General features: G+C 59.9%; 44 protein-coding genes and 1 pseudogene (1 of these 45 cut by a window edge). 34 read left to right on the forward strand and 11 right to left on the reverse strand.

Translation table 11 applies throughout. The features are described from left to right. The 21 genes and pseudogenes from H7C19_RS29435 to H7C19_RS29530 all read left to right on the forward strand — a co-directional run. Positions 1–1,263: the 3' portion of a flippase gene (locus H7C19_RS29435; RefSeq protein WP_185672670.1), read on the forward strand. The gene continues 96 nt to the left of window position 1, outside the view; the window shows 1,263 of its 1,359 coding nt (coding positions 97–1,359); the start codon falls outside the window, past its left edge; its stop codon occupies positions 1,261–1,263. Continuing rightward, a complete protein-coding gene (locus H7C19_RS29440; protein ID WP_185672671.1) occupies positions 1,260–2,387 on the forward strand; it encodes a glycosyltransferase family 1 protein in 1,128 nt (375 codons plus the stop codon). The genes H7C19_RS29435 and H7C19_RS29440 overlap by 4 nt, the downstream gene beginning before the upstream one ends. Next, positions 2,377–3,645: a hypothetical protein gene (locus H7C19_RS29445; protein ID WP_185672672.1), complete on the forward strand. Its 1,269-nt coding sequence runs from the start codon at positions 2,377–2,379 to the stop codon at positions 3,643–3,645. Before H7C19_RS29440 ends, H7C19_RS29445 begins: the two co-directional genes overlap by 11 nt. Further along, complete coding sequence (locus H7C19_RS29450) at positions 3,594–4,196, forward strand: acyltransferase (protein ID WP_185672673.1); 603 nt, start codon at positions 3,594–3,596, stop codon at positions 4,194–4,196. Before H7C19_RS29445 ends, H7C19_RS29450 begins: the two co-directional genes overlap by 52 nt. Further along, positions 4,174–5,418: a glycosyltransferase family 4 protein gene (locus tag H7C19_RS29455; protein WP_185672674.1), complete on the forward strand. Its 1,245-nt coding sequence runs from the start codon at positions 4,174–4,176 to the stop codon at positions 5,416–5,418. Before H7C19_RS29450 ends, H7C19_RS29455 begins: the two co-directional genes overlap by 23 nt. Continuing rightward, positions 5,415–6,446 (forward strand): NAD-dependent epimerase, encoded by a 1,032-nt coding sequence (locus H7C19_RS29460; protein ID WP_185672675.1) that lies wholly within the window; start codon positions 5,415–5,417, stop codon positions 6,444–6,446. Before H7C19_RS29455 ends, H7C19_RS29460 begins: the two co-directional genes overlap by 4 nt. Positions 6,447–6,489: 43 nt before the next feature. Further along, a pseudogene (locus H7C19_RS35065) lies at positions 6,490–7,539 on the forward strand (glycosyltransferase family 4 protein); the annotation flags it as partial. Positions 7,540–7,614: 75 nt separating this feature from the next. After that, entirely contained in the window at positions 7,615–8,280 is a 666-nt protein-coding gene (locus H7C19_RS35070) for a sugar transferase (protein WP_512698981.1), read from the forward strand. Beyond that, the gene (locus H7C19_RS29470) at positions 8,277–8,948 is read left to right on the forward strand and encodes an acetyltransferase (protein WP_185672677.1); all 672 of its coding nucleotides are present in this window, start codon (positions 8,277–8,279) and stop codon (positions 8,946–8,948) included. Before H7C19_RS35070 ends, H7C19_RS29470 begins: the two co-directional genes overlap by 4 nt. 72 nt (positions 8,949–9,020) lie before the next feature. Continuing rightward, on the forward strand, positions 9,021–10,154 hold the full coding sequence (locus H7C19_RS29475; RefSeq protein ID WP_185672711.1) for a DegT/DnrJ/EryC1/StrS family aminotransferase: 1,134 nt from the start codon (positions 9,021–9,023) through the stop codon (positions 10,152–10,154). Further along, positions 10,141–11,043 (forward strand): UTP--glucose-1-phosphate uridylyltransferase GalU, encoded by a 903-nt coding sequence (gene galU, locus H7C19_RS29480; RefSeq protein WP_185672678.1) that lies wholly within the window; start codon positions 10,141–10,143, stop codon positions 11,041–11,043. The genes H7C19_RS29475 and galU overlap by 14 nt, the downstream gene beginning before the upstream one ends. Before the next feature lies 1 nt (position 11,044). Continuing rightward, positions 11,045–12,388, forward strand: coding sequence for a UDP-glucose 6-dehydrogenase TuaD (tuaD, locus tag H7C19_RS29485; RefSeq protein WP_185672679.1), 1,344 nt, complete (start codon positions 11,045–11,047; stop codon positions 12,386–12,388). Next, entirely contained in the window at positions 12,363–12,890 is a 528-nt protein-coding gene (locus H7C19_RS29490) for a VanZ family protein (protein WP_185672680.1), read from the forward strand. Before tuaD ends, H7C19_RS29490 begins: the two co-directional genes overlap by 26 nt. Before the next feature lie 3 nt (positions 12,891–12,893). Then, a complete protein-coding gene (locus tag H7C19_RS29495; protein WP_185672681.1) occupies positions 12,894–13,679 on the forward strand; it encodes a hypothetical protein in 786 nt (261 codons plus the stop codon). A 327-nt stretch (positions 13,680–14,006) separates the two neighbouring features. Further along, entirely contained in the window at positions 14,007–15,587 is a 1,581-nt protein-coding gene (locus H7C19_RS29500; protein ID WP_185672682.1) for a response regulator, read from the forward strand. Next, complete coding sequence (locus H7C19_RS29505; protein ID WP_246470080.1) at positions 15,584–17,359, forward strand: sensor histidine kinase; 1,776 nt, start codon at positions 15,584–15,586, stop codon at positions 17,357–17,359. Before H7C19_RS29500 ends, H7C19_RS29505 begins: the two co-directional genes overlap by 4 nt. A gap of 151 nt (positions 17,360–17,510) precedes the next feature. Beyond that, positions 17,511–18,908, forward strand: coding sequence for an ABC transporter substrate-binding protein (locus tag H7C19_RS29510; protein ID WP_246470081.1), 1,398 nt, complete (start codon positions 17,511–17,513; stop codon positions 18,906–18,908). 96 nt (positions 18,909–19,004) lie between these two features. Further along, positions 19,005–19,892 (forward strand): carbohydrate ABC transporter permease, encoded by an 888-nt coding sequence (locus tag H7C19_RS29515; protein ID WP_185672684.1) that lies wholly within the window; start codon positions 19,005–19,007, stop codon positions 19,890–19,892. Then, on the forward strand, positions 19,889–20,719 hold the full coding sequence (locus H7C19_RS29520) for a carbohydrate ABC transporter permease (RefSeq protein WP_313732044.1): 831 nt from the start codon (positions 19,889–19,891) through the stop codon (positions 20,717–20,719). The genes H7C19_RS29515 and H7C19_RS29520 overlap by 4 nt, the downstream gene beginning before the upstream one ends. 26 nt (positions 20,720–20,745) lie before the next feature. Then, positions 20,746–22,587 (forward strand): glycoside hydrolase family 127 protein, encoded by a 1,842-nt coding sequence (locus H7C19_RS29525; protein ID WP_185672686.1) that lies wholly within the window; start codon positions 20,746–20,748, stop codon positions 22,585–22,587. Between the two features lie 100 nt (positions 22,588–22,687). Beyond that, a complete protein-coding gene (locus H7C19_RS29530) occupies positions 22,688–23,323 on the forward strand; it encodes a YigZ family protein (RefSeq protein ID WP_185672687.1) in 636 nt (211 codons plus the stop codon). Between the two features lie 170 nt (positions 23,324–23,493). Here H7C19_RS29530 and H7C19_RS29535 read toward each other — a convergent pair whose 3' ends face one another. Beyond that, entirely contained in the window at positions 23,494–23,895 is a 402-nt protein-coding gene (locus H7C19_RS29535) for a secondary thiamine-phosphate synthase enzyme YjbQ (protein WP_185672688.1), read from the reverse strand. 211 nt (positions 23,896–24,106) lie between these two features. Between H7C19_RS29535 and cysT the strand changes: the two genes are divergently transcribed. The 4 genes from cysT (at position 24,107) to H7C19_RS29555 (ending at position 28,043) form a co-directional block, all read left to right on the forward strand. Further along, entirely contained in the window at positions 24,107–24,913 is an 807-nt protein-coding gene (gene cysT, locus H7C19_RS29540; RefSeq protein ID WP_221469552.1) for a sulfate ABC transporter permease subunit CysT, read from the forward strand. After that, the gene (locus H7C19_RS29545) at positions 24,913–25,710 is read left to right on the forward strand and encodes a sulfate ABC transporter permease subunit (protein ID WP_185672713.1); all 798 of its coding nucleotides are present in this window, start codon (positions 24,913–24,915) and stop codon (positions 25,708–25,710) included. Before cysT ends, H7C19_RS29545 begins: the two co-directional genes overlap by 1 nt. 1 nt (position 25,711) lies before the next feature. Continuing rightward, the gene (locus H7C19_RS29550) at positions 25,712–26,776 is read left to right on the forward strand and encodes a sulfate/molybdate ABC transporter ATP-binding protein (protein WP_185672690.1); all 1,065 of its coding nucleotides are present in this window, start codon (positions 25,712–25,714) and stop codon (positions 26,774–26,776) included. 169 nt (positions 26,777–26,945) lie between these two features. Then, positions 26,946–28,043: a sulfate ABC transporter substrate-binding protein gene (locus tag H7C19_RS29555; RefSeq protein ID WP_185672691.1), complete on the forward strand. Its 1,098-nt coding sequence runs from the start codon at positions 26,946–26,948 to the stop codon at positions 28,041–28,043. Positions 28,044–28,137: 94 nt separating this feature from the next. Here H7C19_RS29555 and H7C19_RS35370 read toward each other — a convergent pair whose 3' ends face one another. Further along, positions 28,138–28,266: a hypothetical protein gene (locus H7C19_RS35370; RefSeq protein WP_281385029.1), complete on the reverse strand. Its 129-nt coding sequence runs from the start codon at positions 28,264–28,266 to the stop codon at positions 28,138–28,140. 145 nt (positions 28,267–28,411) lie between these two features. On the opposite strand from H7C19_RS35370, the gene H7C19_RS29560 reads away from it, so the two are divergent. Then, positions 28,412–28,762 (forward strand): helix-turn-helix domain-containing protein, encoded by a 351-nt coding sequence (locus H7C19_RS29560; protein WP_185672692.1) that lies wholly within the window; start codon positions 28,412–28,414, stop codon positions 28,760–28,762. Between the two features lie 96 nt (positions 28,763–28,858). Next, positions 28,859–29,092: a hypothetical protein gene (locus H7C19_RS29565; RefSeq protein ID WP_185672693.1), complete on the forward strand. Its 234-nt coding sequence runs from the start codon at positions 28,859–28,861 to the stop codon at positions 29,090–29,092. Positions 29,093–29,203: 111 nt separating this feature from the next. Here the strand turns inward: H7C19_RS29565 and H7C19_RS29570 are convergent, their stop codons facing one another. Beyond that, positions 29,204–30,007 (reverse strand): Cof-type HAD-IIB family hydrolase, encoded by an 804-nt coding sequence (locus H7C19_RS29570; RefSeq protein ID WP_185672694.1) that lies wholly within the window; start codon positions 30,005–30,007, stop codon positions 29,204–29,206. Positions 30,008–30,229: 222 nt separating this feature from the next. Between H7C19_RS29570 and H7C19_RS29575 the strand changes: the two genes are divergently transcribed. From H7C19_RS29575 to mgrA, 5 genes are all read left to right on the forward strand, one after another. Continuing rightward, a complete protein-coding gene (locus H7C19_RS29575; protein ID WP_185672695.1) occupies positions 30,230–30,829 on the forward strand; it encodes a nitroreductase family protein in 600 nt (199 codons plus the stop codon). Between the two features lie 221 nt (positions 30,830–31,050). Next, complete coding sequence (locus H7C19_RS29580; RefSeq protein WP_185672696.1) at positions 31,051–32,106, forward strand: hypothetical protein; 1,056 nt, start codon at positions 31,051–31,053, stop codon at positions 32,104–32,106. Positions 32,107–32,221: 115 nt separating this feature from the next. Beyond that, positions 32,222–33,568 carry a GH1 family beta-glucosidase gene (locus tag H7C19_RS29585; RefSeq protein WP_185672697.1) on the forward strand — a complete coding sequence of 449 codons (1,347 nt, stop codon included), beginning with the start codon at positions 32,222–32,224 and terminating at the stop codon, positions 33,566–33,568. 187 nt (positions 33,569–33,755) lie between these two features. Next, positions 33,756–35,513 carry a B12-binding domain-containing radical SAM protein gene (locus H7C19_RS29590; RefSeq protein WP_185672698.1) on the forward strand — a complete coding sequence of 586 codons (1,758 nt, stop codon included), beginning with the start codon at positions 33,756–33,758 and terminating at the stop codon, positions 35,511–35,513. A 149-nt stretch (positions 35,514–35,662) separates the two neighbouring features. Beyond that, positions 35,663–36,655, forward strand: a complete 993-nt coding sequence (gene mgrA / locus H7C19_RS29595) for an L-glyceraldehyde 3-phosphate reductase (RefSeq protein ID WP_185672699.1) — start codon at positions 35,663–35,665, stop codon at positions 36,653–36,655. A 198-nt stretch (positions 36,656–36,853) separates the two neighbouring features. On the opposite strand, the gene H7C19_RS29600 is transcribed toward mgrA, so the two are convergent. After that, entirely contained in the window at positions 36,854–37,450 is a 597-nt protein-coding gene (locus tag H7C19_RS29600; protein WP_185672700.1) for a TetR/AcrR family transcriptional regulator, read from the reverse strand. A 145-nt stretch (positions 37,451–37,595) separates the two neighbouring features. Between H7C19_RS29600 and H7C19_RS29605 the strand changes: the two genes are divergently transcribed. Then, positions 37,596–39,074 (forward strand): DHA2 family efflux MFS transporter permease subunit, encoded by a 1,479-nt coding sequence (locus H7C19_RS29605; RefSeq protein WP_185672701.1) that lies wholly within the window; start codon positions 37,596–37,598, stop codon positions 39,072–39,074. Between the two features lie 122 nt (positions 39,075–39,196). On the opposite strand, the gene H7C19_RS29610 is transcribed toward H7C19_RS29605, so the two are convergent. The 7 genes from H7C19_RS29610 to mnmL all read right to left on the reverse strand — a co-directional run bounded on the left by H7C19_RS29610 (position 39,197) and on the right by mnmL (position 43,736). Continuing rightward, positions 39,197–39,517, reverse strand: coding sequence for a winged helix-turn-helix transcriptional regulator (locus H7C19_RS29610; protein WP_185672714.1), 321 nt, complete (start codon positions 39,515–39,517; stop codon positions 39,197–39,199). Between the two features lie 98 nt (positions 39,518–39,615). Continuing rightward, positions 39,616–40,149, reverse strand: coding sequence for a MogA/MoaB family molybdenum cofactor biosynthesis protein (locus H7C19_RS29615; protein ID WP_185672702.1), 534 nt, complete (start codon positions 40,147–40,149; stop codon positions 39,616–39,618). 61 nt (positions 40,150–40,210) lie between these two features. Beyond that, complete coding sequence (locus tag H7C19_RS29620; RefSeq protein ID WP_185672703.1) at positions 40,211–40,675, reverse strand: DUF5367 family protein; 465 nt, start codon at positions 40,673–40,675, stop codon at positions 40,211–40,213. Positions 40,676–40,752: 77 nt separating this feature from the next. After that, positions 40,753–41,727 (reverse strand): type I phosphomannose isomerase catalytic subunit, encoded by a 975-nt coding sequence (locus H7C19_RS29625; protein ID WP_185672704.1) that lies wholly within the window; start codon positions 41,725–41,727, stop codon positions 40,753–40,755. Continuing rightward, entirely contained in the window at positions 41,724–42,128 is a 405-nt protein-coding gene (locus H7C19_RS29630) for a VOC family protein (RefSeq protein ID WP_185672705.1), read from the reverse strand. Before H7C19_RS29630 ends, H7C19_RS29625 begins: the two co-directional genes overlap by 4 nt. A 12-nt stretch (positions 42,129–42,140) precedes the next feature. After that, positions 42,141–42,767 carry a tRNA 5-(aminomethyl)-2-thiouridylate-methyltransferase MnmM gene (gene mnmM / locus H7C19_RS29635; protein WP_185672706.1) on the reverse strand — a complete coding sequence of 209 codons (627 nt, stop codon included), beginning with the start codon at positions 42,765–42,767 and terminating at the stop codon, positions 42,141–42,143. Between the two features lie 3 nt (positions 42,768–42,770). Beyond that, positions 42,771–43,736, reverse strand: coding sequence for a tRNA modification radical SAM protein MnmL/YtqA (gene mnmL / locus H7C19_RS29640; protein ID WP_185672707.1), 966 nt, complete (start codon positions 43,734–43,736; stop codon positions 42,771–42,773). Between the two features lie 334 nt (positions 43,737–44,070). Here mnmL and H7C19_RS29645 point away from each other — a divergent pair, with 334 nt between their 5' ends. Next, complete coding sequence (locus H7C19_RS29645) at positions 44,071–44,256, forward strand: hypothetical protein (protein WP_185672708.1); 186 nt, start codon at positions 44,071–44,073, stop codon at positions 44,254–44,256. Positions 44,257–44,464 lie beyond the last annotated feature (208 nt).

Below are 44,464 nucleotides of genomic sequence, written 5' to 3' on the forward strand. Positions count from 1 at the left end.
TCCGGCATGGGCCTCGCGTTCCTGCTGCAAGTCTGCCTCGCCCGGGAGCTTGGAGCGATCAGTTACGGACATTACGCCTATGTGATGACCGTGATTACCTTCCTGGTCTTCCCGGCGAAGCTGGGGTTCGATATGACGATCGTGCGCTACGTCTCCGCCTACCGGGCGGACGATCGCTGGAGCGAGATCAAGGGCATCCTGCGGTTCGCGAACCGCTGGTCGCTGGCCCTCTCGCTCGCCGTCGTCGCCATCGGATACGCCGTCTTGCAACTCTATGCGCGTTCGATGGAGCCGGACCTGTACGCGACCTTCCTGATCGGCCTCGGGTGCGTGCCGTTCCTGGCGCTCGCGCTGCTCCGGCAGAGCGCGCTCCAGGCGCTGAACGAAGTGCTGTACGCGCAGATGCCCGAGAAGATCATCCGACCGGTCCTGCTCGTCGTCTGTCTCTACGCCGCTGTATGGATCGGACAATCGGCGGCAAACGCGCCGCTCGCCATGGCGCTGTTCGGATTGTCCCTGCTCCTGACCTATGGGATGGGAGCGGCGGTGCTCCGAAGAAAGACTGTAACGCATATGCAAGGCATCGATCCCGTCGTTCATCCGAGAGAGTGGATGGGGACGTCGATCTCGCTCATGATCAACGCGGGCATCTACCTAATCCTGGGTCAGCTGAACGTGCTGATGACGGGGATGATCCACGGCACCTACGAATCGGGCATTCTGTCCGCGGCCGTGCGGATCGCCGCGCTCGTCACGTTCGCGATGACGGCGATCAACATGACCGCGGCCCCGCTCATGTCGGCCGCCTACGCGCAGAAGGATATGAAGCGGCTGCAGAGCGTTTGCACCGCATCGGGCGGTGCAGCGCTGGCGTTCGCCCTCGTCGTCCTGCTCGTGATCGCGTTCTTCGGCCGGCCGATCCTGGCGATCTTCGGCCCCGAGTTCAGAGAGGGCTACATCCCGCTCCTCATCATGGCCGCCGGCCAGTTCGTCAGCGCCCTGTGCGGGCAGACGGGGATGGTCATGACGATGACGGGACATCAGAGCACGCTGACCAAAGCGCTGATCGTATCGGCGATCCTGAACGCCGCGCTGAATCTGATCCTGATCCCGTCCTACGGGATGACCGGGGCGGCGATCGCGACGTTCGCGGGGGGCGCGTTCTGGCCTTTCGCGATGGTATTCGTCGTCCGTCGCAAGCTCGGCATCCAGACGAGCCTGCTGCAGACCTTAGTGAACCGGAACCGGAGGGATGGGGAATGAACCGTAGAATCAAGGTGCTCCACATCGTCGGGAAAATGCATCCGGGCGGCATCGAGACGCTGCTGATGAACATCTACCGGCATATCGATCGAACGAAGTACGAATTCCATTTTGGCGTCCAGACGGAAGAGAAGGCCTTCTACGACGACGAGATCGTCTCGCTGGGCGGCAAGATCGTCCGCCAGCCGCATCCGAAGGACGGCCTCTGGGCGTACCGGCGGGCGCTGGTGGCGAACATCCGCGAGCACGGTCCGTACGACGCGATCCACAGCCATATCTTCGGCTTCAGCGGATACGTGCTTAAGGTGGCGAAGGAGCTGGGCGTGCCCGTGCGCATCAGCCACAGCCACAATACGCAGGACAGCCGCCGGGAGAGCTGGTTCCGCTCGCTGTACCGCGCGCATATGCGGCGGTTGATCCGCTCCCATGCGACGGGCATGCTCGGCTGCTCGAACGAAGCGTGCGAGTCGCTGTTCGGCGGCGATTGCTGGCGCGACGAGCGCGTGAAGGTGTTCCCCAACGCGATCGATCCCGCGCCGTATGCGGGACTCCAAGCGAAGCGGACCGTGCTGAAGGAACGCTTGGACCTGCCGCCCGGCGCGGTGGTCGTCGGGCATATCGGACGCTTCAGCCCGCAGAAGAACCACGCCTTTCTGCTGGAGAAGTTCGCGGCTTTTCGGGGCGTCTGCCCCGATGCGCACCTGCTCCTGATCGGCGACGGCCCCTTGCGCGCCCAGACGGAAGCGCAAGCCGCGGCGCTCGGCCTCGGCGAGAGCGTCCGGTTCCTCGGCGTGCGCAAGGACGTGCCCCAACTGCTGGGCGCCATGGATCTATTCCTACTCCCGTCGCTGTACGAAGGGCTTGGCATCGTCTTGATCGAGGCGCAGGCGGCGGGCGTGCCCTGCCTCGTCTCGGATCGCGTGCCGCCCGCCGCCGATCTCGGCATCGGCCTGCTGAAGCGGCTGCCCCTGGAAGCGGGCGCCGATCGCTGGACGGATCTCATGCTGCGCATGACGGGCGCCGCCGAACCGGTCGCTTGGTCCTCGCGGCACCAAGCGCTGCTGACCAACGGCTACGACATCGGCCAGAGCGTCCTGCGGCTGGAGCGCATGTATGGAGGTTAACCGCGCGCTCCACCGGCCGATCCTCGCCGTCATCTACGCGGCGCTCGCCCTGCTGGCCGCCTGCTGGCTGCTTAGCTGGGACACGGACGCCGGGATCGCGCTGTTCTTCGCGCTGATGCTGCCGCTGCTCGGCCTCATGCGTTGGCCGAATTCGCCGCGGCTGCTCTTCCTAGGGTTCGCCGTGATGGTCGGCGGCAAGTTCGTCTACGCGCTGACGCAGGATCCGCTCAAAGGACCGGACGAACGGAATTACTTCGCCCAGGTCGCCGCGTTCCAGGATCTCGGCTCCTTTTTCGCCTACGCCTGGGAGCAGATCACGCTGAACGGGTTCAACGTCTCCGCGTATCCGATCTTCGGCTTGCTGTACATGCCGTTCTACAAGGGCGTGCAGCTCGAAGACCCGCTCGCCATCATCGTGTTCAACTCGCTGCTGCTGCTGCTGGTCGTGCATCAGACTTACAGCTTGTGCAGAAACCACTTTCGCTTCGCGCTGCCGGCGCTGGCGGAGACGAAGTTCCACGGCTGGACCGCGTTCGCGCTGTTCGTCAGCCCCTCGTTCATGTTCATGACCTCGATCTTCGCGAAGGACGTGACGAGCGTGCTGCTCGGTCTGCTCGGCGCCCTGCTCCTGCTGCGCAAGCGCTATGTCCTGTTCGTGGCGGTGCTGCTCTACGCGACCGGCCTCCGGGACTACGCCATCGTCTACACGCTTGGCTATTATCTGCTGTTCCGGGGCCGCATGAAGACGGCGCTCGCGATGCTGGTCGTCTCGCTGGCCGCCGTCGTCCTGTTCGCGGGCGTCTCCGGCGCGCTGAATGCGGGGCTGCTCGCCGTCTTCCTGTTCTTCAGTCCGAATCCGCTGAAGCTGGGCAACTGGGACGCGGCGGTGCTGTACCGGACGCTCGAGGCGATCTGGATGTCCTTCTCGCTCGTCGCGGCGGCGGTCGTCTACGCCAAGGCGCCGGAGACGAGACGGTTCTACCGGCTGGCTTTAATCGTCCTCGTGACGTATGCCTGCACCCTGATTCTGGTCGGATACGTCACGGTCGTGTCGCGGGAGCTCGAGTACGGGGTCGGCACGATCGGCGACAACATGGTGCGCAAGAAGCTGCCGGTGCTGCCGCTGCTCTACATTTTCAGCGCGTATACGATGGTCTGGCTTGGGAAGCTCACCCGTCCGATCCGTCGGATTAAGGAGGTGCAATCATGCGGGGAAGGGACAAGTTCAGCCGGTTTAGACCGTTCATTCGAGCCGTAACGGCCGTCATGAAGCCGGTGCCGCGGCCCGTGCTTCGCTGGTTCTGGCAATGGAGCGACGCGCTGCCCGGGTTGGCCGGCGCGACGCTGCGATACTGCCTGCTGAAGCGCCTCGCCCGGCGATGCGGGGACAACGTCATGATCGGACCCGGCGTCGAGATCCGCTATCCGGAACGGCTCTCCGTCGGCGACAACGTGAGCGTCCATCGCCAGTGCTATCTGGATGCCTACGGCGGCATCGAGATCGGCGACGACGTCTCGATCGCGCACCAGTCGTCGCTCATCTCGTTCGAGCACACGTGGAGCGACGAGTCGCTGCCGATCCGCGACAATCCGCTCGTCACCGGGACGATCCGCGTCCATGACGACGTCTGGATCGGCTGCGGCTGCCGGATCCTGTCCGGCGTCGACATCCACGGCCGCTCCGTCGTCGCCGCGGGCTCCGTCGTCACCAAAACGGTGCCGCCGGGGACGGTCGTCGGCGGCGTGCCCGCGAAGCCCATCAAGAAGATTAGAGAGGAGGGCGCTTATGAACGTTCTATGGGCTCATGACCACATGTTCTACTACAACGAATCCGGCAGGTACTATTCCGGGGGGAAGCTGCCGTACAAGGTCTGGCAGCGTTACCTGAACGTATTCGACCAGATGACGGTCGTCGGGAGGGGACGCAAGCTGCCCGCCGAAGCCGATACGACCGGCAAGACGCTGTCGAGCGGGCCGAACGTCGAATTTCTCGTGATGCCCTCGCTCAGCAATCCCGTGAACAAGCTGACCAAGAAAGGCTACGTCGAACGGATGCTCACGGACGCCATCCTGCAGGCCGACGCGGTCATCGCGCGGCTGCCGAGCGAGCTCGGCGCCGAGGCGATTCGCCTGGCCCGCAAGTTCGGCAAGCCGTTCGCCGTCGAGGTGGTCGCCTGCGCTTGGGACGGCCTGTGGAATTACGGCAACGTGCAGGGCAAGCTGTACGCGCCGTTCTCCTATCAGAAGACGCGCGCGCTGGTCCGCCAAGCGCCGTTCGCCATCTATGTGACGGATGCCTTCCTGCAGCGCCGTTACCCGAACAAGACCGGACGGATCGGCGTATGCTCGAACGTCGAGATCGCCGAACCTCCTTCCGAGGTGCTGGAGCGCCGACTCGCGCGGATTCGGAACAAGCCGGCGGACGAACCGCTCGTCTTCGGCTTGATCGGCTCGCTGAACGGCCGCACCAAAGGAATCGAGGTCGCCCTGCGGGCGCTGGCCCGCATCCGGGATAAGCTGCCGCCGTTCGAATTCCGCATCCTCGGCGACGGCGCGCAGGATCGCTGGAAGGCGCTTGCCGACCGGTTGTCCCTGGGCGACGCGGTGAAGTTCTGCGGCGTGCTCCCGAGCGGGCAGGCGGTATGGGAGTGGCTCGACGGGATCGATCACTACCTGCAGCCGAGCTTCCAAGAGGGCCTGCCGCGCGCCGCCATCGAAGCGATGAGCCGGGGCTGTCCCGTCATCGGCTCGACGGCGGGGGGCATTCCCGAGTTGATCCCGCCGGATTGCCTGCACAAGCCGGGGAACGATCGGCAGCTCGCGGAGCGGATCCTCGCCTTCGCGGGACGGACCGAAGAATTGATCGCGCAGGCGGAGCGCAACTTCGCCCGCTCGGCCGACTTCGTCAAGACGAAGCTGGACGATCAGCGCGAGCGGTTCTGGCAGTCGTTCCGGTCCTACGCGGAGCAGAAAGTCGTAAGCCGCACGCAGAGAGAAGCAATGGATCGCGAGAGGAGAGAGATGGCATGACGATCGTCGTGACGGGAGCCGCCGGCTTCATCGGCTATCACCTGGCCGCAAGACTGCTGCTGGAAGGCAAGCAAGTCATAGGCATCGACAATATGAACGATTATTACGACGTCAAGCTGAAGGAGGACCGCCTGGCGCGGATCGCCGATCACCCGAACTTCACGTTCCATCGGACGGACGTAGCCGATGCCGCGGCGCTGGAGGCCGCCCTCGCAGGAGAAGAGGTGGAGGCGTTCATCCATCTGGCGGCCCAGGCGGGAGTTCGCTATAGCTTGCAGAACCCGCGGGCCTACATCGATTCCAACTTGGTCGGATTCGGGAACGTGCTCGAATGGTGCAGGCAGCACCGGGCGGGCCACCTGATCTACGCTTCGTCCAGCTCGGTCTACGGCATGAACGAGACGATGCCGTTCTCCGTGCACGACAACGTCGATCACCCGGTCAGCCTGTACGCGGCGACCAAGAAGGCCAACGAGCTCATGGCCCACTCCTACAGCCATCTGTACGGCATCCCGACGACGGGTCTCCGCTTCTTCACGGTCTACGGTCCGTGGGGACGTCCGGATATGGCCTACTTCTCGTTCACGCGGAAGATTCGGAACGGACAGCCGATCGAAGTGTTCAACGGCGGGCGCATGCAGCGCGACTTTACCTACGTGGACGATATCGTCGAGGGCATCTTCCGGTTGATTCCGGTCGTCCCCGCCCCGAATCCCGACTGGGATCGCCGCCTGGCGGACCCGGGCACGAGCAGCGCGCCGTACCGGGTGTACAACATCGGCAACCATCAGCCGGTCGAGCTGATGACGATGATCCGGACGATCGAGGAAGCGGTCGGGCGCGAAGCGGTCATCGACTACAAGCCGATGCAGCCGGGGGACGTCACGGCGACGTACGCGGACATCGCCGATCTGCAGCAAGCGACCGGCTTCGCTCCGTCGACCCCGATCGAGGAAGGTCTGCGCCGCTTCGTGGCGTGGCATAACGCTTATTACGAGGAGAGGGAGCTGGTCGTCCCCGCCACATGAGGCGGCATCGCCGGAGGGTACCGAACACGAGAGGAGGGAAATGATGACGAAGATCGCTCACGTCTGTACGTCCGCGATCAGCCACAAGATCTTGGCCGACAAGCTGGAGTTGCTGCGGCAAGCCGGGTACGACGTCCATCTGGTCTCGTCCAGAGACGGCTACGATCCGCGAATGACGGAAGCGACGGGCCTGAAGCTTCACTTCGTGCCGATGGACAGGCGGATCCGCCCGTGGGCGGACCTCCGGTCGGTGCTGAGCTTGCGCAAGCTGTTCCGCGAGATGAAGTTCGACGTCGTGCATACGCATACGGCCAAAGCGGGGGTGCTCGGACGCATCGCCGCCTGGACGGCCCGAGTGCCGACGATCGTGCATACGAGCCACGGCTTGCCGTTCTACGAAGGCCAATCGCCCAAGGCGTACCGCCTGTACCGGGAGCTGGAGCGCGTCGGCGCCCGCTTCTGCCACGCGCTCTCTTCGCAGAATCGGGAGGACATCGCCAAGCTGCAGGAGCTCGCGCCGCGCAAGCCGGTGTATTGGGAAGGCAACGGGATCGACTTGGACAAGCTGACCGAAGCGAAGGAACGGGTCGGGGAAAGGTCGCTCTCCCTGCTGCGAACCGCCTACGGGATTCCCGAGGGACGCCGGGTGCTGCTCATGGGCGCGCGCTTCGAGCCGGTCAAGAACCACGGACTGCTGCTGGACGCGCTCGACCGGTTGAACCGGCTCGGCCGGCTGGACTTCACGACGCTGCTCGCCGGCACAGGACCGCTAGAGAGCGAGATCAAGGCGCGCATATCCACGCTGGGACTGACTGAGCGCGTCCTGCTCATCGGTCATCAATCGCCGCTGCACGATCACCTGTTGTTGGCCGACGCGGTGGCGCTCACGTCCGAGAAGGAAGGCATTCCGCGCATCGTCATGGAGGCGATGGCGTTCGGACGGCCGGTCATCGCGACGGACGCGCTGGGCACGAGGGAGCTCGTGAGCCCGGAGCGGACGGGCATGCTCGTGCCCTTGGAGCGTCCGGATCTTCTGGCCGAGTCGCTTGAGCGGCTGATGGGGGATGCGGATCTGCGGGAGCGGATGGGGGCCGAAGCCCGCCGCGTCGTCGAAGCGGAATTCACGGAACGGATCGTCGTCGAGCGGCTGTGCCGCCTCTACGCCGAGCTGGATCCGGCGAACGCTTCCTCGCTCCGCAGACGGGGAGCCCGCCGCCGCGCGTTCGCCAAGCGCCTGACCGATCTCGCCGTCTCCGTGCCGGCGCTGCTGTTCCTGCTGCCGACGCTCTTGATCGTCGCAGGGCTCGTCCGCTGGAAGCTGGGGTCGCCGGTGCTGTTCAAGCAGGAGCGGCCGGGATTGTACGGCAAGCCCTTCAAGGTCTACAAGTTCCGCACGATGACCGATCGGCGGGACGCGTCCGGCGAACTGCTGCCCGACGCGGACCGGCTTACGGCGTTCGGACGGCTGCTGCGGAAGCTCAGCCTCGACGAGCTGCCGCAGCTACTGAACGTCGTCAAAGGAGACATGAGCCTCGTCGGTCCGCGGCCGCTGCTCATGGAATACTTGTCGCTATATACGCCCGAGCAGGCGCGCCGGCATCATCTTCGTCCGGGCATCACCGGCTGGGCGCAGGTGAACGGACGCAACGCCGTCTCTTGGGAAGAGAAGTTCCGGCTGGACGTCGACTACGTGGACAAGCAGACGGTGACGCTCGATCTCAAGATCTTGCTCCTCACGGTCCTCAAGGTCGTGCGCCGCGAAGGCATCGCCCAGGAAGGCCATGCCACCGTCAGCAAATTCACGGGAAGCCGAGAGATGGAGATGTCCTCATGACGAGACAAGCGCTAATCCTCATCGGCGCGGGCGGCCACGGCAAAGTGGTGGCGGAAGCGGCCGCCGCGACGGGCCGTTACCGGGTCGCCGCGTTCGCGGACGACAAGTACGAGCAGGAGAAAGTCGAAGGCGGCATCCTTCGCGTTCCCGTCGCCGACGTTCAGCGGCTGCTCGGACGGCTGGACGACGTGCAGTTGATCCTGGCGGTCGGCAACAACGTCGTACGCAGACGGCTGGAAGCCCGATTGGGCTTGTCGGCCGATTGGTATGCGACGGTCGTCCATCCCTCCGCGGTGATCAGCAAGAGCGCGACGATCGGACGCGGGACCGTCGTGCTGGCAGGTGCGATCCTGAACGCGGACGCCGTCGTCGGACGGCACGCGATCGTGAACACCAAGGCGGTCGTCGAGCACGATTGCGCCGTCGGGGATTACACCCACGTATCGCCGGCCGCGGCGCTCGCGGGAGGCGTGACGCTGGAAGCGGGCGCCCAAGTCGGCATCGGGGCCTGCGTGCTGCCCGGTCTCACGGTCGGCGCCTGGAGTACGCTCGGCGCCGGCGCGACGGCGATCCGGGACGTCCCGGCCGGCTGCACGGCGGTGGGCGTGCCGGCTTCCCACATTCGGTACCGGAACGCGCATCAGGACCATCTGCTCCAAGTGGAGTGAGGGATAGACGAGAGGAGTGGAACGACAGTGCCGCAAGAACAATCATCCCGTATTTTCCTGTCTCCGCCCCACATGGGCGACCAGGAGCAGGCGTACGTGCGCGAAGCGTTCGCCACCAATTGGATCGCGCCGCTCGGTCCGCACGTCGAAGCGTTCGAGCGGGAGCTTGCCGCCTATGCCGGCTGCGAAGGCGCGGCCGCGCTCAGCTCCGGCACGGCAGCCATCCATCTGGCGCTGCGGCTCGCCGGGGTCGGCCCCGGCGACGACGTGTTCGTCTCTTCGCTCACCTTCGTCGCGAGCGTCAATCCGATCTTGTATCAAGGAGCCAACCCGGTCCTGATCGATTCGGACGAGGAGAGCTGGAACATGTCGGCGAACGCGCTGAAGCGCGCCTTCGAAGACGCGGTCCGGAACGGACGGCTGCCCAAAGCGGTCGTCGTGGTCAATCTGTACGGCCAGAGCGCGGATATGGATCCGATCCTCACGTTATGCGGCCGCTACGGCGTGCCGGTCATCGAAGACGCGGCCGAATCGCTGGGCGCTACTTATAAAGGAAGAAAAAGCGGAACGCTCGGGGACTACGGCATCTATTCGTTCAACGGCAACAAGATCATCACGACGTCCGGCGGCGGCATGCTCGTATCGAACGACACCGCCGCCCTGGAGCGCGCCCGCCATTGGGCGACGCAAGCGCGCGAACCTGCGGCGCACTACGAACATACGCAGATCGGCTACAACTACCGGCTGAGCAATGTGCTGGCCGGCGTCGGCCGCGGCCAACTGGAAGTGCTGGACGACCGGGTGGAGGCGCGGCGCGCCGTATTCGCCCGGTATGAGCGGGAGTTGGGCGGTCTCGACGGATTCCGCTTCATGCCCGAGGCGCCGTACGGCCGATCGACCCGCTGGCTCACGACGCTCACCGTCGATCCGGCGGAGGCCGGCGTGACGGCCGGCGACCTCATCGCGGCGCTCGGCGAAGCGAATATTGAAGCGCGCCCGGTCTGGAAGCCGATGCACCGGCAGCCGCTCCTCCAGGTGTACCGCTACTATCCGCACGAGGAGCGGGACAGCGTGTCCGACCGGCTGTTCGAGCAAGGCCTGTGCTTGCCTTCCGGTTCCAGCATGACCGAACGCGATCAAGATCGGGTCATCGAATGCTTATTCGCCCGAATCAAAGGATGGAGGTACCGACATGAAAGTGCGTAAAGCGATAATTCCGGCTGCCGGTCTCGGCACCCGATTCCTGCCCGCCACCAAGGCTCAGCCGAAGGAAATGCTCCCGATCGTGGACAAGCCGACCATTCAGTACATCGTCGAAGAAGCGATCGCTTCGGGCATCGAAGACATCCTGATCGTCAGCGGCCGCGGCAAACGCGCCATCGAAGACCACTTCGACAAGTCGTTCGAGCTGGAGGAGACGCTGGACAAGAAGGGCAAGAAGACCGAGCTCGCCCAGATCCGCTCCATCTCCGATATGGCCAACATTCACTATATCCGGCAAAAAGAGCCCAAAGGGCTCGGCCACGCCATCTGGTGCGCGCGCAGCTTCGTCGGCGACGAGCCGTTCGCCGTCCTGCTCGGCGACGATATCGTGCAGTCGGAGGAGCCGTGTCTCAAGCAGCTCATCCGGGTGTTCTCGCGCTATTCCTCTTCGGTCGTCGGCGTGCAGCGCGTAGCCGACGAGGACGTGTCCAAATACGGGATCATCGCCCCGAGAGGTTCGTCCATCGAACCGTCCGTCTTCTTCCTGGACTCGCTCGTCGAGAAGCCGTCCCGCAAGGCGGCGCCTTCGAACTACGCGATCATGGGCCGGTACGTGCTGATGCCCGAGATCTTCGACATCCTCGAGGTTCAGGAACCCGGCGCGGGCGGCGAGATTCAGCTGACGGACGCGATCAAGCAGCTGAACGAGCTGAAGACGGTCGTCGCTTACAACTTCGAGGGCGTCCGCTACGACGTCGGCGACAAGTTCGGATTCATCAAAGCCACGCTGGACTTCGCGCTGCAGCGCGAAGACCTTCAGGGCGACGTCATCGGCTACATTCAATCGATCTACGAGCAGCAGCTCGCATTCTTGAACAAGGTGGCGAAGTAGGATGCAGAAAATCGCGGTGATCGGAACGGGTTACGTAGGTCTAGTCTCGGGCACTTGCTTCGCGGAGATCGGCAACCGGATCATCTGCTGCGACGTCGACGAGCAGAAGATCGAGATGCTGAAGCGGGGCGTCGTGCCGATCTACGAGCCGGGTCTCAAGGAGCTCATCGAGAAGAACGTGGCCGCGCAGCGGCTGCTCTTCACCTCGAACGTCGGCGAAGCGATCGAAGCCGCGGATATCGTCTATATCGCCGTCGGCACGCCGATGTCGGAGACCGGCGAAGCGGACATGAAGTACGTGAAGGCGGTCGCCAAGAAGATCGGCGAGCATCTGAACGGCTACAAGATCGTCGTCAACAAGAGCACCGTGCCCGTCGGGACGGGCGAGCTGGTGCGGCAGATCATTTTCAACCACCGCAAATATCCGGCCGTCCACTTCGACGTCGTGTCCAATCCCGAGTTCCTGCGGGAAGGCTCGGCGATCGCGGACTGCATGAACATGGACCGGGCGATCATCGGCTCGACGAGCGAGAAGGCGGCCAAAGTCATCGCCGATCTGCATGCCCCGTTCGGGACGCGCATCTTCACGACGGACCTCGAGAGCGCGGAGATGATCAAGTACGCGGCGAACGCGTTCCTCGCCACGAAGATCTCGTTCATCAACGCGATCGCGAACATCTGCGAGCGGGTCGGCGCGGACGTGACCGAAGTGTCGGCCGGGATGGGTCTCGACAGCCGCATCGGCAGCAAGTTCCTCCAGGCTGGGATCGGCTACGGAGGCTCGTGCTTCCCGAAGGATACGTACGCGCTCGCCCATATCGCCGATCAATCGGGCTACGACTTCGAGCTACTGAAGGCGGTTATCCGGACGAACGACCGGCAGCGGCTGCTCGTCCTGGACAAGCTGGGCCATGCGCTCGGGCAGCTCGAAGGCAAGCGGATCGCCGTCCTCGGCCTCGCGTTCAAGCCGAACACGGACGACATGCGCTACGCGCCGTCGCTTACGATCGTACCCGAACTGGTCCGAATGGGCGCCGCGGTCCGGGCCTTCGATCCGGTCGCCGCGACAGCCGCCCGGTCTATGCTTCCCGAAGCGGTCGGCTACTTCGACTCGGTCGAGGAGACGATCGAAGACTGCGATGCCTGCGTCATTCTGACGGAGTGGGCGGAGATCGCCGGGATGGACCTGACCAAGGTGCAGAAGCTGATGCGGGCGGCCGTCGTCGTGGACGGACGTAACTGCTTCTCGCAGGAGACGATGCAACAGCACGGGATCGCCTATCATTCGATCGGCCGCCGCCCGGTGGGTCTGGCCGGCAGTGGGCTTCATACGGCGAATTTCTAAGCTGCTTCTGGGTTTGGCCGTCCTGGCTTGGTGCGGCTTGATCTTCCATCTCTCCCGGCAGTCGTACGCCCAGCAGAGCATTCGTCCTTGGCTGCGCAGAATCGCGCCAAAGGAGGTGATATCCGAGCGCTTACCGGCAGTAACGGTCTACTATGACGGCGCGGTGATCGTCGCGCGACAGGATCCCTACCGATTCATCGAATTCTTCGTCCGCAAGGGCGCGCATCTGACCGTCTACGCCATCTTGGCTGCGGTTGCGACAGTCGCCTTGCGGAGCTTGCCGGGCTTGCGCGGACGACGACTCGCGGCGATCGCCGCCGTGTTCGTCCTGACGCTGATCGTGGCCCTAACCGACGAGGCGCTGCAGTCCGAAGCGGCCATGCGGACGCCGACGCTGCTCGACGTAGGCATCGATCTCATCGGTTCCGCGGTCGGATTGGGACTCGGGTGGAGATTCGGTACGAAGCGGAGGGACACCTCAATGGAGAGGAAGGATGATTAAGCAATGAAAAAGAAATGGTTAGGCTGGCTAGCCGCCGTCGTCGTTGCCGCGTTCTTGGTAACGGCCGTGCAGCCTGCTGCAGCTTTCGCGAAGTCGGACTCGCAGTCGGCCGTAAGCGGCATCTTGGACTGGCTCGTGAAGCCGGGCAAGGGCAACGGCAACGACAAGCCGGGCAACGGCAACGACAAGCCGGGCAACGGCAACGACAAGCCGGGCAACGGCAACAACGGTAATGGCAACGGCAACAACGGTAACGGCAACAACGGTAACGGCAATGGGAATAATGGCAACGGCAACGGCAACAATGGTAATGGCAATGGCAACAACGGCAACGGCAACAATGGCAATGGCAACAACGGCAACAACGGCAACAATGGTAATGGTAATGGTAATGGTAATGGTAATGGCAACAACGGCAACAACGGCAACAACGGCAATGGTAACGGCAATGACAAGGAGAAGGAGAAAGAGAAGGAGAAGCAGTACAAGGCGATTACGAGCGCTGCGGAGGAGCAGTTGATCGCGCTTAAGATCAGCGCCCAGCACGAGTTGACGCAACTTGCGCTGCAATTCAAGCAGCTTCAGACCACGCACGAGAAAACGCTTCTCTACAAGCAAGGAAGCGCGGCCTTTGCGGCGAAAGAAACGGCTTACACGGAGATCATCAACGACACGATCGCCAAACTTTCGGCGGGCGGACATAGCCTCGAAATCGTCCGGCAATACCAGAACGAGTACCAGAGCTCGATTTCATTCGGGCAAACGTTGCTGAATCAGCTCGTTAAGTAAGGCATGAGGCGAGTAAACTCGCCGAATAAGAGAGGGCCGCCCAATAGGACGGCCCTCTCTTCCTGTGGTCCGGGACAATGCGGATAGCTTCATTTTTCGCCGGTAATACCAAATAAAAGTCCACCTATCTAATCATAATAAGCTATTTTGTAAGTCGACGATCTGTCTATAATAGAAGTGTATGGACTCCTTCTGTTCAGACTGGCACGTAAAAGAAATGAGAAATCCAAGCGCCTGTCCATAAGAAGGGGCTTTTTTCTATTCATCTAACAGGCTTCGAGACAAATTGCGCAGACGAGAGGACTGAGAGGGATAAAAATATTAGTCGTGGACGATGAGCCGAGACACCGCAGAGGAATGACGAGTATGATTCACGTCCTGCGGCCTGAAGATCAAGTTCTTGTCGCGAAAGACGGGGCAAGCGCCCTGGAACTCGTCAGGTCTGAAAAACCCGATGTCGTGTTAACCGATATTCGAATGCCGAATATGGATGGTCTTTCATTTCTGAAACGGCTTGAAGACGAAAGCCTTCGGACCAAGGTTGTCATGGTTTCAGCTTATAATCTGTTCGAATATGCCCAGACTGCGATTCGTCACGGGGCTTATGATTATCTCTTGAAACCGGTGGAGGCTGAGAAGGTAGAAGACGTATTGCGCCGCATTGAAGACCAGCTTGTCGCGGAATTCCGGCAGCATTCGGAATCGGAAGCGCTAAAGCATCGGCTAAGCCTGACTTCCACCGCCTATCGAAACCGGCTTCTTTTGTCATGGTTGAACGGAAGCTTGACCGTTTTGGAACGTAAAGAACTCGAAACGTTGGAGTGGATGCACGGGAGCGGAATGGTTGTTTTCTCTGAATTCCGAATCGGACCGGGAAAGAAAGCGGGATTGGATACCGTAGCATGGTTGCAACGCTTGGAACAGGCGTGGGCGGAATTCGGCGAAGCGAATACTTTCTCCTTGAATGTTCTTCAGGAGGAAGTCTTCCAAGCGGTTACCATCATCCAGACATCTCGGTTTACCCAAGAAAGAAAGCCTGAAATTCGCCAAATGGTTTCCTCCTTAGGGGCAGAGTGGGCAAAGTTCGGACAGCTTACCCATGGCATCGGTCCGGATTGCCGATCCTTATGGACGGAAACGCCACAAGCTTACCGGGCAGCCCAAACGGCCAATCTATATAATTTCCACGATTGTTGGAACGGCATTTTGTTTCATGATGAACTCCTTCCCTCCCGCGATCCGATCCTTGTTGACGGAGAGAGGTTGTTCGAAGCCCTGCAAGGAAGGGATGCGGAAGCTGCCATAGACATGTGCCGGACTGCGTTCGTTCAACTTGCTGCCAATGGCCATGCGAATCCGAATCTGATCAAAAAATGCGCCGCGCTTACCCTCATGAAGATCAAAAGCAGAATTCGGGATTTCGTTGATCGGCAGATTGGGAGCGTTCTCACGGATTCGGCTTTGATGGTTATTCCGGGTTGCCGTTCCTATATCGATCTCATGACCGTGCTAGAGGTTCGGCTCCGGGATGTAAACGACGCTTTAAGACATGCTCGGCAAGATCAAAGCGAGATTATCGTGGCCGAATGTTTGAGATGGATTCAAGAGAACGCCAAGGAAGATTTGACGCTGGAACGGGCTGCCGAGCATTTTTTCTTTAATCCTTCCTACTTCAGCACATTGATCAGAAGCCGGACGGGAAGGACGTTCTCCGATCATGTGACGGAGGCTAGAATGCGGCGGGCCAAGGAATTGCTTGCGGAGAACAGGTTGAAAATATATGAAATCGCCGCCGAGTGCGGTTATCAGGATACCAAGTATTTCTGCAGAGTGTTCAAGAAACAGAACGGCATGTCGCCGGAAGCTTATAAGCACACATCCTTCCGGCAAAGGAGCAGAGAGGGATGAAGATGACGTTCCGCTCCCGGTTGTTAGCCAGTTTTATATTCCTGATTGCCGTCCCGCTTATCGTGCTCGGGACCCTCTTCTATCGCACCAGCCTGCATGTCGTGACGGAACAAGCGCAGAAGAACGTATACGAGATCGTCAAGAAAAACAACGAGATTATGGACACCAAGCTGCGGATCATAGACCAGAACAGCATGGCCTTGTTCGTAGACAAGGATTTGTTTCGAATATTTAATAACTTGAGACCTGAGAACAAGGCGGACCTGCTCGCCGCCGATCGTCTAGTGTCCGATGCGTTAAGAAGATATTTCTCGCAAATCGATGACGTGTACGCCTACCAGCTATGGACGTCTTATTTTACTTTCGGCCAGACGCTGCCCCAAGGCGATCCGACGCGTTCGGATATTTACCGCGCAGCGCGGCAGGCGGGAGGCAAGATGGTTTGGTATCCCACCTACGACTTCGTAGATATGTTCGATCAACCGTATTTAGCGAATGGAACGATCGATTTCCGCTATTTGTTCTCCGCGACGCGCATCCTTAATTTCTCCTATTTAAGCAATACGACCCTGGAGAAGATGGATACGGACATCGAACGGCCTGTGCTAACGATCAGCTTCAAATCGGACACGCTGAAATCCCTGTACGAGAAAAGTATTCCCGACGGTTCCCGCTATTTGGTTCTAGATCCGGACAATCGCATCGTCGATAGCAGCGAGTCCGGTAGAATAACGCAAGTTTATAAGGACAATTGGGTGGAACAGCTTCAACAGGCCGGCAGCGGCACGCGAAGAATAACGCTGGACGGCGTGAATACGATCGTCTGCTTCGATCGCTCGCAAGTCACCGGATGGATGTCCATCGTCATGACGCCCGAATCCACGCTCGTAGGCAGTCTCGTTCCGATCATCCGTGCCTCAACCACTCTTTTGGCCGCCATTATGGGAATCGTTGCGCTTATTTTCGCTTATTTTATCTCAGGCAGAATTACGAATCCGATCAAGAAGCTGCTCGGCGCGATGAAGTCCGTGGGCGAAGGGGACTTCCAAACACGGGTTGTTGTAAGCACCAATGACGAATTCGGGATTTTACTCCAGCGATTTAATCGGATGAACGATCGGATTCGTTTATTGGTTTCGGAAAATTACGAGATCAAATTAAAGGAACAGGAAGCGGAAATCCATGCGCTGAACAGGCAGATGAATCCTCATTTTCTATACAATACGTTAAACGTGATGAATTGGACGGCCATCGAGAACGATCAGAAGGAACTAAGCAAAATGCTTGTCTGCTTATCCAACATGCTGCACTATACTTCGCGGAAGGAATGGGGAGCCGTTCATCTATCCGAGGAAATCGAATGGATGAAAAACTACTTCTATATCATGTCCGTCCGATTCGAAGAGAAATTCACGGTCGGCTACGAGATCGATTCGATGCTCTACGACTATAAGATACCAAGACTGCTCTTCCAGCCGTTTGTCGAGAATGCCATCCTGCATGGTTTCGACCAAACCGAATCGGGGGGGCTCATTCGCATACGCGGTTGGATCGACGACGGAACCCGGTATTATGAAATCGCGGATAACGGACGGGGCATGAGCGACGACACGATTCATGCTATTTTATATCGGGAATCGTCTTCAATAGGCATTAAGAACACCATAGCCCGTATCCGTCTGACCTACGGCGAAGCGTATGGGATCGTGATCTCCTCTGCGCCGGGTTTCGGAACAAAAGTAACCATCGCGCTTCCGCTGTACACCCAATAATAGTCCACCATTCCAATCAGGTTCAGGTTATGTAAGCGCTGCATCCGGATCTATAATGAAACCATCATAGACTGCAGCTATGAATCCATAAGGGTTGAAATTGAAAGGGGTTCAGAAGATGTCACGACAATCGAAATCCATATCCTTTCTGATGGCTGTTCTCTTGATGCTGGCCGCCATTCTTTCCGCTTGCACGAAGTCCGACTCGAGCGCAAGCAATGGCAATGCCTCTTCTCCCGCCCATACGGCGAGCTCGGAATCCGGCAAAGCGGGGGCGAGTGAAGACATTACGCTTCGCATGACGGTATGGGGAGCCCCGGAGGAAGTGGCTGCTTACAAGGAGGCGATCGCCAAGTTCGAGAAGAAATATCCGAATATCACCGTAAAACTTCAGCATATTGCCGCCGACTATGATACCAAGCTCACGACGATGGTTGCGGGTAATGACGTGCCGGATATCGCGCAGATGGAATCCGGCAGCATCGCTTTCCCGCTTGCGGAGCAAGGCAAATTCTACAATCTCCAGGAATTTCTCTCGTCCGATCCGGAGATCAATGCGGAAAGACTGGTTCCGAATATCACGTATTCACTTGAACCTGGCAATATAATCGGCTTAGGTCCGGGCCCCGAGTCATTCGGTTTGTTCTACAACGAAGATATTTTCAAAGATGCGGGCTTAACGCCCCCGCCGTCCAAAGCATCGGAAGCGTGGACATGGGATGAGTTCGTCGAAGTGGCCAAGAAACTGACGATCGACAGCAAGGGCAGAAATGCGACCGATGCCGGCTTTGATCCTAAGAACATTAAGCAGTATGGCGTTAACATCGGGACTTGGTGGGGAAGCTACAGCAACTTCATCTACTCCAATGGCGGGGACTTCGTCTCCGAGGACGGGAAGACCTTCGCTCTGAATCAACCGGCTGCGGTAGAAGCCCTTCAGAAAATAGCGGATTTGATCAATGTTTATCATGTCGCGCCTTCGCCGGTTCAAGCCAAGAACATTCCGGCCACGAATGTCGCGCTTCAGACGAAAAAAGTGGCAATGGCAATTGACGGGCAATGGGCCAGCGCAGGATTGGCTCAATCGAAATTCCATTTCAACGTGGGCGTAATTCCGACAATGAAAACGCCTATGACTACCGTCGTTTGCGGGATGTTCTCCATGTTCAAATCAACCAAACATCCCAAAGAAGCTTGGGAATTGATGAAAGCGCTGCTTGACCCGGAAGCTTCGATCGACATGATTCAAGCCGGGACATGGATGCCCTCTTATAAAGACTGGTATACGGACCCGGCTATGCTCGCCAAATGGACGGAAAACCTGGATTCCCGGCCATCGGGTTATAAAGACGCTATCGTAGATGTTCTATTGAATAACAGCCACCAAACGCCAACGGGTTACGTGAAAAACTTCAACAAGATTATGGATATCGTTAATCCCGCTTTGGATAAAGTATGGCTCGGCCAACAAACCGCTCAAGAGGCGATGGATTCAATCGCGGATAAAGCGCAAGCTCAGGTACAGGGTCGTCGCGACGTGAAGGGATAAGGGGTCAAAGAAAAAGCGTTTATCATTGCGGGAGACGGCGTTCTTCCTAAAGATCGCCGTTCTCCTAAGCGGGAAGCTTTGAGATCGGAGGTATGCATGAGAAAAGGACTATTCTACGGGTTGTTGTTCACTTCGCCCGCCATACTCGGGTTTATCATCTTCACTTTGGGTCCCATGATTGCCAGCTTGGTGCTTAGCTTGACGGATTATAACGTATTCAAAGCGCATACCTCGTTCGTCGGAATCGATCATTATTCCAAGATGTTCTCGGGCGAGGATGAACTATTCTATAAATCGCTTGGCATTACTTTCTACTTCGTCATTCTTCGGGTACCTGCCGTTATTATCGTTTCCTTTGCGATTGCCCTGCTTCTTAACCTGAATGTTAGAGGAAGAGCCCTATTCCGCACGATCATCTACCTGCCCAGCATCGTGCCGGCGGTCGCATCGGCCATGATCTGGATGTGGCTTCTTAATCCCGATCTGGGCCTTGCCAACTCCGTGCTCAGTTGGTTGCATCTGCCGACCAGCAATTGGTTGTATTCGGAGGGCAGCGTTATCCCGTCCGTCGTGCTTACGACGTTGTGGGGAATCGGCGGTACGGTCATTATATTCCTCGCGGGGCTGTCGGGTATTCCAAAGCCGTATTACGAGGCGATCGACGTGGATGGGGGCGGGTGGTACAGCAAGCTGCGTCACATTACGATTCCGATGGTCACGCCGACGATCTTCTTCAATACCATTATGACGATCATCGGTTCCTTCCAGGTGTTTAACGAAGCTTATATCCTAACGCAGGGCGGACCGAACAATCAGAGTTTATTTTATGTGTTCTACCTCTGGCGAACAGGTTTCCGGGATACCGAGATGGGGTATGCGTCTGCGCTGGCGTGGGTATTGTTCATCATTATCCTATTTTTCACCTTTATTGTGTTCAAAACCTCGAAGTCATGGGTGCATTACGAAGGAGGGGAGCGTACGTGAGGCAATCGAAGCTTACGCTTACGGCAGGCTATGCGGCTCTATTATTGATCTCAGCCCTGTTTATTATTCCGTTCGTATGGTTGCTGCGAAGTTCGCTCATGGATTTATCGCAAATTTTCACCATGCCGCCGGAGTGGATTCCGACGCCTTTCCATTGGGACAATTTCCATCGAGCGCTCACGATCCTGCCGTTCGGCACCTTCTTCACCAATACGCTTATCATCGTGGTCAGCGTTATTGTTGGCACTGTTGTTACAAGCAGTATCGCGGCGTTCGGGTTCTCGCGGATTCCATGGAAAGGAAGGGACACCGTATTCGGCATTCTGATGTCAAGCATGATGCTGCCGGCGGCCGTAACCCTTATTCCGAGCTTTCTCGGTTGGCAGATGCTAGGCTTCTATGACACGTATTACCCGTTGATCGTACCGGCTTATTTCGGTGGCGGAATCTTCAATATCTTCCTGCTGCGTCAATTCTATTTAACCATTCCGCGAGATTTCGATGAAGCGGCTTTCGTGGACGGAGCAACTTATTTACAAATCTACATGAGAATTATAATGCCTCTAAGCCGTTCAGCTATAATAGTAGTAGCTTTATTCAGCTTCTTGGGATCATGGAACGATTTCATGGGACCGCTCATTTATTTGAAAAGCGACAGCCTATTTACCCTTGCGCTCGGGCTGCAGATGTTTCAAGGTTCCTATACCGCGCAATGGGATCTGCTCATGGCGGCTTCGGCAGCCGTCGTGCTGCCCTGCGTCATCGTGTTTCTGATCGGGCAGCGTTACTTCCTTGAAGGGATTACGTTGACTGGCCTGAAAGGATAAGCGAACGAAAGAGAGGAAAAATCGGAATGACACAAATTGAAGCCCAATTGATGAATTGGCAGAGCGTTCCCTTTACGAAAGTGAAAATCGATGACGCTTTCTGGCGTCCGCGTCTCGAAGTCCTAAGCAAAGTCACGATCAAAACCTGCCTGTCCCAATGCGAAGAAACCGGGCGCATATCGAATTTCGCTAAGGCTGCCGGTCTGATGGAAGGAGAATTCGAAGGCATCTACTTCAACGACTCCGACGTGTACAAGGTGCTCGAAGGTGCAGCCTATCTGCTGATGTCGAACAGGGATCCGGAGCTGGAAGCGGAAATCGACCGGATCATCGAGCTTATCGCCGCCGCGCAGGAAGCGGATGGCTATTTGTGTACCTACTATACGTTAGTAGCGCCTGAGAGCAAATGGACGGATATGGAAAAACACGAAATGTATAATGGCGGTCATTTGATCGAGGCGGCGGTCGCTTATTATGAAGCGACGGGCAAACGCAAGCTTCTCGATGTCGCCTGCAGGATGGTTGACCATTACGATCGCGAATTCGGCCCCGGTAAACGTCATTGGGTAGAAGGGCATGAGGAAATCGAACTGGCTCTCGTGAAGCTGTATCGCGTTACGCATGAGGAGCGTTATTGGAAACTCGCTCTTTGGCTGTTAGAGGAACGTGGGCACGGTCACGGAAAAGGCGCGATATGGGATAAAGAAGAATGGGGACCGGCATACTGCCAGGACGACGTTCCGGTTCGAGACATCGAGAAGGTGACCGGGCACGCCGTCCGCGCTATGTATCTATACACGGCAATGGCGGATGTCGTTCACGCTTCAGGCGATCCGGCCTATGTCGATGCCTTGCATCGCGTATGGGCGCATACATGGGAGCGCAACATGTACGTGACGGGAGGAATCGGACCTTCCTTGCATAATGAAGGCTTTACCCAGGATTACGATCTTCCGAACGAAACCGCCTATTGCGAGACTTGCGCCGCAGTCGCAATGGTGTTCTGGAATCATCGGATGAATCTGCTGTTCGGTGACGCCAAATATGCGGATGTGGTGGAGCGTGAAATGTACAATGGTGCTTTAGCCGGAATTTCGTTGTCCGGCGACAAGTTTTTCTACGTCAATCCGCTGGCGTCAAAAGGCGACCACCACCGCGTAGAATGGTTCGGCACGTCCTGTTGCCCGACAAATTTGGTACGGTATCTGCCTTCCATAGGCCAGTACGCTTATGCCAGGACGGACGATGGGCTCGTCGTCAATCAATTCATGAATGGCGAAGCGGAATTCGAGGTCGGCAACGGGCTTAACGTAAAGCTGAAACAAACGACGAATTACCCGTGGGACGGCAAGATCGAGCTTGCGGTTAACCCTGAACGAACGGGGAAATTCGTCATTCGATTACGCGTGCCGGGTTGGTGCAGAGGCTACAAGCTTAAGGTCGGCGGCGAGAGCCTCTTCGGAGCCGAGGCACTGAACGATCGGGGCTACCTTGCGCTTGATCGGGAATGGTCGCAGGGAGATTCCATCGTACTTGAACTGGATATGCCTGTGGAGGTCGTGCGCGCCAGGGCGGAGGTCGAAGCCAATCGCGGTCGTCTTGCCATTCAGCGAGGTCCGATCATCTATTGCATGGAGCAGGCGGATCATCCGGCATCATCCTTTGACAGCCGTACTTTCTTGGCTCGGGAGAAGCTGCAGATCAACCACCGTCCCGATTTGCTTGGCGGAGTGACCGTTCTGACCGGCAGGGACGGCGAAGGGAGCCCTTGTTTATTCATTCCCTACTATGCATGGGACAATAGGGAGCAAGGCTTTATGCAGGTTTGGATTCGCGAGGCGGAAGATCGGCAGTTGTATATTTATTGAAGAGGGATAGAAGCAATGCTGGTCTGACCCGGACGCGCAGTGATAAGATAGTGGCAATGGAAGGCACGCCGGGAAGGCGCGCGGGGGAGGATAGGCGGCATTGTTAGCGAGGTTTGCAACGGTTAGGCAGTACGGTCAGGCGGAGATCGTCATCAAGAAGTCGCGGTTCATCGGTCATGCGCGGCCGGTCGCCTCCGAAGAAGAGGCGGTCGCTTTTATCGAGGAGATCAAGAAGCGTCATTGGGACGCTACCCATAACTGCTCGGCCTACGTCGTCGGCGAACGAGACGAATATCAGAAGGCGCTGGACGACGGGGAACCGAGCGGGACGGCGGGCAAGCCGATCCTCGAAGTCATCAAGCACCGCGGGATCAAGAACACCGCGGTCGTGGTCACCCGCTACTTCGGGGGGATCATGCTGGGCGCGGGCGGGTTGGTCCGGGCTTATACGGACGGCGCGGTCGCCGGCATCGATGCGGCGGAACAGATCTTGAAGGTGCTGCACCGCGAGATCTACGTCGAGCTGGACTATACTTGGTACGGCAAGCTGGAGAACGAGCTGCGCGGCCGGGGCGTGCGCGTCGGAGACGTCTCGTTCACCGACCGGGTGCGCGTGCTATGTCTGCCCGAAGCCGTGGAGGCCGAGCGCTTTCAGGCGTGGATCACGGACCTGACGCAGGGTCAAGCGATCCAGGAGCAAGGCGAAGAACGGTACTTTATCGAGAACGAGGCTTAGCGAAACACAACCGGGAACGAAGTTTAAACGGAGCCCCATGGAAAGCGAACCTCCATCCCCGCCTGAACAGGCGGAGATGGAGGTTCTTTGGCATGGCGCGTGAATGGCCGGTCAACCGGCTCGTCCGACGGCAGCGCGCGGCTGTCGGACGTGCATGCCTGGTATCCCGCCTAATCGGCCATCAACTTCACGATATATTCGCGTTCCCGGGGACCGTCGAATTCGCAGAAGTAGATGCCCTGCCACCGGCCTAGCAGCAGTTTGCCGTCGGCGATGACGACGGTCTGCGAGGCGCCGGTCGTGATCGCTTTGAGATGGGAGGCCGTGTTGCCCTCGGCATGCCGGTACTTCGGGTGCTGCCAAGGATAGACCTCGTTCAGCCGCATCAGCACGTCGTGCTTGACGTCGGGGTCGGCGTTCTCGTTGATGGCGATGCCGGCCGTCGTATGCGGGCAATAGACGACGGCGATCCCTTCCTGGATGCCCGACCGGCCGATCAGGGCGGCGACTTGGCGGGTCACGTCGATCATCTCGTCGCGTCTCGTCGTGCGAAGCTGCTCTTTAAAACGCATGATAAACCTCCGTGGATGAAGATGGAAATATTATAAACGTTATTCGCCCATAAGCGTAATATATATGGGCTATAAATTCCGCTGATTATTTCCTCCAATTTGGTCTTAAGTCATTGACGAATTCCGATCTCATCTGATAAATTAACAATACCAACTAAATAAATAGGAATTAAGTAATTGCCCATCCTGGAGGTTCGCATACGTGACTAACATGCTGCAGAGCCGATGGTGGAGCTGGGGATTTCGCAGCGCCGTCCTGCTTTATTTCGTCTTGCTCATCGTATTTCCGATTCTCGGCATCTACGGACAGTCGTTGTCCGGCGGATGGCACGCTTTTCTCGACAACGTGACGGAAGCGCTGGCTTGGAAGTCGGTGCTGCTGACCGTCAAGCTGGCGCTCATCTCGACGGCGATCAACGCGGCGATCGGGACGATGGCGGCCTGGGTGCTCATCCGTTATCGCTTCCCGGGCAGACGGTTGTTGAACAGCTTGGTCGACCTGCCCTTCGCGCTCCCGACCGCGGTCGTCGGCCTCATGATCCTGCTCCTGCTGGGACCAAGGAGCCCGATCGGCCAAGGCGCGGAATCGCTTGGCTTCACGATCCTGTTCCATGAACCGGCCATCGTGATCGCGATGGTGTTCGTGACCTTCCCGTTCGTCATCCGTTCCGTTCAGCCGCTGCTGGAGGAGCTGGACGCCTCGGAGGAGGAGGCAGCTTATACGATGGGGGCTTCTCCCGCGAGAACCTTTTTCCGCGTCATCCTGCCCTGCATGCTGCCCGGCATCGCGAGCGGCGCGATGCTGGCCTTCTCCCGCGCGCTGGCGGAGTTCGGGGCGGTCGTCCTCGTAGCCGGCAATATCCCCGGCAAGACGCTGATCGCCTCGGTCTATATCTTCGGCGAGATCGAGAGCGACAATCCGGCCGGCGCGGCGGCGATATCGGTCCTCCTGCTCACGCTGTCCTTCCTCATCCTCTGGATCGTCAACTACGTACAGACGAGGAGGACGGGACGATGATGAGGAGACTCTGGATCGGTCTGACCGTCGTCGTCTTCGGATTGTTACTGATCATTCCGTTGTTCCGGATCGCCCAGGGCGCGTTCGACAGCGGCTGGTCCGGCTTCTGGCACGGCTTGACGCGGCCCGAAGCGCTCCATGCGCTGCTCATGACCGGCATTATCGCCGTCGTCGTGACGATCGTGAACGCGTTCTTCGGCGTCATGCTCTCGCTGTACCTCGTTCGCGCCACCTGGCTGGGCCGAAAGCTGAAGCGCTTGATGAACAGCATCGTGGACCTTCCGTTCGCCGTCTCGCCCGTCATCGGGGGGCTCATGATCGTCCTCCTGATGGGCCCGGATACGGCGCTCGGCGCGCTGTTGGGCAGGGCGGGCATCGACATCGTCTACGCGCTTCCGGGCATGGTCGTCGCGACGCTGTTCGTCACGTTTCCGCTGGTCGTACGCGAAGTGATACCGGTCCTTCAGGAGATCGGCAGCCAGCAGGAAGAAGCGGCGCACATGATGGGCGCTTACGCTTGGACGACGTTCTGGCGGGTAACCTGGCCTTCGATCCGGTGGAGCGTCGTCTACGGCGTCGTGCTGACGGTCGCGCGCTGTCTCGGCGAGTTCGGCGCGGTGCTCGTCGTCTCGGGCAATATTCTGTTCAAGACGCAGACGGCCACCACTTTGGTGTATCAAGACGTGGAGAACTTCAATCTAACGGCGGCGAATGCGGTCGCGCTCGCGCTGGCGGCCGGTTCCGTCCTGCTGCTGCTATTCATGGAATGGGCCAAATCCCGAAAGGAAGTGCATTGATATGCATGTAGAAGTACGGGGATTGAACAAGAAGTTCGGGACTTTTCAAGCGGTGAAGGACGTGGAATTCAGCATCGCCAAAGGACAGCTGATCGGCCTCCTCGGCCCGAGCGGCGGCGGCAAGACTTCGATCCTGCGCATGCTGGCGGGGCTGGAGACGCCGGACGAAGGGGATATCGTCTTCCATGGCCAACGGGTGAACGACCTGCCGCCGCAGGAACGCGGGATCGGCTTCGTCTTTCAGAACTATGCGCTCTTCAAGCATATGACGGTCGCCGAGAACATCGCCTTCGGGCTCGAAGTGAAGAAGTGGCCGAAGGCCAAGGTGAAGGAGCGCGTCGCCGAGCTGGTCGAACTGACGGGGCTGAAGGGGTTCGAGAGCCGCTATCCGCATCAGCTGTCTGGCGGACAGCGCCAGCGCGTCGCCTTCGCCCGCGCCTTGGCGCCCGAGCCGCAGCTGCTGCTGCTCGACGAGCCGTTCGCGGCCATCGACGCCAAGATCCGTCACGAGCTGCGTTCTTGGCTGCGGGAGATGATCGACCGGCTGGGCATCACTTCGATCTTCGTCACCCATGACCAGGACGAAGCGATCGAAGTGGCCGACGAGATTATGATCATCAACCAAGGGCGCCTGGAGCAGAAGGGCTCACCGTGGGAGATCTACAAGGATCCGCAGACGCCGTTCGTCGCCGGGTTCATCGGCGAATCGACGATCGTCGAGGACATCGCGTCGCTGCGCGGGTTCGCCGATGCGGCCATTTGGCCGGGAACCAAGGGCCTCATTCGTCCGGAATATATCGAGATCGGCAAGGAGAGCGAATTCTCGCTGCTGTCGGCGACGGAGGCGGGCAAGGTCAAGCATATCCATTTCCGCGGCAGCGAATGGCTGGTCGAAGTAGCGGTCGGCGGGATCAAGCTCGTCACTTACCGTTCGCTGGAGAAGGAAGTGCTGCATCCGGGCGACGCCGTGCAAGTCCTCGTCCACCGGGCGTACCTGTTCAACGACAACGACAGCTGGGTCATGGAGAACAAGCTGAAGGAAGATCCCATGCCGGTTCATATTTGACGGATGGCGGCAGTCCGGGCCGGACTGCCGTTCCTGTTGACGTATCAGAAAAGGATAAGTTTCACCCCTCCTTTGCCGATACGTCTCCGATAAAAACGTATCGCCCTCTTCTAAGGAGTCGGCGAAGCCGTGGCGGGAGCCTTCAAAGGCACCGATAGGAGGACCGTACATGTCGAATAGCAGCAAAGGATCCAGGCCGGGCGTCCGCGCCGGTCTGCGCGGCGTCGCCGTCTGGGCGGCGCTGGCGGCTCTGCTTGCCGGATGCGGCGGGGGCGGCGCGGCGAAGCCTGCTGCCGAGGGCGCGTCGCCGGCCGCCGCGGCCGACGGCAAGAGCGTGACGCTCGTCGTCGGCGCTTATTCGGTCGCCAAGGACGCCCTGCAGGAGATCATGCCGGCCTTCCGCAAGGAATGGCAGGCGAAGACCGGGCAGGACGTCCGGTTCCAGGAATCGTACGAAGCGTCCGGTACCCAGGCGCGCTCGATCGTCGGCGGCTTCGAGGCGGACGTGGCCGTACTGTCGCTGGAAGGCGATATGGACAAGATCGTCAAGGCCGGGCTCATGCAGAGCGGCTGGAAGCAGGGCGCGGACGGGGGCATGATCACGCGCTCCATCGTCGCCATGGGGACGCGGAAGGGGAATCCGCTGGGGATTAAGGACTTCGAAGATCTGACGAAGCCCGGAGTCAAGGTGCTGTATCCGAATCCGCAGGTGTCCGGAGGCGCGCAGTGGGACATCAACGCGATCTACGGCGCCGGCTTGAAGCGGTCCGAGGAAGAGACGGGGACCAAGGATCCGGAAGCGGCCAAGCGCTTCCTCGCCGCCGTCCACCGCAACATCGAATCGATGGACAAGAGCGGCCGCGCTTCGATGGCGGCCTTCGAATACGGCGTCGGGGACGTCATCGTCACCTACGAGAACGAGATCTTGGCCAGACAGGCGCAAGGCGTCGACTACGAGATCGTTCGTCCGGCGCGTACGATCCTCATTGAGAATCCGGCCGCGGTCGTGGATCGGAACGCCGACGCGCATGGCGTGCGCAAGGCCGCGGATGCTTTCGTCGCCTATCTCCACGGCGAAGCCGCCCAAGAGATCTTGGCGCGGCACGGATTCCGGCCGGTTGCGCCCGAGGCGGCGGCCCGGTGGGCGAACCGGTTCCCCGAGCCGGCCGACCTGTTCGACATCGGCTATCTGGGCGGATGGACGGAGGTCAAGAACACGCTCTATTCGAAGCGCGGCATCTGGTATCAGGTGTTGGCGGGGAAGTAGAATAGGGAGCGCAGATTTACAGGGCAGAAGGGATGAACCAAAAAGCGGGCGATCGGGGATGGATGTCCCTGATCGCCCGCTTTTTGGCGTGGCGTTATTTATCCTTCTTCGTCTCTTTAGGCTTGTCCGCGGCGCTGCGCTTGTGGACCCAGATGAGAATCGAGATCATGACGACGAACGAGACGATCCAGTAACCTCTGGGGACCCAATCGGGCACCAGCATCCGGTCAACCTCCTTGAAGAAAGTTCAATTTTCTTCATTATAACTTGAATAAAGATCAGTTTTCAAGCCCATATTTGAAGTATCGTCAAGTCGATTTTGGAGCGTCGGCAAATCTCTTATACTGGAGCAAAAAAGAGGTGGGCCGGTGACGTTCGGCAAACGGCTGAAGCAAGCGCGCAACGACAAACAGATGACGCAGAATGAAGTCGCCGGCGCGTTGGGGCTTGATTTTACGACGATATCCAAGTATGAGAACAATAAATCGCAGCCGGATAACGAGACGCTCCGCGAGCTCGCCGGCATGTACGAAGTGTCGCTCGATTGGCTGTTGACGGGCGAGGAGAAGCCGGAAGAAGCGCCGAATCATATCCGCGTGAACGGCGAGGAAGAGACGCTCACGGAAGAAGAAGCAATGTATCTGCAGGATAGCCTGGAGATGTACCGGCTGCTGAAGGAAAAGCGCAAGCGCGAGCAGACGCTGGGGGAGAGCGAGTGAACGGGAGCGGCGGCGCGATGGCGCAAGCATAAAGGCTTGAACGTTCCATCATCGATATGCTAAGCTGATTGGACAAGAATCGTCGGGGGTGCTTAGGTGGAAGAATGGCTTAGGCAAGTCGTGGACAAACTCAATGACATCGGCCGAGAGATTCGCGATTTCAAGTCGGAGACGCATGCGAAACTTGACCGGATCGAAAGCAAAATGGATGCCGTTTACGAGCAAGTCGCGTCTAACACCGAGTTTCAATCCCAGTATAACGAAATATCCACAACGATAGAGGAACATACGACAGACCTACGCATCCTCAAGAAACTGGTTGCCAAGTAATATTTAAGGCCAAATGAGAACAGGTTCCTCGACCTCGATGCGATGACGTCCGAGGCCCGAAAAAGAAGAAGCGCCGCCCCATCGACGGGCGGCGCTTCTTCTATATACCCCTTAGACGTTCAGCACAAACTTCTCGATGACGTGCTTGACGCCGTCTTCATTGTTGCTCAGCGTCACGAAGTCCGCGATCTCGCGCAGCGCCGGAACCGCGTTGGCCATCGCTACGCCCAAGCCGGCGGCTTCGATCATCTCTCGGTCGTTCCAAGCATCGCCGATGGCGATCGTCTCTTCGAGCGGGAAGCCGAAGTGCCCGGCCAGGAAGCGGAGCGCGTGTCCCTTGGTTCCTTCCCGGTGCATGAACTCCAGATAGTTCGGTTTGGACTTGGTGATGTGGACGCCTTCTCCCAGCAAGGCATGCAGCTCCGGCGCGATCTCGTCGAGCTTGGCCGGCTCGTCGATGATGATCAGCTTCGTATGGTTGCCAGAGGGCAGCCGATCCAGCTCCGGCTCTACGATATAGGGAATGTTCGACTGCTTGGCATAAGCGGCCAGCTTGTCGCCGTTGTCGAAGCTGTAGAGCCGGTCGTCGATGTACGTTTGCAGATGCAAGCCGCGCGTCCGGGTGTAGGCGTACAGCTTCCGGACGGCTTCCGGCGGAACCGAACGCTCGTAGAGCACTTGCTCGTCCAGCAGGTTGCGGATCAGCGAGCCTTGATAGGTGATGATCGGGACATTGAGGCTGATCTGGCGGGCCGTCTGCTGCGCCGAAGCGAACATGCGTCCCGTCGCGATCGTGATATGCACGCCCTGCGCGATCGCCGCTTCCAGCGCCCGACGGGTGCCCTCCGTCACGACGAGCTCGTCGTTCAGCAGCGTGTCGTCCATATCGATGGCAATCAAGCGGTATTTCGTCATAGGTTCTCTCTACTCCCTCACTCCGCCGGTTTACGGGTTTATTCCCCGATTTTAACGCATAGCGCATCCTGTCGACAACAGGAGGGGACCTTATCCGCAGGAGAGGCGGGTCTCCCGCCGGAAACTGCGAGAAATTCAATCACAATAGTTTACTTTATAAAATATAGTATGTTACAATACCATAGAAAACATAAATATATACGTACCCTGGAGGGAAATCGAATGTCGAAAGAGTTTCTGACCGCCGTTGAAGATCGTCGCACCGTCTATGCGCTTGGCAAGAAAGCCGTCGTCTCCGATGCGCGCATCTCGGAGATTGTGGAGTTCGCCGTCAAGCATTCCCCTTCTTCGTTCAACTCCCAAAGCGCGCGCGTCGTCGTGCTGCTGGACGAACAACACGATAAATTCTGGGATCTAACTAAAAGCACGCTGAAGGCGATGGTCTCCGAAGAGCAATGGGTCTCCACCGAACAACGCCTGGACGGCTTCAAAGCCGGCTACGGCTCCGTGCTCTTCTTCGAAGACGCATCGGTCGTCGAAGGCCTTCAGAATGCCTTCCCTTCCTATAAAGACAACTTCCCGATCTGGTCCGGCCATTCTTCGGGCATGCTCCAATTCGTGGTCTGGACGGCGCTCGAAGCCGAGGGCTTCGGCGCATCGCTGCAGCACTACAACCCGCTGGTGGACGGCTTCGTCCAGAAGGAATGGAACGTCCCGGCCAACTGGAAGCTGCAAGCGCAGCTGGTGTTCGGCGAGCCGGTAGCGGCTGCGGGCGCGAAGGAATTCCAACCGGTGTCCGACCGGGTCAAAGTATACAACTAAGTTCGTCCGCATCCACGGGGGAGCGACGCCTGCCGGCAGCATGAAGCCGGCGGCGCCGCTCTTTTTGGTTTGGCGCCGCGCCCATCCCCTTCCCGATATCGGTCATCCCGCAACCTTCCAAGCTTTGGAATCGTCTTTGTATGCAAAGAGGGATATCGCGACGATTCGCCCGGGCGACGTTACCGGGGACGGACGCAGCGATCAAAGAGGGAGGAATACCGATGACTTCTCATTCGAATTCCAAGAAACGCAAAGCGATCGCGGGCATGGCCGCCATGCTGGCCTTGTCCGCCGTATTGGCCGGATGCGGCAAGTCCGGGTCCGGCGGGGAAGCGGGGGCATCGCCTTCGGATTCGGTCCCCGCCGCGACGGCGCCGGCCAGTCCGTCGGGATCGGCTTCGCAGACGCCGAACGAAGATCAAGACGCGGCCCTGATCAAGGCATTCCGGGACAAGGCCAAGGGCGATACCGGCGCGGACGCCTTGAACAAGGAATTGGACGCCGCGCTCGCGGCGGCTCGGCAGCCGGAGACGGGCGATGCTCTGCTGCGGGAGATGTTCGCCTTCTATGAGCGAGACCTGCCGAACGCCGAGAAGAAGTTCGAGGCCGAGAACGTGCAGAAAGGTCTAATGAAGGCGAAATGGCCGATCACCGCGGACAACGCGGCCGAGATCAAGGACGAGACTGCCAAGGCCTTGGTCGACAAGTCGCTGGCGGGCGGCTACAAGCTCGAACAGGCGGAAGGCTTTATTTTCCCCGTGGTGGACTACGGGAAGCTGAAGCGGGCCGACGCGAAGGTCACGCCGGAGATGAAGGACTTCGTGGCGCTCTACGCCATGGAATCCGACAACAAGACGGCCGCCGACGCGGGCCTCGTCATCGAATGGACGGAGCTGGCTTCGCGGACGATCGCTGCGGAGAACTACATCAAGACGTATCCGACGTCGGCTCTGCGCGAAAAGGCGGAGCAGCGCTATATGATGTATCTGAACGATCTGCTCATCGGGCTGAACAACACGCCGATCTTCGACTTCGATACGCTGAAGCTGGATCCGAAGGTGAAGGAAGTGTACACGAAGACGATCCAGGCGAATCCGGATACCGTCACGGCAAAGATGACGCAGCAACTGCTCGACATCCTCGCGAAGACGAACGGCACCGTATTCAAGAAAGGCAAGGACGGGGCGCAGATCGATATTCCGGAGGTCAAGGCGTTCCGCGACGGGCTGGAGAAAAACGCGCTGGACGCGATGGATCAAGCCAATCCGGATAAGTAAAGGCCAATATCGCACACAATAATCCGCGCCGACGCCATGATTTATCGTTTAAAATAGACATGGAAAACGTTTTACATGACACGCGCGAGATGATTCGGGTGCGGAGGGATTCTCTTTGGCCAACATTCAATTTCCGCAAGACTTCGTATGGGGGACGGCGACCGCCTCTTATCAGATCGAAGGCGCCTATCAGGAGGACGGACGAGGACTGTCCATCTGGGACACGTTCTCGCATACGCCCGGCAACGTATTCAACGGGGACACGGGAGACGTCGCATGCGACAGCTACCATCGCTATGAGGAAGACATCGCGCTGCTCAAGCGGCTCGGCGTCAAAGCTTACCGCTTCTCGATCGCTTGGCCGCGCATCTACCCGCAAGGGACGGGCGAGCTGAACGAGAAAGGGCTCGACTACTACCGCCGCGTCGTCGACGCGCTGCTGGCCGCCGGCATCGAGCCTTGCGTGACGCTGTATCACTGGGATCTCCCGCAAGCGCTGCAGGACAAGGGCGGCTGGGCGAACCGCGATGCGATCGCGGCCTTCACGAACTACGCCGAGACGGTCTTCAAGGCGTTCGACGGCAAGATCAAGCAATGGATCACGTTCAACGAGACGTGGTGCGTCTCGTTCCTCTCGAACTACATCGGCGCCCACGCGCCCGGCAACCGGGATCTGCAGCTCGCCGTGACCATCGCGCACAACTGCATGGTCGCCCATGGCGAAGCCGTGAAGAAGTTCAGGGCGCTGGGCATCCAGGGCGAGATCGGCACGACGCACAACCTGTACTGGTTCGAGCCCTACACCACGAAGCCGGAAGACGTGGCGGCGGCGCGCCGCAACCGCGCCTACAACAACGAATGGTTCATGGAACCGACGTTCAAGGGCACGTATCCGCCGTTCATGGTCGACTGGTTCCGCGCCAAAGGCGCGGAGGTGCCGATCGAGCCGGGCGACATGGAGACGATCGCGCAGCCGATCGACTTCATCGGGGTCAACTTCTACAGCGGCGGCTTCGGCCGTTATAAGAAGGACGAGGGTCTGTTCGACTGCGAGGAAGTGCAGGTCGGCTTCGACAAGACGTTCATGGACTGGAACGTCTATCCGGACGGACTGTACAAGGTGCTCTCCTGGGTCAAAGAGGAATACGGCGACGTGCCGATCTACATCACGGAGAACGGCGCCTGCTACGACGACGAGCTGACGGCCGACAACCGGGTGCACGACGCGCGGCGCGCCGACTACTACAAGAAGCACTTCATCCAATGCCATCGCTTGATCGAGTCCGGCGTGCCGCTCAAAGGCTACTTCGCCTGGTCGCTGCTCGACAACTTCGAATGGGCGGAAGGCTACCGCAAGCGGTTCGGGATCGTCTACACGAACTACGAGACGCTAGAGCGCCATCCGAAGGACAGCTACTATTTCATCCAGCAAGTCATCAAGGACAACGGCTTCGAGGCGTAATGCCCCGAAGGCCGGCAAGTCTCGGCGCCTCCCGCCCGCGAAAGGGAAGGCGCCTTTTTGATAAGGTCGCCTTCTCGTTCGCGGGCGGCGTTCGACGTTCGTATTCCCCTCGGCTTGGGCGCTGTCATCCACTGCCCGTATCCGTTACAATAGAGGAGACGACTGAACGCAAGAGAGGGAACCCGATATGAACGTCGTACTCGCGACGCTGAACGCCAAATACATTCATACGTCGCTCGCCCTTCGCTGCCTGAAAGCCTACTGCGAAGGAGAGTTCGACGCGGATATCGCCGAATATACGATCAAGGATCCGCCGATGACGATCGCTGCGGACCTGTTCCGGCGGAAGCCCGACGTCATCGGCTTCTCCTGCTACATCTGGAACATCGAGGAGACCATCGTCGTCATCGATATGCTCCGCAAGGTACTGCCAGACGTGACGATCGTCCTCGGCGGCCCCGAAGTGTCCTACGACACGGAGCAGTGGATGGAGCGGCTGACGGCGGTCGACTTCATCGTGATGGGCGAAGGAGAGGAGACGTTCCGCGACCTGCTGCGGGAGCTGTCCGGGGCGCGCAAGTTCCACTTCGTCTTCGGGCTCGCGTACCGCAAGGACGGCCGGGCGATCGTCAATCCGGGCCGTCCGAAGCTCGACCTCGGCGCGCTGCCGTCGCCGTACCGCTTCGCCGAAGACGTCCCGTCGCTCGCGAACCGCGTCGTCTACTTCGAGACGAGCAGAGGCTGCCCGTTCAGCTGCCAGTTCTGCCTGTCGAGCATCGAGGTCGGCGTCCGCTACTTCGATATGGACCGCGTAAAGGCCGACATCAATTATCTGATCGACAGCGGGGCGAAGCTGATCAAGTTCGTCGACCGGACCTTCAATATCAAGCGCGATTACGCGCTCGAGATGTTCCGCTTCCTGATCGACAACCACCGCGGGTGCGTCTTCCAGTTCGAGATCACCGCCGACATCATGCGCCCCGAGGTGCTTGACTTCCTGGCGGAGCATGCGCCGCCGGGCGTCTTCCGTTTCGAGATCGGCGTGCAATCGACGAACGACGTGACGAATCTGGCCGTCCAGCGCCGGCAGAACTGGAGCAAGCTCGTGCGCACGGTGACCAAGGTGAAGGAGAGCGGCAAGATCGACCAGCATCTCGACTTGATCGCCGGTCTGCCCCACGAGGATTACGACACGTTCCGCAAGACGTTCAACGACGTGTTCGCGCTGCGCCCCGAGGAGCTGCAGCTCGGTTTCCTGAAGATGCTGCGGGGAACGGGGCTGCGACTGGACGCGGACAAGTTCGGCTACGTCTACATGGACAGGGCGCCGTACGAGATGCTGGGCAACGACTTGATGCCCTTCGCCGACATCGTGCGCATCAAACGCGTCGAGGACGTGCTCGAGAAGTACTGGAACGCGCACCGGATGGACCGGACGATCGAATACTTGGTGGACAAGGCTTATCCGTCGCCGTTCGACTTCTTCCAGCGGTTCGGCGACTACTGGGAGGAGCGGGGCTGGCAGCGCATCGGGCATCAGCTCGAAGATCTGTTCGCGCGGCTCTGGTCGTTCCTCCGGGACGACGCCAACCCGAGACTCGATCCGGACGTGACGCTCGGCCTCCTGAAGATCGACTACTTCCTGCAGCACAAGTACAAGCCCCGGAAGATCTGGTGGGAAGAGCGGCTGGACAAGGACACCTGGGTGGCCGAGATGAAGTCGGCCGCCGGACGGCTCGGCCTGGACGAGCGCGAGCTCGTCAAAAAAGCGGCGGTGGAGCGGCTGCCGTTCGACTACGGCGTCTGGGTGGAGGAGGGCCGCGTCGACCGCGCCCGCGGGACGACGATCGTCGTGACGTACGCGGGCGAAGGCGCGCCTGCGCAGCTCCTCGCCCTGCCGCAGCCGGACGGGCTGGCGGCAGGCGCGCGCATCACGAAGGGTTGAATCGCCGAGCGGCGGCATAGCGGATCGCTGAATGACGCATATGCGAATCGCCGAACCGCCGAATCGACGTATAGCCGAACCAACGCATCACCGAATTCAGCTTAACCGAATCATCGTATTTATCCCATTTCGAAGGAGTTATGGATTCCATGACCTACTTGGCGAACGACCAGCGTTACGGCACCATGAAGTACAATCGTACCGGCCGCAGCGGGCTGAAGCTGCCCGCGATCTCGCTCGGCCTCTGGCACAACTTCGGCAGTATCGACCCTTACGAGAACGGCCGCGCCATCGCGCGCCGCGCCTTCGATCTCGGCATTACGCACTTCGATCTCGCGAACAACTACGGCCCGACGCCGGGCTCCGCGGAGGAGAACTTCGGGCGCCTGCTCGCCGGCGACTTCAAGCCGTACCGCGACGAGCTCGTCATCTCGACCAAAGCCGGCTATTACATGTGGGAAGGGCCTTACGGCGAGTGGGGCTCCCGCAAATATCTCGTGTCGAGCCTCGACCAGAGCCTGAAGCGCATGGGCCTCGACTACGTGGACATCTTCTATCATCACCGTCCCGATCCGGATACGCCGCTCGAAGAGACGATGATGGCGCTCGATCATATCGTCCGCTCCGGCAAGGCGCTGTACGTCGGCATCTCCAACTATCGCGCGGAGCAAGCGGCGGAGGCGATCCGGATCCTGAAGGAGCTGGGCACGCCGCTCCTGATCCATCAGCCGCGCTACAGCATGTTCGACCGTTGGGTCGAGGACGCGCTGCTGGACGTGCTCGAAGAGAACGGCGTCGGCTCGATCGCCTTCTCCCCGCTGGAGCAAGGCTTGCTGACCAACAAATATTTGGGCGGCATCCCGCAGGACTCCCGCGCGGCGGGCGCTTCGGTCTTCTTGAACGAAGGCAGCATCACGCCCGAGCGGATCGCGAAGGTCCGCAAGCTGAACGACCTCGCCCAAGAACGCGGCCAGTCGCTGGCCCAGATGGCGCTGGCATGGGTACTGCGCGGCGGACGCGTGACGTCGGTGCTGATCGGCGCGAGCAAGGTGAGCCAGATCGACGACAACGTCGCTACGGTGAACAACCTCGACTTCTCGGAAGCGGAACTGAAGCGGATCGAGGAGATTCTGCGGGGCTAATCCGATGGTGTGCGACCGCCGCCATCGTGCTGCGTCCTGACGCACGGCGCCTTCGGCGCCATAACGCGCCGCCGGGAGAGGCGCGCGAAAGGCCGACTTTGAGGTCGCAAACCCTAAAAAAGCTTCCCTTCCCGCTCGAAATGGCGGGCGGGGAAGCTCTTTGATGTCTGGAGCGGGGATTCGCTGCCGCTCCGAGGACTATTCCTCGCAGCGGCAGTCCGCGGCTTGCCCGGGAAAGAAAATCTCCGGGTGAATCAACCGGGCCAAGTATTCGTCCATCTGCTCGGCGGATACCGGCATATCGTTCAAGAGCCACCAGGAGCCGAGACCGGCGACCGCGCCGGTGTAGAACTCCGCGATGACTTCGATCGGGACGGCAAAAGGCCGACCCTCCTTTTGCAGCTCCAGCAGGTCGGTTTTCAGGAGCTCGGCCCCTTGGCGGTGCATGACGTCCTTCAGGGCGGGATTGTCGTTCACGGCCTGCAGCAGGCTGCGGAACTGCTTGAGATGACCTAGCTTCTGGAACATCTGTATCGGGCGCCGGATCCGGTCCTCATAGCTCTCCTCGGCGTATCGAAGACTGATCTCCTGCAAGCCATGGGACATCAGATGGATCTTGTCTTCGAAATGCTTGTAGAAGGTCGTCCGGTGAACCATCGCCCGCTCGCAGATCTCGTTCACCGTGATCGCATCGAACGGCCGGCTCTCCAACAGCGACATCAGCGATTCCCAGAGGAGCTTGCGCGTGCGCTTGACGCGAAGATCGGCCTTGGGCGCCGTTTCTTTCGTATACATATGAGCCTCCGGTGTAGATTAACCTACAGTAGGATACAATTTGATTCTTGACTTTTACGCCTATGGAGCGTGTATATTGTAAACTATACATTTGTTGAATTAACCATACAAGTGTAGACATATAGAGAGAAGGGTAGGAGAGAAAATGAATGCCGCAAGTTCAGGTTCAAACGCGTCGTCCGTCGATCTGAGCAAAATCAAACGGGGACCGATCGTATTCGCGCTCATCATCGGCGCCTTCGTCGCGATCTTGAACGAGACGCTGCTCGGGAACGCGCTGCCGGATCTCGTCAAAGCGTTCGAAGTTCCGTATTCCACGATTCAATGGCTGACGACGGCCTACATGCTCGTCATCGGCGTACTTGTCCCGATTACCGCCATGCTCCAGCAGTGGTTCACCACCAGACAGATGTTTCTAGCCGCGATGGGCTTATTCTTCGTCGGCACGGTCATCTCGGCGGCGGCGCCGGAATTCGGCGTCCTGCTCACCGGCCGGATCGTTCAAGCGATGGGCACGGGCCTTATGCTTCCAGTCATGATGAACACCATTCTGGTCATCTTCCCGCCGGAGAAGCGGGGGGGCGCCATGGGACTCATCGGCCTCGTCATTATGTTCGCGCCCGCCATCGGTCCGACCGTATCGGGTCTCATCATGGATTCCATGTCCTGGCGTTGGTTGTTTATCCTTGTCATCCCGCTCGCGGCGATCGCCATCATCGTCTCCGCGATCTATCTTCGCAACGTGACCGAACCGACGAAGCCGAAGGTGGATATCCTCTCCATCCTGCTCTCGACGATCGGCTTCGGCGGCATCGTGTACGGCTTCAGCAAATCCGGCGAACTCGGCTGGGGCGAGCTTGAAGTGTACGGCACGATCGCGGTGGGCGGCCTTGCGCTGCTGCTGTTCATCTGGCGCCAATTGTCCATTAAGGATCCGATCATGGATCTGCGCGCCTTCAAGTATCCGATGTTCACGCTCGTCGTCGTGCTGCTGTTCGTGCTGATGATGACGCTGTTCTCCACCATGACGCTCCTGCCGCTGTTCCTGCAGGGCGCGCTGCTCATGACGGCGTTCAAGTCGGGTCTCACGATGCTGCCGGGCGGCGTGGTCAACGGGATTATGGCGCCGATCTCGGGCAAGCTGTTCGACAAGTTCGGTCCGCGCGTCCTCGTCATTCCGGGTCTCGCGCTCGTCGTCGTTGCCTTGTTCCTGTTCACGCGGATCGAAGCGACCAGCACGGCAGGCTATGTCGTCTTCATCCACATCGTCCTGCTCATCGGCATCTCCATGGTGATGATGCCGGCGCAGACGACCGGCCTGAATCAGCTGCCGCGCCATCTGTATCCGCACGGCACGGCGATCCTGAACACGCTGCAGCAAGTATCCGGCGCGATCGGCACGGCGCTATTCATCAGCATCATGTCGTCGGGCACCAAAAACTATCTGAAGGACAATGCCGCGAATCCGGCCGAGCCGTCCCCGGCCGAGCAGGTGCAAGGCATGGTCGCCGGCCTGCATAACTCGTTCTGGATCGGCCTTGCGATCGCGGTCCTGGCACTGCTCATCGGCCTGTTCATCCGCCGGACCCGGGCGCCGGAAGAGCAAGCGAAGCAAGCCGCTTAACCGAACGTCTCTATCGCACCACAAAAAAGCATCGCCCCCTCGCCGGCAAAAGGCGGTTCGGGACGATGCTTTTTTTATGGCGGAAGGACGACGCGCCGAACGGATGATCCCGGCAGCCGCCGTCACTCCGCTTGCGGGTCCAACCGGATCCAAGCCGAGGACCACTTGGCCACTTCGCCGAAGATCGGGGCCAAGGCTTTGCCCTTGTCCGTCAGCGAATATTCGATCCGGACCGGCGTCTCCGGATAGACGTCGCGGGCGACGAGACCTTCCGCTTCGAGCTCCTTCAGCCGGTCCGCGAGCACCTTGCCGCTGAGATTCGCGACGTTCGCTTCGATCTCGCTGAATCGCCGGGGACCGCTCATCAAGCAGAACAGGATCAGGGAGATCCAGCGTTTGCCCAGCAGCTCCAGCGCCTTCTCGAAGCGGGGACAGATTTGCATTTGATCTTCGTTCAAGTTCGCTTGCAGTTGATCTTCGTTCAAGTTCAACGCTCTCCCCTCTCGCCCTATTATAACACCCGGTGAAAGGCGCGGGGGAGTCAGGGACGGCGCGCGTCCTTGTAGATCTCCCGCATCACGTGTCCCAGCTCGGGCACGACGAGGCGCGTCATGGCGAGCCGTACAGCCCCCGTAGAGCCGGGCATGGAGAACACCGCCGTCTCCCCGATCGTGCCGGCGACCGCGCGGGAGAGGATCGCGGCGGAACCGATGTCCTCCGTGAAGCTGAGCATGCGGAAGATCTCGCCGAACCCCGGCATCTCCTTCGTCAGCATGCTTTTCACCGCTTCGCAGGTCGTATCGCGTCCCGCGATGCCCGTCCCGCCGTTCAGCAGGACGGCTTCGACGGCCGGGTCGGCCGCCGCGTCCTGCAGCAGCCGCCGGATGAGGTCGTACTCGTCCGGGACGATCTTGGTGCCTATGACGGCGTAGCCGCCCCCCTCGAGCAGCTCGCGGGCGAGACGGCCGCTCTTGTCCGTCTCGGGCGTGCGCGTGTCCGAGACGGTGACGACGAGGCAGGCGACGGAGGACGGCGCCTCGCGCCGGTGCTGCTCCGCGGAGGGACTGTTCGGCATTCGTATCGCTCCTCGGTTGACGTAATCGATCGTTTCAGGCAGATTGACGCTGCGGCGCGAATCAGACGAGGGGTTCGACGGACTCGTCGTCCGCAGGCTCGCTCTCGGCGCGGACGGGCTCGCGCTTGGTCCGCACGAGACGGTCCACGACCGCCGGTACGAGCAGGCAGAAGGCGTAGGCGAGCGTCATCCAGATCGTGAACGCATGGTGCTGGCCTTCGTCGAAGCTGCGGAAGACGCTGTCCCGGTTCAAGAGGACGAACGTGTCGAGCGCAAGGCCGGTCAAGGCGCCGACGTAGCCGAACCGCGTAGCGGACCCGGGCGCCGGGAACAGCTTCAGTCTGACGATCAGGGCGACTCCAATTAGCACGAGGACGGTCAACGCCTCCAGGAGGAAGAGAGAGGCCCCGAATTGCGGTTCGCCGACGGCGACGAGCAGCCAATCGCCGAAGAGGACGAAGAATAACGTAGCGACCGCCCACATGGCGATCCCCAGACCGAACAGAATCAGCATTTGTCTCAGCATGCTTGAATCTCCCTTTCGCGTTCAAGCGAATGATTGGCCTTGCAGAGCCGCGCTCGGGCTCGGGGCGCGATGCCGCCTTACGGCAGGCGGCTGCGCAGGACGGTCATCGCGCCGTCCAGCGTGTATGCGCCGAGGGGGGCCGGCAGCAGGAAGCAGTCGCCCGCTTTGGCGTCGAGCTTGCCGTCCGCCCAGCCGATAGAGCCGCTGCCTTCGGCGACGATGAGCACGACGAAGCTGTCGGCCGGCGTCTCCTGCGGCCATACGCCTTGCACGACGCCTTTGTCGGTCACGAAGTAAGGGGATTCGGCGAGCGTCAGCCATTCGCCGGCCGGCGTGCCCGCCGTGGACATGCGGCTGGCGCCTGCGCCGGCATAGTCGGTCACGTTGAGCGAATCCTCGATGTGCAGCTCGCGCGGCTTGCCGTCCAGGCCCGGACGGTCGTAGTCGTAGAGCCGATAGGTCGTATCCGAGTTCTGCTGAATCTCGGCGACCAGCACGCCCGCGCAGAGCGCGTGAACCGTGCCGGCCGGTATGTAGAACGTGTCGCCCGCTTTGACGGACACTTCCTGCAGCGTATCCATGATGCGGCCTTCCTCGATCGCTTGGGCCATCGCCGTCCGGTCGACGCCCGGCTTCAGGCCGTAGATGATCTTGGCGTCCGGCTTCGCGTCCATGACGTACCACATTTCCGTCTTGCCCAGCTCGCCCTTCGGCAGTCCCGCGTAGTGGTCGTTCGGATGCACCTGCACAGACAGGTCGTCATTGCAGTCGAGCAGCTTGATGAGCAGCGGGAAGCGGCCGTTGCCGGATTGCGCCTTCGCGCCGAGCCAGGACGCGCCGAGCTCCTCCCGGATGCGGTCGAGGCCTTGGCCGGCCAGCTCGCCGTTCAGCACGTGCGAGACGCCGTTCGCATGGTCGGCAATCATCCAGCCTTCGCCGATAGGGCCGGCCGGCACGTCGTAGCCGAATTGCTCGAGGGCGCGACCGCCCCATACGCGTTCTTTGAATTCCGGTTTGAAGTGCAAGGGATAAGGTTTGACAGATGTGCTCATTGGGCAGATCCTCCTCGGGTGGTTTGGAAAAACTCAAGCGACTCTCCGTCCGGGCCTCGGAAGAAGAAGTAGCGGCTGCCGTTCGGCAGCGTCGTCAGCGTCTCGTCCAGGCCGGCGACGCTCAGCGAGCCGATCCGGGCGAACTCCGCCTCGATGTCGTCCACGTTGAAGGCGACATGATGCACGCGGCCTTCGGCCGAGAGGGCGCCCGTATAGCCTTCGATCAATTCGAGCTCGGTCTCGGACGCGCCCGGGAACGCCAGGAACGCGAGGCGGATGACGCCATTCGTATGGGTTATCGTCTCCAAGTGCTGCAAGCCGACCGCTTGCTCGTAAAACGCGACGGAGGCTTCGATGCTGCTTACCATAATGCCCACATGCTCGATTTTGCGTACGGTCAACGGTTTCAACTCCTAACCTTTTTTCTCAATGGCGTATAGAAAGGGGGCGGACGGCTTCTGCGGCATCCGGTAGAGCACCGCCTGCGCGGCGTCGGAAGGGAGCGCCGCCGCCCAGCGGTCAACGGCGGCCGCCTCTTCCGAACCGCCGGCATGGCCGGGATAGACGACGACGGTCAGCGCGCCGCCCGGCGCGAGGAGCGCGAGGGCGGCTTCGAGCGCGGGAAGCGTCGTATCCGGCCGGGTGATGATCGGGGCGGCGCCCACGTGCGCGCCTTCGGTGCCTTCCCCGCCCGGAAGGTAGCCGAGGTTGAACATGACGGCGCGGACTTGGCCGTGCGCGGCTTCGGGCACGCGGTCCGCCATCCGCTCGTGCCCGGCGAGGATCAGCGCGACGGGCGCGAGCGTCCGCCGCTCGGCGGGGACATCGGCAGCTTCAGCGGCGGCGAGCCTGTCCCGCGTGCGGTCGAGCGCCGCCTGCTGCACGTCGAAGGCGTACACGCGGCCGCGCGGTCCGACGGTCTGCGCGAGGAACAGCGCGTCGACGCCGCCGCCGGCCGTCGCGTCGATCGCGACGGCGCCGGGGGCCGCCCGTTCGGCGACCCACCGCTGCGCCATGGTCAGGACGGAGGGGAAGCCCATCGTTCAGCGCCCCTCCCACAATCTACCCTGCCACGTATTCCGGCGGACCAGCTCGGCATCGATGGCATTGAGCACTTCCCATTTCTTCAGGCTCCACATCGGGCCGATGAGCAGGTCGCGCGGAGCGTCGCCCGTCAGCCGGTGCACGATCATCTCCGGCGGCAGCATCTCGAGTGAATCGACGATAAGCTGGACGTATTCGTCCTGCTCCAGGAAGCGCAGCAGCCCTTCCTTCCATTGACGGACCATCGGCGTTTTGCGCATCAGGTGGAGCAGATGGATCTTGATGCCCTGAACGTCCATCTGCGAGACCTGCCGCACGGTCTCCATCATCATCTCATGCGTCTCGCCGGGGAGGCCGTGAATGATGTGCGTGCAGACGCGGATGCCGCGCTTGCGCAGGCGACGGACCGCGTCGACGTAGCAGGCGGTGTCGTGCGCGCGATTGATGAGATTCGAGGTGGATTCGTGCACCGTCTGCAGGCCCATCTCGAGCCAGAGGTAGGTGCGCTCGTTCAGCTCCGCCAGATAGTCCACCACGTCGTCCGGCAGGCAGTCGGGGCGCGTCGCGATCGACAAGCCGACGACGCCCGGCTGCTGCAGGATCACTTCATAATACTCGCGCAGCGTCGCCAGCGGCGCGTACGTGTTCGTATAGGCTTGGAAGTAGCCGATATACTTGGCGTCCGGCCACTTCAGGTGCTGGCGGTCCCGGATCTGGTTGAACTGCGTGACGAGGTCGTTCCGCCGGCTGCCGGCGAAGTCGCCGGAACCTCTCGCGCTGCAGAAGGTGCAGCCGCCCGCCGCGATCGTGTTATCCCGGTTCGGACAGGTGAAGCCGGCATCCAGCATGACCTTGAATACTTTCGTTCCGAATTGCTCCCGCATCTCGTAGTTCCAGGTATGGAACCGTTTGTCGTTCCACAATCGAGGCTGCGGGCTTGAGGAGGTGTTATCGGTTATCGGCATCGTGTGCAGGCCGCTCCTTGCTTGAATATTCATGCTTCCATTGTACCGGAAAAACGACGGCATGGCGAGAATGGCCGCCCGTCGGGCCCGCGTATTCATCCAAATGTTTTTGCGCCCGATGCGCAACCGATAAAGATGTTTTGTTGAAAACGGGCGATTTGTGAAGCGTTTTCATCTTGCTATACCTAACATAATGTGTTATATTAAAATTGCGCCACAATAAGAAACATAGCTGACATCGGACCATTTTTGTCGCAATGATTCATAGCCGCTCCGTCTCTGGGGAATTGATATACCCAAGCTATCCATTCGCGAGAAAGCGAGAGTGAGGATCATGAGTTCGATCGTACGCATTCCGCAAGGTGACGATACGATGAAGGTCGAGCTGACCGTCAAGGAGATGATGGCGCTCGCGGGCATCAAGTTCAACAACAACCACAGCGTGGAAGTGTCGGCGAAGAAGAAGCTGCACGAAGCGCTCGACGTGCATTACCAGCTCGAAGACAAGCCGCTGAATTGACGGTTTGACCGATGGCCATCCGACCGCCGCTTCCCGAATGCCGGGGAGCGCGGTCTTTTCTTATGAAAATGGGTCTTGGCCTTTATCGCTTTCAGGGCTTATACACCTAATAATCGTAGGGAATATTCGTCTTCGGTTGGGCAAAGGTCGCCCGGACTTCATGGGCTGGGACCTGTCCGGTGGTGCATGTCGGTGGTGCATGTCGGTG

The organism is Cohnella nanjingensis, from assembly GCF_014212125.1.
Classification (GTDB): domain Bacteria; phylum Bacillota; class Bacilli; order Paenibacillales; family Paenibacillaceae; genus Cohnella; species Cohnella nanjingensis.

Excerpts from the sequence above, each read along its gene's own strand:
- H7C19_RS29550 (WP_185672690.1), top strand. The coding sequence starts at position 25,712 with ATGCATGTAGAAGTACGGGGATTGAACAAGAAGTTCGGGACTTTTCAA.
- H7C19_RS29535 (WP_185672688.1), bottom strand. The coding sequence starts at position 23,895 with ATGCGTTTTAAAGAGCAGCTTCGCACGACGAGACGCGACGAGATGATC.
- H7C19_RS29625 (WP_185672704.1), bottom strand. The coding sequence starts at position 41,727 with ATGAGCACATCTGTCAAACCTTATCCCTTGCACTTCAAACCGGAATTC.
- H7C19_RS29470 (WP_185672677.1), top strand. The coding sequence starts at position 8,277 with ATGACGAGACAAGCGCTAATCCTCATCGGCGCGGGCGGCCACGGCAAA.
- H7C19_RS29455 (WP_185672674.1), top strand. The coding sequence starts at position 4,174 with ATGAACGTTCTATGGGCTCATGACCACATGTTCTACTACAACGAATCC.
- H7C19_RS29645 (WP_185672708.1), top strand. The coding sequence starts at position 44,071 with ATGAGTTCGATCGTACGCATTCCGCAAGGTGACGATACGATGAAGGTC.
- H7C19_RS29505 (WP_246470080.1), top strand. The coding sequence starts at position 15,584 with ATGAAGATGACGTTCCGCTCCCGGTTGTTAGCCAGTTTTATATTCCTG.
- tuaD (WP_185672679.1), top strand. The coding sequence starts at position 11,045 with ATGCAGAAAATCGCGGTGATCGGAACGGGTTACGTAGGTCTAGTCTCG.
- H7C19_RS29545 (WP_185672713.1), top strand. The coding sequence starts at position 24,913 with ATGAGGAGACTCTGGATCGGTCTGACCGTCGTCGTCTTCGGATTGTTA.
- mnmL (WP_185672707.1), bottom strand. The coding sequence starts at position 43,736 with ATGCCGATAACCGATAACACCTCCTCAAGCCCGCAGCCTCGATTGTGG.
- mgrA (WP_185672699.1), top strand. The coding sequence starts at position 35,663 with ATGACCTACTTGGCGAACGACCAGCGTTACGGCACCATGAAGTACAAT.
- H7C19_RS29445 (WP_185672672.1), top strand. The coding sequence starts at position 2,377 with ATGGAGGTTAACCGCGCGCTCCACCGGCCGATCCTCGCCGTCATCTAC.
- H7C19_RS29620 (WP_185672703.1), bottom strand. The coding sequence starts at position 40,675 with ATGCTGAGACAAATGCTGATTCTGTTCGGTCTGGGGATCGCCATGTGG.
- H7C19_RS29525 (WP_185672686.1), top strand. The coding sequence starts at position 20,746 with ATGACACAAATTGAAGCCCAATTGATGAATTGGCAGAGCGTTCCCTTT.
- H7C19_RS29610 (WP_185672714.1), bottom strand. The coding sequence starts at position 39,517 with ATGCAAATCTGTCCCCGCTTCGAGAAGGCGCTGGAGCTGCTGGGCAAA.
- H7C19_RS29555 (WP_185672691.1), top strand. The coding sequence starts at position 26,946 with ATGTCGAATAGCAGCAAAGGATCCAGGCCGGGCGTCCGCGCCGGTCTG.
- H7C19_RS29605 (WP_185672701.1), top strand. The coding sequence starts at position 37,596 with ATGAATGCCGCAAGTTCAGGTTCAAACGCGTCGTCCGTCGATCTGAGC.
- H7C19_RS29615 (WP_185672702.1), bottom strand. The coding sequence starts at position 40,149 with ATGCCGAACAGTCCCTCCGCGGAGCAGCACCGGCGCGAGGCGCCGTCC.
- cysT (WP_221469552.1), top strand. The coding sequence starts at position 24,107 with ATGCTGCAGAGCCGATGGTGGAGCTGGGGATTTCGCAGCGCCGTCCTG.
- H7C19_RS29515 (WP_185672684.1), top strand. The coding sequence starts at position 19,005 with ATGAGAAAAGGACTATTCTACGGGTTGTTGTTCACTTCGCCCGCCATA.
- mnmM (WP_185672706.1), bottom strand. The coding sequence starts at position 42,767 with ATGGGCTTCCCCTCCGTCCTGACCATGGCGCAGCGGTGGGTCGCCGAA.
- H7C19_RS29475 (WP_185672711.1), top strand. The coding sequence starts at position 9,021 with ATGGGCGACCAGGAGCAGGCGTACGTGCGCGAAGCGTTCGCCACCAAT.
- H7C19_RS29570 (WP_185672694.1), bottom strand. The coding sequence starts at position 30,007 with ATGACGAAATACCGCTTGATTGCCATCGATATGGACGACACGCTGCTG.
- H7C19_RS29575 (WP_185672695.1), top strand. The coding sequence starts at position 30,230 with ATGTCGAAAGAGTTTCTGACCGCCGTTGAAGATCGTCGCACCGTCTAT.
- galU (WP_185672678.1), top strand. The coding sequence starts at position 10,141 with ATGAAAGTGCGTAAAGCGATAATTCCGGCTGCCGGTCTCGGCACCCGA.
- H7C19_RS29590 (WP_185672698.1), top strand. The coding sequence starts at position 33,756 with ATGAACGTCGTACTCGCGACGCTGAACGCCAAATACATTCATACGTCG.
- H7C19_RS29460 (WP_185672675.1), top strand. The coding sequence starts at position 5,415 with ATGACGATCGTCGTGACGGGAGCCGCCGGCTTCATCGGCTATCACCTG.
- H7C19_RS29450 (WP_185672673.1), top strand. The coding sequence starts at position 3,594 with ATGCGGGGAAGGGACAAGTTCAGCCGGTTTAGACCGTTCATTCGAGCC.
- H7C19_RS29510 (WP_246470081.1), top strand. The coding sequence starts at position 17,511 with ATGGCTGTTCTCTTGATGCTGGCCGCCATTCTTTCCGCTTGCACGAAG.
- H7C19_RS29600 (WP_185672700.1), bottom strand. The coding sequence starts at position 37,450 with ATGTATACGAAAGAAACGGCGCCCAAGGCCGATCTTCGCGTCAAGCGC.
- H7C19_RS29580 (WP_185672696.1), top strand. The coding sequence starts at position 31,051 with ATGACTTCTCATTCGAATTCCAAGAAACGCAAAGCGATCGCGGGCATG.
- H7C19_RS29495 (WP_185672681.1), top strand. The coding sequence starts at position 12,894 with ATGAAAAAGAAATGGTTAGGCTGGCTAGCCGCCGTCGTCGTTGCCGCG.
- H7C19_RS29440 (WP_185672671.1), top strand. The coding sequence starts at position 1,260 with ATGAACCGTAGAATCAAGGTGCTCCACATCGTCGGGAAAATGCATCCG.
- H7C19_RS35370 (WP_281385029.1), bottom strand. The coding sequence starts at position 28,266 with ATGCTGGTGCCCGATTGGGTCCCCAGAGGTTACTGGATCGTCTCGTTC.